Source organism: Erwinia sp. V90_4 (assembly GCF_029967685.1).
Classification (GTDB): domain Bacteria; phylum Pseudomonadota; class Gammaproteobacteria; order Enterobacterales; family Enterobacteriaceae; genus Erwinia; species Erwinia aphidicola.
In genome coordinates this window covers 1-57,671 of record NZ_JASCAQ010000041.1, presented here as the reverse complement: position 1 = coordinate 57,671, position 57,671 = coordinate 1, and the positions used below count along the sequence as shown (strand labels likewise).

The window sequence follows — 57,671 nt, the reverse complement described above, 5'->3', positions numbered from 1 at the left end:
GTTGAGAATGCTTTCAGAAGCCTCCCGGACCTGAGAAAGGGTGTGGCATACCTTTACTCCGCTTACACCTGCTCCGCGTGTAGGTTTCACCACTACCGGCAGGGTCAGATGAGTACGTGTCCATCTCATAATCCCAGCAACCTGATCTGACTGATACTGTTTTGGCGTGAGTAAACCGCTACGGTGCAAAATTTCAATCTGTTCATATTTATGACGGCGGGCTTTTGCCAGATGGCCGGGGTTTTTATAGGGGACGTCAAGCGTATCAGCGAGTTCGGAGGCAAGCTCAATGCCACTCCCCCCGCCTGGTAAAACCACATCGATTTGCAAATCTTTCAGCATATTAGCCAGAACATTAATGTCGCCCTGGTAAACGACACTACGTATATAGTCTGAATGAATGATTTGCACTTTAAGCCTATCTGGCAGTGACTCACTGCTGAGTACGTGCACACATTTAATGCCATAAGAACGAAAAGCAGGCGCCAGATAAGCGCTGGTTGATGCACCATCCACAATGGCCACAGTACTTATTAATTTCATTTAATCATTCTCGAGTTGTTTATTTCGCATTAAATTTCTTATATAAACGTATGCCCTGCGACTGCGGTTCCTCAGGTGCTGTGGGCCATAGGTGATGTGTATAATGTCATTCTTCAATTCTCCACTTTCAGCAAACTTCCAGGGCAGCGGATCGCTTTCTAGAAAAAAATTAACGCAGGCATAGGCGTCGGGAAGAAATTTTACGGGGACAGTAACGTCTTTTCCCTGAAGTTTATTAAGAAGGTGATCAACCATATCGAAGCTATAAGCATCGTGTATAATATCACAGATAAAACTGCCTGCAATTCTGGGGTTCAATTCAATAATGCCGGCGAGACCATCATTAACAATGCAGTCAATGTGAACCGGACCCCAATTCAACCCTGCTGCTTCGACTGCTCGAGAACCTGTTTCGATGAGATTGCGTAGGGCTTTTTCATCCATATCAAGTTCTGATGTGTAGCCGCGTTCAAAAAAATCATTGCCGAAACGTTTAGATTTGCGTATGGCTCCTACATAATTCCCGTCAAAATATTCAACGCAGTATTCTGTTCCCGGTAAATATTTTTCCAATAGAACAATATCGCTGGGAATCAAGTCGGGCCTTAATTTTTTCTGATCGGCAAGAAAATCAAGATGGCTGAAGACTTCAGAATAAAGAGTGCATCTTTTTACACCATTACTGGCAGTCCCTTCTGAGGGTTTTATAACTATCGGAAATTCAAGTTGGCCGAGCATTGCTTCCTTTTTTTCAATATTTGAAAGGTTGAATTCCCTGAATTCGGGAGTAGGGATTTTTTTGGCGACAAGTATTTTCTTTTGTTGATGTTTTGACACTGCACGGGAGACGCACAAGACGTCTGGCCCTGGAAGATTAAGCGCCGAGTTTACCTGGGCTGTAATACATGCGTACACATCGTTTAATGTTGTGATTTTCAGAGTGGATTGAGGAGTAGGATAATTTTCTTTAATCCAGTTGATGATGAAACTGACATCTGAGATCATGTACTTTATTACGACGCATGAAGAAAAAACTCCGTCTATTCTGTCCTCGGGGTTGCTTATTATCGTTACGTCAATCCCCCTGCTTAGCGCTGCATTAACCAGTGCAAGGCTAGTTCCTGTTTTTCTGATGCCAATAATTACAAGCCTCATCATATTGCCTTTCCTCTTCGAAATAATTTCTTTACAGAAACAATATGGCCAAAATGACTCCGGCCATCCTTAGTACTGCTGAAATATCAAAGGCGAGACTGGCACCCTCTGTCATATTATCAATTGTACCTCTCATCATGGCTCCTAACAGCGCCACGCCCAGCGCACTCCCTACCTGACGTGACGCATTGAAGATGGCCGATGCGGTTGCAGAGCGGGTTACAGGGACATTGCTCAAAATGGCTGATGTGAGAGCAGGCGTGCTTATTCCAGAGCCTATCGCCAGTAACATCATGCACAGCATGATAGAATAATAAGGCGTATTCTGCTCCAGACCGTGTAAAAGCAGGAAGCTGAGAACTGATAAAACTCCCCCGCCAATAACTGTCATGCGGGGTGTGAAGTGTCTGGCAAGCCGACTGCTTGCTACATTGGCAATTATAATCACGGTAAAAGGTAATAAAGCCAGCCCTGCCTCAGTCGGCGTATATCCTTTTACACTTTGAAAAAAAATACTCAGAATAAATATCAGGGCATAAAAACTCAGGTTTGAAAGTAGTCCTAAAATAACTGAAATTGTCAGTACAGGGCTGCGAAATAAAGTGAGCGGTAACATTGGGTTTTCAGCCCGTGATTCCCTGGCCAGAAACAATAATGCAGTGGTTAGTGCCAGGATAAAACCAGTCCATATTGCCGTGGAAAACCATCCTTTTGCCCCGGCTTCAATAACGGAGTAGGTGAGTAAAAACAGAAATAAAATTGCCAGAATCTGGCCGGGGGTATCGAAGCTTTCACTTTTAGTTGCCTGTGTTTCAGCCACAAACCGGTGGGTTGCCCACATGCTTAATAAACATACGGGAAGATTTACCAGGAAGATGGCGCGCCATCCAAAACCTGTTATGAGAAGCCCCCCTGCGACCGGTCCCATGGCGCTTACACCTCCCCCGATAGCACTCCACCATCCGATTGCATGGCTTCTCGCTGCTGAATCTTCTGCGCACGCGTGTGAAAGTAGCGCTAAAGAGGTTGGAAGTATAAGCGCCGCGCCGGCCCCCTGAAGGCAGCGAGCCGCGATAAGTAGGTCGACCGACTGTGCAAGCGCACATGTCAGGGAGGCCATACAGAATAGTAAAAGACCGGCATTAAAAACATTGCGGCTTCCAAACCGGTCTCCGGCAGATCCGGCTGTAAGCAGCAGGGCAGCAAATGAAAGGGTATAAGCGTCAACCACCCACTGAAGCCCTGATACACCTGTCCGTAAGCTGCTGCCAATTTCCGGAAGTGCAACATTCACTATTGTGACATCCAGTTGGACGACAATGAAACCGAAGCTGGTTGCAAGTAAGGTTCCCGTTATATTACCGGCGCCACCCGGAATGTAGCGCTTGAGGGATGTCCGACTGGCTGGTTTCATTAACATTCCTTTTTGGCGTTAGCGGTGTCGTAAAGGCTTTACGCTGCTGATGATGCAGTTTTAAGATTTGTCTTTTCAGACGCTGCTATTTTGTTTGTGGGGTCAAATACGCGATCTTCTACAGCAGTGAACTCTCTGAAGTTCCACAGGTTTCGGGCAACGAAAACTCTCTGGACCCAGCGAAGTGCACGATCATTTTCATCAAAATTGGGTTTAAAACTATCACGGGAATGCAAAGTGAAACTGTTATTGATGAGTATCAGTCTGCCAGGGTTTATCTGAATGCCAAATGAGACTTCACGTACCGCCTGATAAAGGTTTTCAAGAGCCTGTTTGGCGCTTTGATTAACTGCAAGCACCATATCAGGGTAGAAAGCCACGGTGACACGTGGAGCAGAGATAGGGCCTGAAAGAATTGGGCTTAAATCCGTATTATCGCGTGGTTCAGCAGAAGCGCCACGCCAACGGTACGGCACGCGAATAATAAAATTTTTGCCATAAAGATGTTTTATATCTTCCTCAGAAAGTTTTTCTAACGCCCGGCGGCAGTCTGAAATACGGGTCTGTGGGCCCCCGTGAAGTTCACCACGTACGCCAAGTAATATAAGAGCAAGAGGTGAGGTGTCACCTTCTGGCATATACGCTTGTGCGGCATTTTCGATATGGAAATCAAGCTCAACTTCAGATCCAAGACCGGTAAATTCTTTTGCGGCCTCTTTATGTGGTGTAAGATTATTTACCAGCTCATGACCTTCATGAGCAATAGAATATGGTTCACCAGTAAGTACACCCATCGTCACCAGCACATTTTCGCTTAATACGCCATTTTTGAATGCATTGCCGGTTTCTCTGTGGCGGGGGCTTCCAGTGACACCCTTGTCTATTGGAAGATTATCAATTTGTAAGTAACCGAGAGCGCTAGATGAAAAGCTTTTAATTCGATTGATTGCTGTTATTACACGTTCAGGAAATGTCGCATAAGCCACCTTACGGATTTCGTTTAGATACAAATCTGAACCCGATGGGTCGTAAGCAATATTTTCAAGAACTGAACGAATATATTCTGATTCTTTCGTGCTGAGAAGAATATTTTGATCTTCATTTAGCTTCATTTGATAAATCCTCTCCAGGGTGAGGTTTGGTTGGTATCCTTATAAAACGATACAAAAGCTACTTTACAAGACCTGAAGGGATATATTCTGGTTCAACCGTGCTGAGAAAAACCTTTTATCCTACTTTAAGCTTCATTTGATAATCCTCATCCAGGATGAGACTGGGGGATGTCTTTACAGGATTATATTGAACCTACTGGCGTAAAATATTTTAGCTAAACCTTAGTTAATGAATGATTGTTAACAGTTTTTCATATGCATGAAATGTAGTGATGTGATGAACCTTTCATGAAGTAGCCCCACAAAAATTGATCTGAATATCATCGCGGGATGACAGGTGCCAGGTATCAGGAGGGATGCCGAATGCCGAGGCCCGCAGAGAGCGTCTTTTGCCGCTCCTGTTGGCTCAGGCTGAGCTCCGGGGGGGTTACCGAGAAGTGATTGATAGGGGCTCAGGGGCCGAACCTTCTGGTCGGCCCGCCCCCAATCACCACAATATTCAGACGAAAAAAAACGCCGCAGATGCGGCGTCTCTTTTACATCATTTTCACTCGGGCAATTAAGCGCGAACGAAGTCGATGTGGTGCAGTTTTGGCTTGAACGGGTGACGCTGAACAGCCTGCACTTTAACTTTGGTTTCTTTACCATCTACAACCAGAGTCAGCACTTCTTCGTAGAAACCAGGCTTAGTCTGCTGGTTAAGTACGGAGTCGTGGTCCAGTTCGATAGCTACAGCTGCTTCGTTTCCGCCATAAATGATTGCCGGGAATTTGTTAGCTGTACGCAGGCGGCGGCTCGCACCCTTGCCCTGCTCTTTACGAGTTTCTGCTTTAATAGTGAACATAGTTAAGTCTCTTCAATTTTTAATCCTGCTACAGGCGACCCAGCAGCAGTCTGGATTGTTCAGCTTTGACCGGGTGAAACCCGGCAAAAGCGGGCGGGATTATAGCCGAATACCGTCCCCCAGGCAATGCAATAACTCAGCGCAGCTCGTTTGCGCGGCGAAAACGCCCCTGGTAATCAAACACTTTCTCGCGAATTTGCCAGAAATGGCGCTGTTTGCGCGCCACCACAAAATCAGGGTGGCGCAGTAACGGCTGCAGGGCGATCACATCGGCGGCGGTTTTCCAGCCGAGCGGCACGCCGGGAGCACGCTGATGCGGGCGCAGGAACAGCTGCTCAAAGGCGGTACGCTGCGCCGGGGTTTTCAGGCGAAAACGCTCGCTGACCTCGGTAGCATCTTCATCGTAATAGCGTGCTTTCAGCCACTCGCCGTGTTCGTCGCTGCCGCTCTCCAGCACCATTGCGGCACAGCGCAGCACCAGCGCATCCTTCAGCTTTAGCGCGGCTTTCAGCATATCATCCGGGTCAACCAGAATGGTGTCGCACTCGCGGCAGCGGCGGGCGGCGATATCGTTTTCGGCATTGCACTGCGGGCAGTTTTTAAAACGGAAGCGATAATCGCACTGCTCACGCAGGCCGTCATCATCCTCCAGCACGCCCTGACAGCGGCGGCCAAAATGCTCAATAATGGTGCCGTCAGCGGTGGTCTTCCCCCAGAAGGTATTGGCAAAGCCGCAGCCGGGGCAGAACACCTGCACCGGCTGGTTATCACTTTTACCCTTCGGTGCGCCCACTTCCGGGGTGAACAGATCGTGAGGATTGCCCGCATAGTCGAGGATCAGGCAGTCGGTTTTACCGGGGCTGAGGCGCAGGCCGCGCCCGACGATCTGCTGATACAGGCTGACGGACTCGGTCGGGCGCAGAATGGCAATCAGATCCACGTGCGGGGCATCGAAGCCGGTGGTCAGCACTGCCACATTGACCATGTAGCGCAGCTCCCGGGCTTTAAAGGCGGCGATCAGCGCGTCGCGTTCGGCGGCCGGGGTACCGGCACTGATCAGCGCCTTACTGCCGGGCAGCAGGCCGAGCACCTCACGCGCATGTTCAACGGTGGCGGCGAAGATCATTACGCCCTCTCGCTGTTCGGCAAACTCGACAATCTGCTGAATAATATGCGGCGTGATGCGCTGCTGCTGTTTCAACTCGCGATTGAGATCGGCTTCGCTAAACAGGCCGTTTTCCTGCGCCTGCAGGCGGCTAAAATCATACTGCACCACCGGCATATCCAGCCGCTCCGGCGGCACCAGAAAGCCGTGTTTGATCATGTAGCGCAGCGGCAGCTCATAGATGCAGTCGCGGAACAGCGCCCGTTCATCGCCGCGCACCATGCCGTGATAGTGGAACTGGTAAATCCAGCCTTTCCCCAGACGGTAAGGCGTGGCCGTAAGCCCGAGCAGGCGCAGCTGCGGGTTATGCTGGCGCAGCTGGTTGATAATCTGCTGATACTGGCTATCTTCGGAGTCGCTGATGCGGTGGCACTCGTCGACAATCAATAGTGAAAAATCGGCATCGAACAGCTCAAGGTTGCGAGCCACCGACTGCACGCTGCCAAACACCACTTTGGCGCGGCTCTCTTTGCGCTGCAGCCCGGCGGCGAAAATGTCGGCGTCCAGCCCGTAGGCCTGATACTTGGCGTGGTTCTGCGCCACGAGTTCCTTAACGTGCGCCAGCACCAGCACGCGTCCGCGCGCCACGCGTGCCAGTTCGGCAATCACCAGGCTTTTTCCGGCACCGGTCGGTAGCACGATGACGGCGGGCTGGCTGGAGCGGCGGAAGTAGCTGATGGTGGCATCCACTGCTTCCTGCTGATAGGGGCGTAGGGTAAACGACATGAACACTCGTAAAGCAGCAACAAAGGCATATTATGCCACGAAATCACTCTGCGAGTACGATCCCCTCTGTGCCTAGTGGGTTTCTACCGCTATAATGTGCATTCCATTCTGGATGAGCGTCCAACGCCACATCTCAAGACCTATTTTTCCGTTTTCACCCCAAATAACAGGCAGTGCAGAGTTAATGCGACTTGATAAATTTATTTCCCAGCAGCTGGAAGTCAGCCGCGCCATCGCCGCACGCGAACTTCGCGCCAATAAAATCACCGTTGACGGTGAAGTGGTACGCAGTGGTGCCTTTAAACTCAGCGCGGAAAGCGCAGTAGAATATGACGGCAACCCGCTACACGTTCAGGTGGGGCCGCGCTACTTTATGCTGAATAAGCCGCAGGGCTATGTCTGCTCAACGGATGACCCGGATCACCCGACGGTGCTCTATTTCCTCGCTGAACCGACCGCTTACAAACTGCACGCCGCCGGGCGTCTGGATATCGACACCACCGGGCTGGTGCTGATGACCGATGATGGTCAATGGTCGCACCGCATTACCTCTCCACGCCATCACTGCGAGAAAACCTATTTGGTGACGCTGGAATCGCCGCTCTCTGACGATACTGCCCGGCAGTTTGCCGACGGCGTGCAGCTGCATAACGAGAAGACCCTGACCAAACCGGCGACGCTGGAAGTGATTGACCCGCAGACGGTGCGCCTGACCATTAGCGAAGGGCGCTACCACCAGGTTAAACGTATGTTCGCCGCCGTCGGCAACCACGTGGTGGCCCTGCACCGTGAGCGCATCGGCGCGATTGCCCTGGATGCGGATATGGAACCGGGTGAATACCGTCCGTTAACAGAAGAAGAAATTGCCAGCGTCGGTTTGGCGCGTTAAGACTTTTTTAAAGGGTGGGTGCGTGGCTAAGGATAAGAATTCCTCTGTGGGTCTGGTGGTGATCCTCGGACTGCTGGCGATGTTAATGCCGCTGTCGATTGATATGTATCTTCCGGCGCTGCCGCAAATCGCCCGCGAATTCTCGGTCTCTGCAGGCAGCGTACAGATGACGCTAAACGCCTATATTCTTGGCTTCGCGCTCGGGCAGCTGGTATATGGCCCGCTGGCGGACAGCTTTGGCCGCAAACCGGTGATTGCCGTTGGCACGCTGATCTTTGCGATTGCGGCCGGGGCCTGTGCCATGGCGCAGACCATCGATCAGCTGATCGTCCTGCGCTTTATGCATGGCCTGTCGGCGGCGGCGGGCAGCGTGGTGATCAGCGCCCTGATGCGTGACACCTACTCGAAAGAGGAGTTTTCACGCATGATGTCTTTCGTGATGCTGGTCACCACTATTGCACCGCTGCTGGCACCGATTGTCGGCGGCTGGCTGCTGCTGATTTGGAGCTGGCACGCGATTTTCTGGACCATTTCGGCCGCGGCCGTCATCACCACCGTGATGGTGGTGACCCAGATCAAAGAGACGTTACCGCACGATAAACGCCAGAAGTTTAACCTGCGCACCACCCTGCGTAATTTCCTGTCGCTGTTCCGCCATAAGCGCGTATTCAGCTACATGCTGGCGAGCGGCTTCTCGTTTGCCGGGCTGTTCTCGTTCCTCAATGCCGGTCCGTTTGTTTACATCGAACTGAACCACATCTCGCCGCAGGATTTCGGCTATTACTTTGCGCTTAACGTGGTGTTTCTGTTCCTGATGACGCTGCTTAACAGCCGCTGCGTGCGCCGTTTTGGGCCGCTGGTGATGTTCCGCCTTGGGCTGCTGATCCAGTTCACCATGGGCGTCTGGATGGTGATCGTTAGCGCGCTGAACCTCGGCTTCCTGCCGCTGGTGTTTGGCGTGGCGATGTTTATCGGCTGCGTGGCGATGGTCTCATCCAATGCAATGGCGGTGATCCTGGAAGAGTTTCCACATATGGCCGGTACTGCGTCTTCGCTGGCGGGCACGCTGCGCTTTGGCGTGGGGGCACTGGCTGGCGCACTGCTGTCGCTGATCACCTTCAACAGCGCATGGCCGATGGTGGGCGCGATCTTTATCTGCGCAACCGTGTCGATTGTGCTGTTTACCTACGCTTCACGGCCACGTAAATCGGATAGGGTGGGCTGACCCCCGGCTGACTCCGGGCTGACCGAAAAAGAGGGTCAGCCCCTACAGTGTAATCGCCCGCCGTAGGGGGCGACCATTTTTTCCGGTCGCCCCGTGCCGAGGATATGCACCGCTCCCAATGAAGACCATTTTTTCCGGTCGCCCCGTGCCGAGGATTTGCACCGCTCCCAATGAAGACCATTTTCCCGGTCGCCCCGTGCCGAGGATCTGCACCGGCCCAAATGAAGACCCTTTCTCCGCTCGAACCATATCATCTGGCTTCCCCACTAAAACCCTGTTCAATATGTTTATTATTTGTAAAAATATTTCGCAAGAAGTAACCAGATTGCAGCAAAATGGGTTGTGATTGCCCGGCGAACGCGGTAAATATAACGAATAAATGAGAGGTAGCTCTCAAAAAAACCGCCGAACGCAGGATTTATCCCGCTGAAGGGTAAGCAGTTGCAGGGTAAATAGTGCCAGTTATTAATGAGTTTCTTTGCTGGCGCCAATTGATGATTTACCTTGTGAATTATTTGTGAAAATATTGTTTAAAATTCGCTCTGGGGAACCCTGTTGAATACGTTACAACATTCAGTAGTACATCGTTTGCCGCAAAGCTATCGCTGGTGCGCCGGGCCTGTTGGCATGGCTGTCGAACCACGCGCACTCAACCTCCTGAACAGCGATGACGATTTAATCGGGCTGCGCCTGCTCAGCCACAGCGGGGCTTCTGCGTGGGAAATTATGCAGAAGATTGAGGCCGCGCTGGCTGAAATTCAGCTCAGCTGTTCGGTGCTGGAGTGGGAAGGGGAGCCTTGCCTGTTCGTCCAGCGCGAAGACGAATGCGCCACCACCTGCCGTCTGAAAAACTTTGGCGTAGGCATTGCCGAGCCGTTCTCAGGCTAACGCCAGCAGCTGGCGCGTATACTCCTGCGCTGGCGCGCTAAACACGCTTTCGCACATGCCCTGTTCCACCACCTCTCCCTGCCGCAACACCACCACCTGATGGCATAACGACCGCACCACGCGCAGATCGTGGCTGATAAAGATATAGGCCAGCCGGTGCTGCTGCTGAAGATTTTTCAGTAGTGCGAGGATCTGCTTTTGCACCGAACGGTCGAGCGATGAGGTCGGTTCATCCAGGATGATCAGCTGCGGCTGCAGGATCAGGGCGCGCGCAATGGCAATACGCTGGCGCTGACCGCCGGAAAACTCTGACGGATAGCGCTGGCGCGTAGCCGGGTCCAGCCCAACCTCTTCCATAGCGGTTATCACGCGCGCCTCGCGCTCGGCTTCATTCAGCTCGGGATGGTGCACCTGCAGACCCTCGGCGATAATCTGCAGCACGTTGAGGCGCGGGTTGAGCGATGAGTTAGGATCCTGGAACACCACCTGGATCTGACGGCGAACCGGCAGCATCTTTTTACGGTTCCACAAATGCAGCGGCTGCTGTTTAAACCAGATCTCACCCTGCGAATGCAGCAGGCGCAGCAGGGCCAGCCCGGTGGTGCTTTTGCCAGAGCCGGATTCCCCCACCAGCCCAAGGCTCTCACCCGGGCGCAGCGTAAAGCTCAGTGACTTCAGCGCGTGGTGATAGCCCACAGTGCGCTTCATCAGCCCCTGTTTGATTGGGAAGGCCACCTGCAGATTCTCTACCCGCAGCAGCGGCTCCGCAGCACTGTCAGCCGGGTCAGGCTGGCCTTCTGGCTCTGAGTCCAGCAGCTTTTGCGTATAGGGATGCTGTGGTGCGCTGAACAGCTGCTGGGTGCGATTATGTTCGACCGCCTGACCGTTGCGCATCACCGTGACGCTGTCCGCCAACTGGCGCACGATATTCAGATTGTGCGTGATAAACAGCAGGCCCATATTCATCTCCTGCTTCAGCTCTTTCAACAGCACCAGGATCTGCGCCTGCACCGTCACATCCAGCGCGGTGGTTGGTTCATCGGCGATCAACAATTCAGGCTGGGTCAGCAGCGCCATGGCGATCATCACGCGCTGACGTTCACCCCCGGAAAGCTGATGCGGAAAATCACTCAGGCGCTGCGCGGCATTGCGGATGCCCACGCGATCAAGGCAGCTGAGCATCTCGGCCCGGGCGGCTTCACGGCGCATGCCGCGGTGCAGCGACAGCACCTCGTACAGCTGCTTTTCGATGTTGTGCAGCGGATTCAGCGACACCATCGGCTCCTGAAAGATCATCGCGATGCGGTTACCGCGCAGGCCGCGCAGCGTGCGCTCATCGGCGTGCAGCACGCTCTGCCCGGCAAACAGAATATCACCCTGCGGATACACTACCGGCGGCGTTGGCAGCAGGCGCATCACCGACAGGGCGGTGACGCTTTTTCCGGAGCCGGACTCGCCGACCAGCGCCAGCGTCTCTCCGGCATCGACCGACAGCGACAGCCCCTCGACCACGCGGCGCTCTTGCGCGCCCTGACGAAAGGCAATGCTCAGATCCTGAATCGAGAGTAGTGCCATATCAATACACCTTGCTGGGGTCAAAGGCGTCGCGCACCGCTTCGCCGATAAATATTAACAGCGACAGCAGGATCGCCAGCGAGAAGAAAGCGGTCAGGCCAAGCCACGGCGCCTGCAGGTTGTTTTTGCCCTGCAGCAGCAGCTCACCCAGCGACGGCGAACCCATCGGTAAACCAAAACCGAGGAAATCGAGTGAAGTCAGCGTAGTGATTGAGCCGCAGAGAATAAAGGGCAGATAGGTGAGCGTGGCGACCATCGCATTGGGCAGCATATGGCGCGACATAATGCGCCAGTCGCTGACGCCCATCGCCTGCGCGGCGCGGATATAGTCAAAGTTACGCGTGCGCAGAAATTCGGCACGCACCACCCCCACCAGGCTCATCCAGCCAAACAGCACGGTAATGCCCAGCAGCCACCAGAAGCCGGGCTGGATCACGCTGGAGAGCAGGATAATCAGGAATAGCGTCGGCATGCCCGACCACACTTCAATAAAGCGCTGGCCCCACAGGTCGACCCTGCCGCCGAAATAGCCCTGAATCGCGCCGGCGAGGATGCCAATCACGCTGGAGGCCAGCGTCAGCATCAGCCCGAACAGCAGCGAGATGCGGGCGCCGTAAAGAATGCGCGCCAGCACGTCACCGCCGTTGGCATCGGTGCCCAGCCAGTTCTGCGCCGAGGGGGGGGAAGGGAAGGGAACATCGGTGGCAAAGTTAATGGTGTCGTCACCAAAGCGCACCGGCGCCCAGATTGCCCAGCCGTTTGCTGCCAGCCGCGATTTCAGCCACGGATCCTGATAATCCGCCGGGGTCTCCAGCGGGCCGCCGAAGTCGCTTTCGGTATAGTTCACCAGCAGCGGGAAATAGGTGCGGTCGTGATAGTGCACCACCAGCGGCTTATCGTTGGCCAGCAGCTCTGCGCCCAGCGACAGGGCAAACAGCACGGCAAAAATCCACAGCGACCAGTAGCCGCGGCGGTTATGGCGGAATCGCGCCCAGCGCGCCTGATTAATCGGGTTTAAACGGCTCATTAGCGGCCCTCAAAATCAATACGTGGGTCGACCAGCGTATAGGTGATGTCACTGAGAATATTGAGCAGCAGGCCGATCAGGGTGAAAATATACAGCGTGCCGAACATCACCGGGTAATCGCGCTGGATGGTGGCGTCATAGCCCAGCAGCCCGAGGCCGTTGAGCGAGAACATCACTTCAATCAGCAGCGATCCGGTAAAGAACATGCTGATAAAGGTGGCCGGGAACCCGGCAATCACCAGCAGCATGGCATTGCGGAACACGTGGCGATAAAGGATCTTTTTCTCGTCCAGCCCCTTTGCGCGTGCGGTCACCACATACTGCTTGCGGATTTCATCCATAAACGAGTTTTTCGTCAGCATGGTCAGCGTAGCGAAGCCACCAATCACGGTTGCCAGCACCGGCAGGCAGATATGCCACAGATAATCTGTGACCTTGCCGTACCACGGCAGCGTGTCGAACTGCGGGGATACCAGGCCACGCAGCGGGAACCAGTCGAGGTAGCTGCCGCCGGCAAACAGCACGATCATGATGATACCGAACAGGAAGGAGGGGATGGCGTAGCCGACAATGATCAGCGTGCTGCTCCAGATATCAAACGCGCTGCCGTTGCGCACCGCCTTTTTGATCCCCAGCGGGATCGACACCAGGTAGATGATCAGCGTGCTCCACAGCCCTAACGTCACCGAAACCGGCAGGCTCTCTTTAATCAGCTGGATCACCGAGCTGCTGCGGAACAGGCTGTCACCGAAGTCGAAACGAATGTAGTTCCATAGCATGGTGAAGTAGCGCTCGTGCAGCGGCTTATCAAAGCCGTAGCGTTTGGTGATCTCCGCGATCACCTCCGGGTCCAGCCCGCGCGAGCCGCGATACTGATTGTCGCCCGGTGAGGCATTGAGCGAACTGCGCCCGTGCGCCGCGCCCTCTCCGGCGGCGCCAGGCATGCCGGTGGTCTGGCCGAACTGAATATTGGCAATCGCCTGATCGACCGGGCCACCGGGGGCAATCTGCACAATAAAGAAGTTGATAGTAATAATCGCCCACAGCGTGGGAATAATCAGTAATAAGCGACGAATTAAATAAGCACCCACAGTCTGGCTCCTTAACGACGTTGCGCCGGCAGCTGTGCGGCTTTATTGACATCGTACCACCAGTTGTCGATGCCCTGCGCATAGGTCGGGCGCGTGGTCGGCATCGAGAACTTGTTCCAGTACGCATAGCGATCGTTGGCGGCATACCACATCGGGATCATGTAATAGTTCCACAGCAGCACCCGGTCCAGCACGCGGCCAAGCGGCAGCAGGGCATCTTTGTCGCCCTGATGCTGCACAATCTGCGCAATCAGATTATCCACCAGCGGGCTGGTCACGCCCGGCGTGTTCCATGAAGAGTCGATATAGGCGGAAGCCCAAACAATCTGCAGCTGCGCATCTGGGGTGGCAAACGCCAGGTAGCGCGTAGGCAGCATATCGAAATCGCGCTTGCGCAGGCGCGCCAGGTACTGTGAGCTGTCAACCTGGCGCACGTTCATCGTAATACCAATACGCGCCAGATTATGCTGGAACGGCAGCACCCACTGGTCGTTGCCGCCGCTGCGCAGCAGCAGTTCGAAGCGGAATGGCTGGCCGGTTTTCACATTCACCAGCTGCTGATTTTTCAGCTGCCAGCCCGCCTGCTTCAGCAAATCCAGCGCCTGCATCAGTTTGCTGCGGTCATAGCCTGAAGCGTCCGACTTTGGCGGCTGATAGATCTTATCAATCACGTCCGAAGGATACTGGCCTTTTAACGGCCCTAAAATTTCCAGCTCTTTGGCATCCGGGTAGTTGCGCGCCGCGTATTCGGTGTTCTGGAAATAGCTGTCGACGCGCTGGTAGGCGTTATAGAACAGTGCTTTGTTCATCCATTCAAAATCAAACAGCAGGGAGAGTGCTTCACGCACGCGGCGGTCGGCAAACTGCGGCTTCTGGATATTAAACGCCAGCCACTGGGTATCGGTGCTGACGGTATTTGGAACCTCTTCCTTAACGATATAGCCGCGTTCAAAGTTATTGCCGCTGTACTGCGTCGCCCATTTTTTTGCCGAGCCTTCGGCACGGAAATCAAATGCCCCGGCCTTAAACGCTTCAAAGGCGACATTATCGTCCAGATAGTAGTCATAGCGCATGGTGTCGAAATTGTAGCGGCCTTTATTCACCGGCAGGTTTGCAGCCCAGTAGTTTTTCACCCGTGTATAAGTGACTGACTGGCCCACTTTATAGGCAGTGATGCGGTACGGACCGCTGGACGGTGGCGGTGACGGCAGCGGGTCGGCGAGGTTGTGATCTTTCCAGAAGCTTTTCGGAAAAACTTTCGACGACAGCAAAGAGAGCATCTGATCACGGTCCGACTTTGGCAGCTCAAAACGTACCGTCAGGCGCGAAATGGCTTTTGCCGTTACGCCCTTATAGATCACGCGATATTGGGGCACGCCCTGGGTCATAAACATATTAAAGGTGAAGGCCGCATCTTCAGCGGTAATCGGCGTACCGTCGTGGAAACGCGCGCGCGGATTGATACTGACCTCAACCCAGCGGTAATCATCCGGGTAACGCGCGAACTCGGCCACCAGCGGGTAAAGGCTGCCGGTTTCATCATCCGAGGAGGTAAACAGCGTGTCGTACAGCGACTCCGTTCCTACGGCCGGGTTGCCGCGCATGGCGTAGCGGTTAAAGTTGTCGTAGGTGCCAATGGCGGAGAGGGTAATGCTACCGCCTTTCGGTGCGGCCGGGTCGGCATAATCAAAGTGGTTGAAACCGCTGGCGTATTTCGCTGTACCCAGCTGAGCAAAGCTGTAGCTCACATTAATCTTTTCCGCCTGTGCAACGCTGGCGGTCAGGGCAAATAGCGTCAGGGCAACAATACGCGCAATCATGGTTTCATCGGCTCCCACCTGTGACGGGTCAGTAATCTGCGTAAGCCTGACACCATTAGCCGGGCGGAGCAATGATATTAAAGGCTTTTTACCCGCTTTGACAGTATCTGCTAGAGGTTGACGCTGAGAATTTTAGCCGGTACCTGCTGCTGCAGATAATATTCGATCAGCTGCGCCACGCCGCGCGGACGACTAAACAGATAACCCTGCATATGGGTCACGCCGCGGTTAATTAACCATAGCGCCTGTTCTCCGGTTTCCACCCCTTCGGCCACGGTTTTAAGATTAAGCTTTTTCGCCAGGCTCAGCACGGTGTCCAGCACCGGTGAGTTTACCGTCTCCATGCCGATGCTCTGCACAAAGCCACGGTCAACCTTCAGGTAGTCAAACTGGAACTTTTCCAGATAGATCAGGGCACTGTGACCGGTGCCGAAATCATCAATGGCAATTTTAATTCCGCGCTCGCGGATCCAGTCGAACACCTCATCGGCATTTGCCTCAGCCACCATGGAGCGTTCGGTAATCTCAAACATATAGCCAAAGTGGTCTGCAGGCATCGCGCTAATCCAGTCGTTGACGTCCTGACGGAAGGTCGGATGAACCAGATGAGCAGGGGAGAGATTAACACCCATTTTGGTGCCCTTAGGCACGGCGTGACGCAGGCGATGAGCATCGCGCGCCACCAGGCGAAACAGATGGCGGGTTAGTGGGACGATCAGGTTTTGCCCTTCGGCGTAGCTGATAAAGGAGTCCGGTGGAATGCGTCCCTCGGTCGGATGCGTCCAGCGTAGCAGTGCTTCGATCGCGTAGGGTTTGCCGCTGCTGGCATCAATGACCGGCTGGTACTCAACGTGAAACTCGCCGCGCTTAATCCCCAGCAGGATCTCCTTGCCGGGGCGCAGGCGCAGGGTCAACAGCAGGAAGCAGCCGCAGGTAATCAGCACGCCCAGCAGCAGCCCGGCCAGCAAAATAATATGAACATCGCGCCCGGGCAGCACTTCGCCATACAGATAGAGCGTGAGTGGATAGCCCGGAATGGCGATTTTACGCAGCGGGCTGGCGGGCAGCTGACTGCGGTTGACCACTTTGTCATTCCAGGTGGTCAGCGCCCTCTGCCCGGCGGCAATCGCCATACCGCTGATCTCCTGCTGGCGCGAAGCGAGCAGCAGGTAAGGGGTCAGGTTGATATTCAGCGTGGTAAAAATCCCACTGCCGGGCTGGGAAGCATTCTTCAGCCACAGCACGATAGCGGGTGTGTTGCGCACCATTGGCGTTCCGGGGATCAGGCGAATATCCACGGCTCGGCTGGCGTCGGTTTCGGGTGAGATTTCATCGATATCCAGCGCCATGGGGCCGGTGGCGGATGAACAAAAAGCGCTGTGATCTTTCACCAGCAGGATGGCGCGAATATTGGCCGCAAAGGCCGCGCGCTGGGTTAAATCACTGCGAACCTGCTCACAGGGAGCCTGCGTCGCGCCCTGCAAGGGCAACAGGGTGGTTTTCAGCTCATCGAAAACGTTGATGACATAAGACTGCGTATATCCGGCAAGCCGGTTATGGCCTTCGGAGCGCCGGTTCCAGGTCAGGATCAGCGTGATAGCAACAAATAACAGAAAAAAGAGCAGCCCCATTGCCGCACTCAGGCAGATTATCCTGCGCGGATGCGTCACATGCCGCCTGACGGTGGTGGTGAGTGGCATTGGGTGTTTTCTCCCGTTTTCGCCGGTTCTTATTATGTTGTCGTCAAATACTGCTCTCTGGTGAAGCCCATGAGAATATAACGGCGCTGGCCGTTCTGTCTCTATGATTATTGATGTGTATCAATCCTTTTTCAGCGCCGCTATTTGCGCTGAAAATCAGGCAAAAAAAAACGCTGCCTGGGCAGCGTTTGCATATCTCGTGTTTCGCGAACTTCAGGAGATCGGAAGTTAGCTTTGCGTATGGCTCAGTACGCGACGTGCATCGCGGTAGCGATTTTTCCAGTATGAGTCATTCAGGTTAGAAATCATCACACCGCTGCTGGTGGAGGCATGAACGAAGTTATCATTACCGATATAAATACCGACATGACGACCCGTGGAGCCTGCACGGAACAGAACTAAATCACCCGGGCGCAATTTCGTGCGCTGAATACTTTTACCGGTATCTTCCTGCTCATAGGTCGAGCGGGGCAGATCCAGGCCAAACTGCTCACGGAACGTGTTCTGTACAAAGGCGGAGCAATCAACGCCGCGCTTGCTGGTACCGCCTAAGCGGTAACGCACACCTTTCCAGTCCGCGTACTGGTCCATCAGGCGGGATTTGATATCCACATTCTGAACCATCTGTTCGAATTCATCCTGAGACGCTTGAAGTAAAAAACCGTTCTGGCTTTTTACTGCATGAGTATCAGTTTGTACATTGTGTCCGCTGTTCGAACTACATGCTGACAACAGCGCCGCTAACGCGACAGCGGGGAGCGCCCGCAAAACATATCTCAGAATAGGTTGAGACTTGACCATTATGTTTGTGATCCCTTGAAGTCCTTAACGACCAAGTCGTTAGAAAAGTGACGGAGCGAAACGAGATTAATTAGTCCGGTGAGCTAAGACAATTCGGAAAACGTTAAAATGTGTGATTTAGCACACTTTAAAATGTAACTTACCGAAATACTTTAGCCAGATCGTCTAATTGAAAGTGAGGTTAACCGATTACAAGCCGCATGGCGAGGGGTTTTAAGCAGTTTTTTATAGGTTTTTGTGATGTGAAATCATTACGCAACGAATTGGTTACATTATCGTCAATTTGCAGCGCAACCGTGTGCACCTAAGTGCAATTTTGCAACAACGCGCTCATAGTCAAGTTAAAATCAGAATTATCGGGCTGGACGGATGGGAAAATCAGAGGGTTTTGTGCGGGCCAGAGCATAACAAATTCTATTTATCACGCTTCGTTAGCAGACTAATTAATTTCAATTATCGCAGCAGCAGGCGAGGAAATATTCCCCGCCGTTTCGCTACTGCCGATAAATTATTTCCGCGGCTTATATTTTCCCGGCAGGTTTCGATCCAGCCAGTTCACCAGATAATCACTCGCCGGAGTGATCAGCCACCAGCTCATACCAACCAGCACTATCGATAACGAGCCCACGGCGATATCGGTAAACCAGTGGGCGCCAATCATTACGCGCGGCAGAGCAAATACCAGCACGATAACCACAGCGACGGCAAACGCGCGACGGGTGAAATAACGCAGCATAAAGCAGGCGAATATCATCAGCATCATGCCGTGATCGCCCGGGAAGCTGTCCGCAGAGGAGTCTTTAGTCGGGATGCCGGTCAGCCTGGTGACGTGGTTGACGTCCGGGAAGAACTTCGTCGGGCTGCCGTGAGAGACCGGGATCAAATGCCCTAACTGGTTAAGACCGACCGCGGTAATCAGCATCGTGATGCCAATCGCCAACATCCGGCGGCGCCCCTGTGGGGTTTCACGGCGCCAGAAGTGCAGATACAGCGCACCCATCGCCAGCAGCGACACGCCGTCAAACGCGCGAAAGTTGGTGATGGCTACCAGCCACAGCAGGGCCTGGTTAGTCACCAGATGCTGGTTAAACCAGTAGAAAATCGTCTTGTCGAGGATAAACCACTGGCCATGATTCTCCGGCAGATACCACGAGAAGAACAGCGCAAAGCCCGCAGCGTTCAGGGCCAGTATGGTTAGCAGGCGTTTAGTTGTCATTGTGATTAAGGATTTATTAAGAAATGTCGCGGCGTAGAGTATGCCTGAGATTATAAACGAAGGCTCAACAAAGCACTTTGTAAAATATTCCAGTCGGACTGTTCCTGGTGAATAAGCTCAATCCGACTGTCCGGCGGCGGCAACTGGCGGGTTTCGATATGGAAGTCGGCGCCCTGGCGGTTAATGCTCACCTGGCCCTCGGCGATCCGCAGCACGCCCTTTACGCGCGAAACGGGCGCCAGTCGCGCCCATTCAAGCAGGCCGATGGTGTCGAATACGGTGTCACTGTCGAAAATCCAGCCCGCCGCATAGTAGCCCTGGCCCTGATTCAGCGCGCGGCGCCAGCGGGAATTTTCATTCAGCCGCAGCGAGGCCAGCGGTGAGGGGGCGCCGTGATGGTGGTGCAAAGGGGAGGGTAATGCCTGCTGATTGCTGCGCGGCCGATCGAGCAGGGCGGCGTCGATGGTGCCTTGAGAGGTGCGCACCAGCGGCCGCGCCTGGCCGAAATCCTGCTGCCACTGGCTGAGCGCCCTTTGCGTGACCTCATCCCAGCGATCCTGCTTATTGGCAATAATGATATCGGCGGCAGCCAGCTGATCGCGGAAGTTTTCATTTTCTACGACGCGATTATCCGCCAGCTGGCGCGGATCAAGCAGGCAAAGCGTGGCGCGCAGATCGATCCACGGCTGATATACCGCCGCCGATAACATATCCAGAATCTGTTTAGGGTGGCCAAGACCAGTGGGTTCAATCAGCAGGCGGTCGGGCCGGGTCTGCTTGAGCAGCATATTTAGCCCGACCTGCATTGGCAGGCCGTTGACGCAGCACATGCAGCCGCCGGGTATTTCCTTCAGAACCGCGCCGCTCTCCGCCAGCAGGGCACCATCGATACCGATTTCGCCGAACTCATTTACCAGCACCGCCCAGTTCTCACCAGCAGGTTTGCTGGCCAGCAGATGGCGCAGGGTGGTGGTTTTTCCGCTTCCGAGAAAGCCAGTAATCAGATTTACGCGGGTCATCGGCACTCCTTGAAGAAACTTTAATGATATTTATCGTTCTTTACCGTGATTTGTTTTCATCATGTAACTAATTGTAATTGGCTATCCTAATAAGGAACACAATAAACGATGAGGTGAGCATGAAAAGCATTCTTTCGGCTGCGGCCGTGGTGCTATTCGCCTCATGGACGAGCAGTGTTATGGCAGGGAATAGTCAATCAACGAGCGGTACGGGTGTTATTAATTTTCAAGGCAGTATCGTTGAGTCTCTCTGCGATTCCGATGTGAATAAAACCCAGGTTAATGTCTCCTGTCAGCGCAACGGCAAGACAAAAGTCAGCACGCTGGCACTGAACAGCACGACCGCACAGCAGTTGCCCTACAATATCGGCAGCAGCAAAATCCACTGGATTGATGCGCAGCGAAGAGTGGGGATTGTCACGGTAGAGTATCAGTAATCGTAATTAAGTTGTTATAACATAACATCAACGGCGCCGTCATCAGACCGCGCCTTTTTTATGGTCGCAGGCGAAGGCTAGTCAGCGCGGCTCATGTAACGGCGTTCCGGGATGTGAATGCGGATTTTGTCGCCGTTGCTCAGGTATTCCGGCACCTGCACCACCAGGCCGGTACTCATTTTGGCCGGTTTGGTGCGGGCGCTGGCGGAAGCGCCTTTAATGCCAGGCGTGGTTTCAACGATTTCCATGTCCACCGTTTGCGGCAGCTCCAGCGCCAGAATCTGGCCGTCCATGGTCAGCACCTGAATACCCGGAATGCCGCCTTCCGGCAGGAACAGCAGCTCGTCTTCAATCTGCTCCTGCTTAAAGTTGTAAGGGGTGTAGTCTTCGTCATCCATAAACACGTACTCGTCACCGTCAATATAGGAGAAGGTGACCTGACGGCGGCTTAGCTGGATGGTGTCGAGAAGGTCATCGCCTTTGAAGCGCTCCTCGACTTTCAGGCCGGTACGCACATCGGTAAAGCGCATCTTATAAAGGGTAGACGCGCCACGGGCGCTGGGGCTTTGTACATCAATATCTTTGACTAACAGCAGCTTGCCATTGTAATTGATCGCCATGCCCTTTTTAACTTCGTTCGCTCTTGGCATAAAACAGGTCTCGTCGTGAAGAGGATAAATTATCGCGACACGTTACTCGCGCCGCTGCCGCCAGGCAAGATGGCGCAGTGAAAATATCTGGTCGGAAGATCATCAAAATCTCGGGAGATCGCAGGGGGCGACCTTCTTTTTTGGTCGACCCGATCGGGCCATCGTTAAACAATAGTATTCAGCAGGGCGAGCTGCTATTGTCGCGATCTTATTACAGGGGGGTCAGTGATGGAATGTCGTGCCGGATGTGGTGCCTGCTGTACAGCACCGTCAATTTCATCGCCTATTCCCGGCATGCCGAACGGCAAACCGGCAAACACACCCTGCGTGCAGCTCGACAGCCAGTCGCGCTGCAAAATATTCGGCTCCCCGCTGCGGCCCAAAGTCTGTGCCGGGCTGCAGCCGGAATTGACGATGTGCGGCAGTAGCCGCCAGCAGGCGATGGTGTTTCTGCTGGATCTGGAGGCGCAAACCGCGCCCTGAATTACCCTTGTGCCACTTCACAACTCTGCACTTTTGGTTCCGGCACGCGTAACAGGCAGGCGATTGCTGCCGCCATCATCACCACCGCAAACCACAATACGCCATGATAGCTCCAGAACTGCGCCACGGCACCCGCCAGCGCGCCGCCAACAATCCAGCCCATCCGCGTTGAGTTGGTGAACAGCGTAGTGGCCGCTCCGGCCTGGCCGGGCATCATATCCTGGAAGTAGATCATGCCAATACCCGCGAGGATACCGATAAACACCGCGTTCAGCCCCTGCAACACCAGCATCTGCATCTCACCATCAAACAGCAGCGTGCCGGTGTAAAACAGCAGCCCGGCAACGGCGGCGATGCGCATTAACAGGCGTTTGCCAAAGCGCTTAGCGTAATAGCCCGCCAGCAGCATGATCGGGATCTCCAGCCCGGCCGCCAGCCCCATCATGATCCCCGCCAGCTTCTCCGGCAGATGCAGTTCATTGACTACGTATAGCGGCATGGTAATCAGATACAGCCCGTTGCAGGACCACATCAGGGTGCAGGCGATAAACAGCGTCAGGGTAGCGCGGCGGTGCTGGCGCGGCGCCTGAATGGGTTTTGCGGTCACCTGCGTCGTTTTGCGCATTGACGGCAGCAGGTAGCGCACAATGACCGCGCACAGCACAAAGGCAATGGCGGCGGTGAGATACATGGTGCGGAAACCATAGCCGAGCGCCAGCGCAAAGGCTAAAGGTGGGCCTATCATCCACGCCAGAGAAATCTGTGCGCGCATCACCGAGCTGAACATCACGCTCTCGCGCCCGGTTTTATCGGCGTGCTCACGCGCCAGCGCAAACATTTGCGAGGTCGCGCTGCTGCCAAAGCTGGAAAGCATCACGCCAGTGAGTAGCAGCACGAAATAGTTGCGGTTCCAGGCAAACAGCAGGGAAGCCAGCGCACCGAGCAGGCAGCAGTAAAGGATTAACGTTTTTCGGTCGCCTTTACGGTCCGAGTAACGCGCCAGCAGCTGGCTGACCAGAATGCCAATGACCGCATTAAAGGTGAAAAACAGCCCAACCATAAAAGGCCGCACCTGCACTTCGGTGGTAAGAAACAGGCTGAGGGTCGGGGTCTGCAGCGCCCCGGCGAGGCCAGAGATAAAAGCCAGCACGAGGAAGGCCAGCGAGCGGTTGCCGGGCAAGGTTCTGGCGGGTGCAGCGGGTATTTGCATGGGGTCATCGGGCCTGATAAGGAAAAACGGCGAGATTTTACGCCGTTATCCAGCGGGCGGGAATGCTTTTGCAATCCTTTGCGCAAGTGTGTGGAATTAACGCACTTTTTGCACAATAAAGCCCTGTGCCGTCTGGCTTCAGCAGGGCTTCAGCTATTTGGGTTAAGGGGCTCTTTTTCCGAAAAACCTTGATGAAATGTGCGGGACATCAAAAATCTGCTACGCCGTTCACAGTAAAACTTGCAACGGATCCGCTAACGGGACCAAACTCATTGAAACGTTTCAGCGTTGTCGCTTCAGGTTGTTATCAAGGTGATAGCGCTTTTTTTCTCAAATTAGCTGAAACGATTCAAATTCAGCAGCGAGGAGAACCATGTTCCAGTTAGAACTCAACGCCATTAAGCCTGGTGCCCAGGCCGGCGACAAACAGGATGCCATTCGTCAGGTTGCTGCCGCGCTGACCGCAGCAGGTAACGTGGGCGAAGGCTACGTAAACGGCATGCTGGCGCGTGAACAGCAGACCTCTACCTATCTGGGTAACGGCATCGCTATTCCGCACGGTACCACCGATACCCGCGACCTGGTGCTGAAAACCGGCGTGCAGGTATTCCAGTTCCCGCAGGGCATCGCCTGGGGTGACGATCAGACCGCCTATGTGGTGATCGGCATTGCGGCGAAGTCTGACGAGCATCTGGCACTGCTGCGCCAGCTGACGCACGTACTGAGCGATGACAGCGTAACGGAACAGCTGAAAACGGCCGACTCCGCCGAAACTCTGCGCAGCATCCTGATGGGTGAGAAGCTGGCCGCCGAATTCAAATTTGATACCTCGCTGATTGCCACCGACGTTGCAGCCAGCGATCTGATGACCCTGCAGGCGCTGAACGCCGGGCGTTTACAGCAGGCGGGCGCGGTAGATGCCTCATTCCTGACCTGCGTGATTGCCGGTAAGCCGCTGAACCTCGGGCAGGGCATCTGGCTGAGCGACAGCACCAGCGGTAACCTCGCCAGCGCCGTGGCAATCAGCCGCGCTGCCGCACCATTTGATGTTAATGGTGAAACTGCACAGCTGCTGATCACCGTATCCGTCGCCGATGACCAGCCGTTAACCGTGCTCAACTATTTAAGCGATCTGCTGATCCAGCAGAAAGCCGATCGCCTGCTGAGCGCCGATGCCGCCCGGATCCTCGCGCTGTTAACCAGCGAAGTGTCCGAGCAGGCAGACGTGCTGACCGAAGAGTTCAGCATTCGTAATGAACATGGCCTGCATGCCCGTCCGGGCACCGCCCTGGTCAGCGTGATCAAGCAGTTCAACTGTGATGTCACCGTGACTAACCTCGACGGCAGCGGCAAGCCCGCTAACGGCCGCAGCCTGATGAAAGTGGTCGCGCTGGGCGTGAAAAAAGGCCACCGTCTGCGCTTCACCGCCAGCGGTGAAGATGCCCGCGCCGCGCTGGATGCCATCGGCGCCGCCATCGCTTCCGGCCTGGGTGAGGGGGCAGCATGAGCAGACGCGTAGCCACCATTACCCTCAACCCGGCCTATGACCTGGTCGGGTACGTGCCGGAAGTTGAACGCGGAGAAGTCAACCTGGTAAAAACCACCGGGCTGCACGCGGCGGGCAAGGGCATCAACGTGGCCAAAGTGCTGAAGGATCTCGGCATCGACGTCACCGTTGGCGGCTTCCTCGGCAAAGAGAATCAGGACGGCTTCCAGCACCTGTTTAGCGACCTTGGCATCGCCAACCGCTTCCAGGTGGTGGAAGGGCGCACGCGTATCAACGTAAAGCTGACTGAAAAAGACGGCGACGTGACCGACCTGAACTTCTCAGGTTTTGAAGTCACCGCTCAGGACTGGGAGCGCTTCACCGCCGACTCGCTGACCTGGCTGGGTCAGTTCGACATGGTCTGCGTCAGCGGCAGTCTGCCAGCAGGCGTCGATCCGGATGCGTTCACCGAATGGATGACGCAGCTGCGTACCCACTGCCCGTGCATTATTTTTGACAGCAGCCGTGAGGCGCTGGTCGCTGGCCTGAAAGCCGCGCCGTGGCTGGTCAAGCCTAACCGCCGCGAGCTGGAAATCTGGGCGGGGCGTAAACTCCCGACATTACAAGATGTGATTGAAGCAGCACATGCGCTGCGTGAGCAGGGTATCGCACACGTGGTGATCTCTCTCGGTGCCGAAGGGGCGCTGTGGGTGAATGCTTCAGGCGAATGGATTGCAAAACCACCTGCCTGTGAAGTTGTAAGCACCGTGGGTGCCGGTGATTCGATGGTTGGCGGGCTGATCTACGGCCTGCTGATGCGCGAATCCAGCGAGCATACACTGCGTCTTGCAACGGCAGTGGCGGCGATGGCCGTCAGCCAGAGCAACGTGGGCGTTACCGATCGTACCCAGTTGGCCGCGATGATGGCGCGTGTCGACCTACAACCCTATAACTAACAGCAGGAGAAGCTAAATGAAAACGCTGCTGATAATCGATTCTTCGCTGGGACTGGCAACGGGCTATCTGGCAAAAAATATCACCACTGCGGCTGCTGCAAAAGCCGGTCTGACGCTGACGGATAATCCGGCAGAGGCGGACCAGGTCATTGTTGCAGGTAAAAATATTCCAGCGGACAGCACGCTGAACGGTAAAGCCATCTATCTGGCGGATATCGAGCAGCTGATGCGCGAACCTGCACAAGTGCTGGCGAAAGCGCAGACTGACGCCCAGCCGTACACTGCGCCAGCGGTGAGCGCGGCACCGGCACCGGCTGCGGCCGCCAGCAAAGGGCCAAAACGCATCGTGGCCGTCACTGCTTGCCCGACCGGCGTGGCGCACACCTTTATGGCGGCGGAAGCCATCGACACCGAAGCGAAAAAGCGCGGCTGGTGGGTGAAGGTGGAAACCCGTGGTTCAGTGGGCGCGGGTAACGCAATCACTGCGGAAGAAGTGGCAGAGGCCGACCTGGTGATCGTCGCGGCGGATATTGAAGTGGATCTGGCGAAGTTTGCCGGCAAGCCGATGTACCGCACCTCTACCGGACTTGCGCTGAAGAAAACCGCGCAGGAACTGGATAAGGCCGTGGCGGAAGCCAAGCCATATCAGCCGCAGGGCGGCCACTCTTCCGCTACCGAAGATAAGAAAGAGAAAGCGGGGGCTTATCGTCATCTGCTGACCGGCGTCTCTTACATGCTGCCGATGGTGGTCGCAGGGGGTCTGAGCATCGCGCTGTCGTTTGCCTTTGGTATCACCGCGTTTAAAGAGCAGGGTACGCTGGCTGCGGCGCTGATGCAGATCGGGGGTGGCAGTGCCTTCGCCCTGATGGTGCCGGTGCTGGCAGGTTTTATTGCCTTCTCGATTGCCGACCGTCCGGGTCTGACCCCGGGGCTGATTGGCGGGATGATTGCCACCAGCATTAACGCCGGCTTCCTTGGTGGGATTATCGCCGGTTTCATTGCCGGCTATGCCGCGAAGTTCCTCAGCTCGAAGGTGAAACTGCCGACCAGTATGGAAGCGCTGAAGCCGATCCTGATCATTCCGCTGGTTGCCAGCCTGATCACCGGTCTGCTGATGATCTACGTCGTGGGCACACCGGTTGCCGGCATTATGTCCGGTCTGACCGCCTGGCTGGCGAACCTGGGTACCGCCAACGCGGTCGTACTGGGGGCGATTCTCGGCGGCATGATGTGTACTGATATGGGCGGCCCGGTGAACAAAGTGGCCTACGCGTTCGGCGTTGGGCTGTTAAGCTCACAAACCTACGCGCCTATGGCAGCGATTATGGCCGCCGGTATGGTGCCACCGCTGGCGATGGGCCTGGCGACGCTGGTTGCGCGTAAGAAGTTCAACAAGGGTCAGCAGGAAGGCGGCAAAGCGGCGCTGGTACTGGGACTGTGCTTTATTTCTGAAGGTGCGATTCCGTTTGCGGCGCGTGACCCGATGCGCGTCCTGCCTTGCTGCATCATCGGTGGTGCGGTAACGGGTGCGATGTCGATGGCGATTGGTGCCAAACTGATGGCGCCACACGGCGGTCTGTTTGTACTGCTGATCCCTGGCGCTATCACCCCGGTGCTGGGCTACCTGGGGGCGATTATCGTCGGTACGCTCATTGCTGGCCTGGCTTACGCGGTGCTGAAGCGCCCGGAAGCAGAAGCACTGAAAGTGTAATCTTATCACCGTAGGGGCGAGGCATGCCTCGCCCTGCATGCCTCGCCCTGGTAACAGGTTATCAAAAGGGGTCAGGCATGCCTGACCCCTACTTTTTTAACGCTGTTCCGACTTCAGCCACGCAATCTCATCTTTCCAGATATCCGGGTTAACGGTTTCCAGAATCATCGGGATCCCGTCAAAACGCGCATCCTTCATTAGCCAGCTAAACACCGTTTTACCAATGTTGCCTTCGCCAAGACTGTGGTGACGGTCGACGCGGCTGTTAAACTCGCTCTTGGCATCATTAAGGTGCATCCCGCGCAGATACTGGAAGCCAACGATACGCTCAAACTCGGCAAAGGTTTTCACGCACTCTTCTTCCGTGCGCAGATCGTAGCCCCCGGCAAATGCATGGCAGGTATCAATGCAGACGCCGACGCGGGATTTATCCTCAACGCCGTCGATAATCGCGGCCAGATGTTCAAAGCGGAAGCCAAGATTGCTGCCCTGACCGGCGGTGTTTTCGATCACCGCCGTCACCCCTTCGGTTTTATCCAGCACGATATTGATCGACTCGGCGATACGCTTCAGGCAATCCTCTTCGCTAATCTGATGCAGATGGCTGCCGGGATGGAAGTTCAGCAGCGTCAGGCCGAGCTGCATGCAGCGCGTTACTTCATCATGGAAAGCTTCGCGCGACTTCTCCAGCGCTTCACTCACCGGGTGGCCGAGGTTAATCAGGTAGCTGTCGTGCGGCAGGATCTGCCCGGGCGTGTAGTGATACTTTTCACAGGCGAGGCGAAAGGCGGAAATCACTTCATCAGTCAGCGGAGACGCGCGCCACTGGCGCTGGTTTTTGGTAAAGAGCGCGAAAGCAGTCGCTTCCAGTTCATATGCGCGTTGTACCGCCTGATCCACACCGCCAGCCGCGCTGACGTGGGCACCGATATATTTCATGCCGTTCTCCTGTTAATGATTCTGCGCAATGCAGGCGCATCATCATAACCGGAAAACGGCAGGAATTATGCCATCAAATGCGCGACCGCCAGATTGATCGCACCGCCACCGACAATCAGCCAGACAAACAGCATCAGTCCGAGCAGCAGCGGTTTCAGGCCCGCCTTTTTCAGTGAGCCAGCATGGGTGGTCAGGCCAAGCGCCGCCATCGCCGTTGCCAGTAAGATGTTATCCAGCTGATTGATATAACTAATCACCACCGGCGGCAGCAGATGCAGCGAGTTAAACAGCGTGACCACAATGAACATCAGCGCGAACCACGGGAAGGTAATCGGTCCGCTGCTTTTGCTGCTGTCACTGCGGCGCACCCGCGCTGCCAGCAGCACCAGGAACGGCGCAAGCATCATCACGCGCAGCAGCTTGGCGATGACCGCTGAGTTCTCCGCATCCGGGCCAATCGCGTGACCGGCGGCCACTACCTGCGCCACTTCATGCATGGTGGAACCGGTATAGACGCCGAATTCACTGGCGCTGACCTGCGGCAGCCAGTGGCTCACCAGCGGCCACATCAGCGGATAGATAAAGATTGCCAGCGTGCCGAAAATCACTACCGTCGCAATGGCGACCGCGACTTTGGCCGGGTCCGCTTTCACCACCGGCTCGGTCGCCAGTACCGCCGCGGCGCCGCAGATGCTGCTACCCGCGCCGATCAGCCAGCTGGTATCACGGTCCAGCCCCAGCACGCGCTGCCCCAGCCAGCAGGCAAGCACGAAGGTGGAGCTGAGCGTCAGCGCATCGATAATCACACCGCTAATGCCGACATCAGTAAGCTGTTGCAGAGTTAAGCGAAAACCATACAGCACGATACCGGCGCGCAGCAGGCGCTGTTTGGCCAGCACGACCCCGCTGTCACAGCGCACGGCAATGCGCGGATAGACGCTATTACCGACCACGATCCCGCCGATAATCGCCAGCGTTAACGATCCCAGGCCCAGCGCGGCGATATGCGGTTGGTTGCCCAGCCAGATCGCCGCAGCGGCAATAACCAGCGCCAGCAATACGCCGGGAGCAAAACGCGTTGGACGCGGATGATGATGAGTAATATTCAGTTCAGCCATGATCTCTTCTCCTTATGCAATATCCACATAATGAGGGGGGCTGGTATAAAAGAGAAATTGATTATATATTTATAATTAACCACTATAAGTGTTAACGCGTCATCGTCTGATCGAGGCCCGATGCGCCGCAATAACAGTAAGGAACGACTATGCATATCACGCTGCGCCAGCTGGAAGTTTTTACCGAGGTGCTGAAAAGCGGATCGACCACCCAGGCATCTCAGGTGCTGGCGCTGTCGCAGTCGGCCGTCAGCGCCGCCCTCGCCGATCTGGAGGGGCAGCTCAGCGTGCAGCTGTTTGACCGCGTCGGTAAACGGCTGGTCATTAACGAGCATGGCCGCCTGCTGTATCCGCGCGCGGTCGGATTGCTGGAGCAGGCGCTGGAAATCGAGCAGCTGTTTCGCGAAGATAACGGCGCGCTGCGCGTGTCGGCCAGTAGCACCATTGGCAACTATCTACTGCCGGGGATGATCGCTAACTATCGCCGCGATTTCCCGGCGCTGCCGCTGGAGATGAGCGTCGGCAACAGTCAGGATGTGATCACCGCCGTGGCGGATTTTCGCGTCGATATTGGCTTAATTGAGGGGCCGTGCCATATGGCCGAGCTGATCACCGAGCCGTGGCTGGAAGATGAGCTGGTGGTGTTTGCCGCACCGGGTGCCGCGATCCTCAGCCAGCCGGTCTCACTGAAAAGCCTGGCGGCTGCGCCATGGATCCTGCGTGAGCACGGTTCCGGCACGCGTGAGATTGTCGATTATCTGCTGCTGTCGCACCTGCCGCAGTTTGAGCTGGCGCTGGAGCTGGGCAATTCGGAGGCGATTAAAAATGCGGTGCGCCACGGCATGGGGATCAGCTGCCTGTCGCGGCGGGTGATTGCCGAGCAGCTGGAGATGGGAACGCTGGTGGAAGTGTCGATACCGCTGCCCGCGCTCAAGCGCACGCTGTACCGCATTCACCACCGCCAGAAGCATATTTCGAAAGCGCTGAGCCGTTTCCTGAGTTACTGCACCGAGTAACCGGGCCGACGATCCCCCGCAGGGGGCGACCATTTTTTCGCTCGCCCCGTGCTGAGGGTTTACACCTGACGTACCCGCGCTAATAATCCGCCGCCGATCATGAAGCTAACTTATAACGTGGCGTTATCGCTATACCGGGATGCCCATGTTGCTATAATCGCGCCTCATTTTTTGCAAGGCGCAGCGTTAAAACATGGATCATGACACAAAAACAACACAACCGCCTGGGTTAAGGCGTGAGCTTAAAGCTCGTCATTTAACGATGATCGCCATTGGCGGTTCAATTGGTACCGGTCTGTTTGTCGCCTCTGGTGCGACCATTTCGCAGGCTGGCCCGGGCGGGGCGCTACTCTCATACGCGCTGATCGGCCTGATGGTTTACTTCCTGATGACCAGCCTCGGTGAGCTGGCGGCGTTTATGCCGGTCTCAGGCTCATTTTCTACCTACGGCGCAAAATACGTCGAAGAGGGCTTCGGCTTCGCGCTGGGCTGGAACTACTGGTACAACTGGGCGGTGACCATCGCCGTTGACCTCGTCGCCTCACAGCTGGTGATGACCTGGTGGTTCCCGGATACCCCTGGCTGGATCTGGAGCGCGCTGTTCCTCTGCCTGATCTTCCTGCTTAACTACATCTCGGTGAAAGGCTTCGGCGAAGCGGAATACTGGTTCTCGCTGATCAAGGTCGCCACCGTGATCATCTTTATTATTGTCGGTGTGGCGATGATCGTCGGCATTCTGCGCGGCGGTGAGAGCGCGGGTTGGCACAACTGGCAGATTGGCGATGCGCCATTCTCCGGTGGGTTTGCCGCCATGATCGGCGTGGCGATGATTGTCGGCTTCTCCTTCCAGGGCACCGAGCTTATCGGCATCGCCGCCGGGGAATCGGAAGATCCGGCGAAGAACATTCCGCGCGCGGTGCGCCAGGTGTTCTGGCGTATCCTCCTATTCTATGTGTTGGCCATTCTGGTGATCAGCCTGATCATCCCGTACACCGACCCGAGCCTGCTGCGCAACGATGTGAAAGACATCAGCGTCAGCCCGTTCACCCTGGTGTTCCAGCACGCAGGCCTGCTGTCGGCTGCGGCGGTGATGAATGCGGTGATCCTGACGGCGGTACTGTCGGCGGGCAACTCCGGCATGTACGCCTCCACGCGTATGCTCTACACCCTGGCGTCTGAAGGCAAAGCGCCGCGCATTTTCGCCAGGCTGTCGAAAGGCGGCGTGCCGCGTAATGCGCTGTATGCCACCACCGTGGTCGCGGGCCTGTGCTTCCTGACCTCCATGTTTGGTAATCAGACCGTCTACCTGTGGCTGCTGAATACCTCGGGCATGACCGGCTTTATCGCCTGGCTCGGGATTGCTATCAGCCACTACCGCTTCCGCCGCGGTTATGTGGCGCAGGGGCACGATCTGGCCGATCTGCCTTACCGCTCCGGCTTCTTCCCGCTGGGGCCGATCTTCGCCTTCGTGCTGTGCCTGATTATTACCCTCGGCCAGAACTACCAGGCATTCCTGTCCGACACCATCGACTGGGGCGGCGTGGCGGCAACCTACATCGGTATCCCGCTGTTCCTGATTATCTGGTTCGGCTTCAAGCTGACGCGCAAAACGCGTTTCGTGAAGTACAGCGAGATGGAATTCCCGAAATTCGAGAAATAAATCGGGCGGAAAGTTTACTCAGGCGCGGGCTCTCCGCGCCTTTTTTTATTCTGAAATCTGGGATTACAAATATTACTGATACGTATTATCATTTGCTCTATTTTATTGCACCTGAACAGAAAAACAGGGATTCAAATGAGTGTAACCCACGAACCGCTGGCGACCTCTGCCGCGCAGCCTCCTGAAGGCGTGATGGGGCGCTACCATCAGCTGCTGCGCCACCGCCTGCTGATGATGGCGATTCTGCTGCTGGCGATTGTCGCCTCGCTGGTGCTGGACTTTACCCTTGGCCCTTCGGGCCTGTCGCTCTCCACGCTGTGGCAAACGCTGCTGTCGCCGGAAACGGTTGATGCCGGCACCCGGGTGATCGTTTGGGATATTCGCCTGCCCTATGCGCTGATGGCGGTGGTGGTTGGGCTGGGGCTGGGCCTCGCCGGGGCTGAGATGCAAACCATCCTGAATAACCCGCTGGCCAGTCCGTTTACCCTTGGCGTCTCCTCCGCCGCCGCGTTTGGCGCCGCGCTGGCGATTGTGCTGGGCATCGGTATTCCGGGCATTCCCGATCAGTGGTTTATCTCCGCCAATGCGTTTGTCTTTGCGCTGTTTGCCGCGCTGATGCTGGATGCGGTAACGCGCTGGACGCAGGTGGCAACCTCCGGCGTGGTGCTGTTCGGCATTGCGCTGGTGTTCACCTTCAACGCGCTGGTGTCGATGATGCAGTTTATCGCCAGCGAAGACACCCTGCAGGGGCTGGTATTCTGGACCATGGGCAGCCTGGCGCGCGCGTCGTGGGATAAACTGGGCGTGCTGTGCATCGCGCTGCTGGTGCTGGTGCCGTTTTCGCTGCTCAGCAGCTGGAAACTGACCGCGCTGCGCCTTGGCGAAGATCGCGCCGTCAGCTTTGGCATCGACGTGCGCCGCCTGCGCCTCGCGACGCTGCTGCGCATCAGCATTATCTCCGCGCTGGCGGTGGCGTTCGTCGGGCCCATTGGCTTTATCGGCCTGGTGGCACCGCATATCGCCCGTATGCTGTTTGGCGAAGATCACCGCTTCTATCTGCCTGCCAGTGCGCTGACCGGGGCGCTGGTGCTGTCGATGGCCTCGGTGGTGTCGAAGAATTTGATCCCCGGTGTGATCATTCCAGTGGGCATTGTGACCTCGCTGGTGGGCGTGCCGTTCTTCCTGAGTATTATTCTGCGCCACCGAGGGAGTGTCTGATGCAGGGGTTAAAAATCAGCGGCTTTAACGCCGGTTATCCGAAGCGCCAGATTATCAGCGACCTCAATGTGCCCATGCTGCCACGCGGCAAAATCACCGTACTGCTGGGGCCGAATGGCTGCGGTAAATCGACGCTGCTGCGCTCGCTGGCGGGGCTTAACCGCGCCTCAGGTGAGCTGTGGCTCAATGGTGAAGAGCTGATGGCGCTGCCGTTTGCCCGCCGCGCCAGCCGCGTGGTCTACCTGCCGCAGTCGCTGCCCGCCGGGGTGCATCTGCACGTGCTGGAGTCGATTATCGTGGCGCAGCGCGCCAGCGGCGGGCGGAGCAGTGCTGCCAGCGAAGCGGAAGTGATGGCGCTGCTGGAGCAGTTGGGGATCGCTCATCTGGCGCTCAGCTATCTCGACCAGCTTTCCGGCGGGCAGAAGCAGCTGGTGGGCCTGGCGCAGTCATTGATCCGCCGCCCGGAGCTGCTGCTGCTGGATGAACCGCTTAGCGCGCTGGATCTGAACTACCAGTTCCACGTGATGGATCTGGTGCGGCGCGAAACGCGGCTGCGCAATATCGTCACGGTGGTAGTGGTGCACGATATCAATATCGCGCTGCGCCACGGTGAGCATGTGCTGATGTTGCAGAACGGCGAGCTGATAGCGGATGGATTGCCAGAAGAGGTGATCACGCCGCAGAGCCTGGCACGGGTGTACGGCGTGAAAGGGCGCATTGAGCGCTGTTCGCAGGGCACCCCGCAGGTATTAATTGATGGATTAGTTGAATCACCGGCGTTTTGATTATGGGCCGACCGGAAAAAAGCTCGGCCTCTGGGCGCAATGTGAATATGGGCCGACCGGAAAAAAAGGTCGGCCTCTGGGCGCAATGTGATTATGGGCCGACCGGAAAAAAAGGTCGGCCTCTGGGCGCAATATGATTATGGGCCGACCGGAAAAAATAGGTCGGCCTCTGGGCGCAATCATGTAGGGGCCGACCCTCTGTTTCGGTCGGCCCGGTTTTATGCCAGCAGATGCTGCGCATGGAAGCGCAGGTGATCCTCAACAAAACTGGCGATAAAGAAGTAGCTGTGGTCGTATCCCGGCTGCTCACGCACCGTTAACGGATACTTCACCTCCAGCGCAATCTCTTCCAGCCGCTGCGGCCGCAGCTGATCGGCGAGGAACTGATCGCTGTCCCCCTGGTCGATCAGCATCGGCAGCACCGCACCGCCGTTACGCATCAGCCAGCAGCTGTCGTATTGACGCCACGTCGTCTCATCATCACCCAGATAAGCGCGGAAGGCTTTTTGCCCCCACGGCACTTCCAGCGGATTGACGATAGGGGCAAATGCCGACACCGAGCTGAATTTCCCCGGATTACGCAGCGCAATCATCAGCGCGCCGTGGCCGCCCATCGAGTGCCCCATTATCGCCTGACGATCGCTGACGTTGAAATTACCGGAAATCAGTGCCGGTAGCTCATCGTTGATGTAGTCGTACATGCGAAAATGGCTCGCCCACGGTGCCTCGGTGGCATTGAGGTAGAACCCGGCGCCCTGGCCGAGGTCATAGCCCTCGTCATTGGCAACGCCTTCGCCGCGCGGGCTGGTATCCGGCATCACCAGCACCAGCCCCAGTTCGGCGGCTACGCGCTGCGCGCCGGACTTAACGCTGAAGTTCTCATCGCTGCAGGTCAGCCCCGCGAGGAAGTACACCACCGGCGGCGGGGTACTGCCTTTTGGGCCAGGCAGGAATACGCTAAAGGTCATCGCGCAGTTGAGGCTGGTTGACGGGTGGCGATAGCGCTGCTGCCAGCCGCCAAACAGGCGATGTTCTTCTAAAAGCTCCAGTGTGGATGGCATCCTTTCCTCGCTTATTTCTTGTTGAAATGAATCACAGAGCGAATGGATTTGCCTTCGTGCATCAGGTCAAACGCTTCGTTAATCTCTTCCAGCGGCATGGTGTGGGTAATGAAGTCGTTAAGCTGGAACTCACCGTTCATGTAACGCTCAACAATGCCCGGCAGTTGCGAACGGCCCTTCACGCCACCAAAGGCGGAACCGCGCCATACGCGTCCGGTCACCAGCTGGAAGGGACGGGTAGCGATCTCTTCGCCTGCACCGGCCACGCCGATAATCACTGACTCGCCCCAGCCCTTGTGGCAGCACTCCAGTGCGGAACGCATCACGTTGACGTTGCCGATACATTCAAAGGAGAAGTCGACGCCGCCGTCGGTCATTTCGACAATCACGTCCTGAATCGGCTTATCGAAATCTTTCGGGTTGATCAGGTCAGTGGCACCGAGCTTGCGCGCCAGGTCGTATTTGCTGGTGTTGATATCGATGCCAATAATGCGCCCAGCCTTGGCCATTTTAGCGCCGATAATCGCCGACAGACCGATGCCGCCCAGGCCGAAGATCGCCACGGTATCGCCTTCCTTCACTTTCGCGGTGTTCATCACCGCGCCCATGCCGGTGGTCACCCCACAGCCCAGCAGGCACACTTCTTCCAGCGGCGCTTCTTTACTGACCACCGCCAGCGAGATTTCTGGCACCACGGTGTACTCAGAGAAGGTAGAGGTACCCATATAGTGGAAGATCGGCTGGCCGTCTTTAAAGAAGCGGGTGGTGCCGTCCGGCATCAGGCCCTTGCCCTGGGTGGTGCGGATTGCCTGGCACAGGTTAGTTTTACCGGACAGGCAGAATTTACACTTGCCGCATTCCGGAGTGTAAAGCGGGATAACGTGGTCGCCAACCGCGACGCTGGTCACGCCTTCACCGATGGCTTCCACCACGCCGCCGCCTTCATGGCCGAGGATCGCCGGGAACACGCCTTCCGGATCTTTGCCAGAAAGGGTGTAGGCATCGGTGTGGCATACGCCGGTGGCGACGATGCGCACCAGCACTTCGCCTTTTTGCGGCGGCATCAGATCCACTTCTTCAATCTTCAGCGGCTCACCGGCGGCCCAGGCTACGGCGGCGCGTGTTTTAATCATCTGCATATATTTTTTTCCTGTCAGTCGTGGAGAGAGTTAAGCGTAACCAGGGTTGAGGAAAAGCGCCGCTAATCGCTGGACTTCTCGTCAAATTGTTCAATAATCAGGTACTTCAGCGCTTCCACGTTGGGGGTGAAAGCATCGCGACGCCACACCAGCCAGGTGTCGGTATCACGTAATTCAGCGGGGATGGGGTGCTGGCGCACGCGCTCGCGACCGGGCATCTGCTCCAGCACGGCGGCGGGTAACAGTGCCAGGCCGCCACCGCTGGCCACGCAGGCCAGCATGGCATGATAGGACTGGATCTCCATCACGTTGCCGGGCTGTACCCCGGCGGCGCGGAACCAGTTCTCAAAGCGCACGCGATAGGAGCAGCTGGGACGAAAGCCAAACAATGTACAGCCTGCGGCGTCAGCCGGCTGGGTTATCAGGGCATGCTCGGTGCTTGAGATCAACACCATCTGCTCAGGAAAGGCTTTACAGCTGTTCAGCTCATCAACGTTGATTGGACCGTCGACGAGCGCGGCGGCCAGCGTACCGGCGCGCACGCGCTCGATAATATCGCCGGAAGTGCCGGTACTCAGCGCCAGCGATACGGCCGGATAGCGCTGATGAAACTCGGCCAACAGGGTGGGCAGGCGAGTGGCGGCGGTGCTTTCCATTGAACCGAGCGCGAAATTACCCGCTGGTTCGCCGCCTTTCGCCATATTGAGCGCTTCCTCGCTCAGCGCCAGAATGCGCTGGGCATAGCAGAGAAAATTATGCCCCATCGGCGACAGGCGTAGGCGCTGTTTTTCGCGGATAAACAGATCGGTGCCCAGCTCTTCTTCCAGCTGGCGCAGGCGAGTGGTGAGGTTGGACGGGACGCGATGAAGCTGCTCCGCCGCGCGCACCACCGATCCGCTTTCGGCCACGGCACAGAACATTTTTAGCTGGGTCAGATCCATGTATTCTCTTATTGTAAGTAACTTGATTACTATTATTCACTTTTCGTGAGTTTACTCATCCCCCATGCTGGTGGCAACTGAAAAGCAGAATCTGAGGTAAAAATGGCTGTGCGCGTCGCGTTTAGCGCCTTTCTGGCGCTGGTAGTAGCAATGGGGATTGGGCGTTTTGCCTTTACGCCGCAGGTGCCATTAATGATAGCCGAACATCAGCTGTCGCTGACCAGCGCGGCGGTGGTGGCGGCCTTAAACTATCTGGGATATTTGTGCGGCTCGTTTGACGCCATGCGCGCCACGCGCCGGGTAGAGTGGCGCTTACAGGCCGGCATCTGGGGCGCCGTGCTGCTGACGCTGCTGTCGGCCTGCGTCTCCGGGCCGTGGCTGCACGGCGTGGTGCGCTTCCTGATCGGCTGGGCCAGCGGCTGGGGAATGGTGCTGATCGCCGCCTGGAGCAACGAGCAGCTGCACCGCTACCAGCGCCCGGGCCTCAGCGCCGCCGTTTTTGCCGGCCCCGGCACCGGGATTTTTATCAGCGGCATGCTGGCCGTTGGGCTGCACAGCCTGCAGGTTTCCGCGGCCTGGGCGTGGGCCGCTTACGGCGTGCTGGCGCTGATTCTAGTGGCGCTGATCGCCCGCACGCTGCCACGCACCGGTCAGCTTCATCGCCCGGATATTGCGCCGGAGCCGCTGCGCCTGACGACGGGCCTGAAGCGGCTGGTGTGGAGCTACAGCCTGGCCGGGTTTGGTTACATTCTGCCCGCCACCTTTCTGGCCCAGATGGCGACCACCCGCTTCCCCGGCCTGATCAGCCAGTTTGTCTGGCCGGTATTTGGTGGGGCAGCGGTGATCGGCATTGTGATTGGCATCCTCACGCGTCATCTGGGCAGCAGTAACCGCCGCCTGGCGCTGGTGCTGTGGGTGCAGGCGTTGGGCGTATTTGCCTCCGATCTGCTGCCCGGACTGGGCGGGCTGGCGCTGGGGGCCGCACTGGTCGGCGGCGGCTTCCTCTGCGTGGTGCAGTTGTCGCTGCAGTACGCGCGTGAACTGGCACCGCAGCATACGCGCTATCTCGCCGGGCTGCTTACCACCGGTTATGCGGTAGGGCAGTTGGTGGGGCCGCTGCTGTCGGCTGCCTCCACCGCGTTAACGCACCGGCTGGAACCGGCGCTGTATGTGGCAGGCGTAGCGCTGCTGATCGCCGGCCTGCTGGTGTGGCAGCGTGACGCGATGGCTGAATGAAGCAGTTTCATCGTCAATTGCTCTGATTCACTGGATTACACCGGCAATGTGTACCAAAATAGCGCCTCAGAATTTTCGCCAGGGCTGTTTATCCTGGCAAGTCACACCTGCCGGAGAAAGAAAATCATGGCGACGTTGAGTCAGGAAGCCACACTCGTTCACGAAGCACTGCTTGCCCGTGGTCTGGAAACCCCGCTGCGTTCACCCGTGCGCGACATGGATGATGACACGCGTAAAGCGCTGATCGCCGGTCACATGACCGAGATTATGCAGCTGCTCAATCTCGATCTCGAAGATGACAGCCTGGCGGAAACCCCGCAGCGCATCGCCAAAATGTACGTTAATGAAGTGTTTTCCGGCCTGGATTACGCCAACTTCCCGAAAATCACCCTGATTGAAAACAAAATGAAAGTGGACGAGATGGTAACGGTGCGTGATATCACGCTGACCAGCACCTGCGAACACCATTTTGTGATTATCGATGGCCAGGCGACCGTGGCGTATATTCCGAAAGATAAGGTGATTGGCCTGTCGAAAATCAACCGTATCGTGCAGTTCTTCTCCTCGCGCCCGCAGGTGCAGGAACGATTGACGCAGCAGATCCTGCTGGCACTGCAAACGCTGCTCGGCACCAATAATGTGGCCGTATCGATCGATGCCGTTCACTATTGCGTGAAAGCACGCGGTATTCGTGATGCCACCAGCGCCACCACCACCACTTCACTGGGTGGGCTGTTCAAATCGAGCCAGAACACTCGCCAGGAGTTTCTGCGCTCCGTACGCCACCGTTAACTGATTAACCCTCTCAGGGGCGGACCCTGTTTATCGGTCCGCCCGTAATGGCCTCAGCATCCCTGATGTGGAACCTTTTATGCCGCGTATTGTTCCGCTGGATTTTGTGCGTGGGATGGCGATCCTCGGCATCCTGCTGCTGAATATCACCGCTTTTGGCCTGCCGAAGGCCGCCTATCTTAATCCTGCCTGGCAGGGGCTACCGTCCGCCAGCGATTTCTGGGTATGGGCGAGCATGGATCTGCTGGCGCAGGCGAAATTCCTTACGCTGTTTGCCATTCTGTTCGGCGCCGGGCTGCAACTGCTGCTGCCACGCGGCAAGCGCTGGATCCAGTCGCGCCTGTCGTGGCTGGTGATCTTCGGTTTACTGCATGCGCTGCTGCTGTGGGAGGGCGATATCCTGCTGGCCTATGGGCTGGTGGGGTTAATTGCGTGGCGCATGATCCGCGACGTGCCGGGTACGCGGCAGCTGTTTAACACCGGCGTGATGCTTTACCTGATCGGTAGCGCGGTGCTGGTGGTGCTCGGGTTGGCGTCCGGACCCACGCCTAACAGCTCCTGGCTGCCGGGTGCGGCCGAGGTGCAGTATGAAACCTTCTGGCGGACTCAGGGCGGTGGGGAAGCGGCGTTTAATCGTCTCGATATGCTGGGTTCGGCGCTGATGGCGCTGGCGGCGCAGTATGGCTGGCAGCTGGCGGGGCTGATGATGCTGGGCGCCGCGCTGATGCGCAGCGGCTGGCTGCAGGGCACCTACAGCCTGCAGCACTATCGTCGCAGCGGACTGATCCTCATCACCGCAGGCCTGGCGATTGAGCTGCCGTCGATCGTCATGCAGTGGGTAACGCAGTGGGATTTCCGCTGGTCCGGCTTCTTCCTGCAGGTGCCGCGTGAAATCAGTGCGCCGCTGCAGGCGCTGGGCTATGCCGCGTTATGCTTCGGTTTCTGGCCGCAGTTACAGCGTTTTCGCATCACGCACGGCATTACCGCCGTAGGACGGATGGCGCTGAGTAACTACCTGTTACAGACGCTGATCTGCACCACGCTATTTAACCACTTTGCGCTGTTTAATCAGCTGGATCGCCTGCAGTTGTTGATGCTGGTGCCGGCGATCTGGCTGATTAACCTGTTGTTTTCCACCCTGTGGCTGCGCGTTTTCCGCCAGGGGCCGATGGAGTGGTTATGGCGGCGTTTAATCCGCCAATGTTAGAGACACATCATTGGATTAATGAGAAAGAGTTAAGGCTAATCATCACTGCCAAGAAAACGTGCCCTGACCCGATCTAACGGTGCTATCAGCATGGCGATAAGGGGTTTTTTATCTACCACAATATCAGCGCCCAGGGTCATACCTCCCATCAATAACCGCTGATGTTTATTTGGGTCAGTAAAACTGGCAGGAAGACTGATACGTGCCAGATACCATGTCTGCCCCTGAGGCAGAGTGATTAATGCCGATTTAGCATCAATATTCACTGGGTAAAAATCTTTGAGCGTGGTGGTGACCGTGCCATATTTATCCACTGGCCAGGCATCGAAATGTACTTTCACCGATTCACCAGGGTGAATCCTTCCAGCCCCTGTTGAGGGAATATAGACATATCCCTCAAGTGGGCTGTTCAGATCGTGACGAATGACCATAACCACTTCATTGTCTTGAGTAACAGCCCGGCCAGGTGGGAAGTTAATCGCAACAACATAGCCACTAATAGGGGCTAACATAGCCAGACTCTTACTACCACGTGATGCAAGAGTGCGATCTATTTCGCTAACTCTACTGCTGAGACTCAATGCCTGGTTTGACAAATCGTCAATTTGAAAATTAGTATTGTTTGTCAGGCTACTTTTATTGCTTTCCAGCTGGAGTATTGAGGTTTCCTCCAGCTTCAGATTTAACTGTGCATTCAGGAGATCGTTAGTGCGTTGATTCAAGTCAAGCTGTGAAACATAACCTCTATCAATCATCTTCTTATAAGAGTCTAAAGTCTGCTGAGTATTTTTAACCAACTGTTTGGTTTTATTTACTTTGATCTCTGATGCTGCAATCTGCGCATCTATTAACTTATGCTGCAGGATAAGATTGGCTTTAAGCTTTTCAACCGATAGTTTTAACTCCCTGATGCGAATCTCAGCACGATTTTTTTCTTGCTGGTAGCGTTTAGCTTCATAATCGATCACCGAGCCATCTTTTCCACCATAGTCTTGAGTCAGAGTAAACAGTACCTGATTCTCTTCAATGTATTGCCCGACTGTAACAGGGATATCGACTATTGTACCTGATGCTTTAGCCCGTACTTCAGCATCACCTTTCGCACTGATGATAACCCCGCGAGCCGGAGTTGTTTCGGAGAAATCAATGATAATCGAATAAGTCAGTAAGCAAATAAAGAACAGTGAAAAAAGAGTGGAGACGGCCTTAAGCGTCGGAATGTTAACCCGGTAAATGCGGGCGTATTTATTTCCGGTAACCACCGGTAGATGCTCCTTGCGGTTTTTAATTAATGACATAGCTTATCCATGCAATAAAACAGAAATATCATCCCATTTCCCCCAGGGGGCAGGGAAAGATTCAAGATGTTTAAACGTATCATTTACGGCCAGTTGGTACTGATCGGATTGATAACGATTGCCGGTGATAGAATAAAGAGGTTCTAAACAGCGGTTAACAGGTAAAAGAGTGGTAATCGATAGCTTGAGTCGGTTCAGAACCTGTGCGCGACAGGCCGTAACAAAGAATCGATTTTTGTTGAATTTAATCGATTGTCTGAATGACATCGGTAGCCGTTCATCCATAAAAACGACGACGGCCATCGGCTGTTGAGAAAAAAAAGAACAGGAGTCACTGTTGAACGAGTGATAGAGCTCATCAGTAGTAATAATTTTTAGCTGAAAATAGTCAGGGGCATGTAATTTTATCTGATTCAGTATCAGGGGAAGCCCCGTCCAACGCAAAAGCGGCAACAGTGTACGCTGCTGGTAGAGTTGCGTAATGTCCAGCCACTGCTGAACAGCTGGAGTAAGATATGGCGCAGATATTATCTCCCAGCGGCGAGGCGACTTGATGCTCAATGTCGTCATCAGCCGTAATTTTTCAAGGATATGCTCTATAAGCCATTCATGAACATATTCATTTGGTGATATTCCCATTAACTGTGAATAATTTTGTTCAATCCTGCTGGCCCATGGCTGATTGAGGGCGATTTTCACCAGCCACTGATGCAAATAGTTTGCGATCATTGCAGATTCCTTTCATCGTGAGGAGTATTTTCCAATTTTGTTAAATTACCACGGTCAAGCTTGAGGAGCTGCCCGCCCTGATATACCACCTCTGGAGAGTGTGTGACAAAAACCAGACCGATATTGAGGCTGCGAAGATTTTGTAATACCTTTTGTGCAGTCTCTTTATCCAAATTAGCCGTTACCTCATCGCACAATAACCAGTCTGGTCGTGAATAGAGTGCGCGAGCCAGGACAAGGCGCTGAACTTCACCCGCAGAGAAAAAGGGGCTTCCCGGCACAAAGGGTGTGTCATAGCCATGAGCAAGCTCAGAAATAATATGATCGATTTCAGCAAGTTTGCAGGCCCAAATAATTCTTTCCAGATCCAGCTCGCTATCAAAACAACCGATGTTTTCTGCCACGCTACCTGTAAACAAGGTATCATCAGCATGCACAATGCGTATATGCTCCCGCAAAGAGGTAAGTTTATAAGATGTCAGAGGATGCTGATTGATCCTTATTTCACCCGAACTGGCTGCAAGAATACCTGATACCAGCCGCAGAAAAGTTGTTTTTCCGGATCCGCTGCGCCCTATAATGACTGTTTCTTCTCCATAGTGCAGAGTGAGGGAGATATTGTGTAAAGTGACTGATTTTGCCGGATAAGCAAAACTTACCTCATTGAATTCGATTTCATCGACGTGCGTCATGACACGTTCACCAAACTGAGCATCTTCTCGCTGATAAGTGACTAAGTCGCCGATGCGCTCAAGAGGTCCCTGAAGAGCATTTTTATCAAGATACTTGTGCGCTAATTGAATTACAGAATCGGCAAAGTAGCGTTTATAACTCAGGTAGGCAAAAAGCATACCGATAGTCATTTCACCTTTTAGAATTGACCATGCGCCGAAGCAAACAACAATCAACTGTTCGATATTTATCACACCGACTGAAGCTGCATCGAAACGAGCCAGCAAACGTTCACGCTTCATCAAACCATTGATGTGCTCACGCATGGATCGGTCAATGATTGAGTTGAGGTTGACCTCCATATTATTAGCTTTGACAGTGATAATACCTTTTTGTGTTTCGACTAAGAGTGATTCGTACACTGCAGTTTTAGTGATGGAGTCATCCACGGCGCGCTGGTAGGGGCCAATTAGGATGAATCGTATCGCCAGGAAGATTGCCATCGATGCCAGGGTGATCAGAGCAATATAGACGTTATAAAACAGCATGAAAATCATACTGAAAATCGCGATCATTGCTGAATAGACAATGAGAACGTAACCATTGCTGATAAAGTCTGCACAAGCATGAAGTGACTTCTCGATGGCGAGAATAACACCTACTGGCCGGGTACGAAAATAGGAAGGATGAGTGCGTAAAAGGAAACCACGAATATGCTGACTTAAATCATCATAGGCGAAGTTTCGCATACAAATCTCAAGTATTTGCTTAATGAATTTACTGGCAACATCGAAAATAAATACAATAGCAAAAATAAATGTGAGCAAGATGGCCAGGTCGAAATCATTGCGTGCAATTGCTTCATCAAGTACTAGCTGTACATAGGATGGCGAGATAAGCAGAATGATCAGCGAAAATAGTGAAAAAAGAAACAGAACAAGCTGTTTTTTTGCCACTTGCGATATGAACCTTGCCATGTATTCGAGCTTGAAATCTTTCTGCTTATCCTGATTTTTAAACTCTTGTGTCGGTTTGAGTTCAAGAACATACCCAGAGAACAGAGATTCGGCTTCACTGTATTTATAAGTGCGTATGCCACACGCAGGATCATGGATTGTTATCCCTCTCACATCAGACTTTACAATTACCACGAAATGATTTCCGCGCCAAAAGGCAATCATCGGAAAAGAAATATTCTTAACTTCTTTAATGTTACCTTTGAGTATGCGGCCTTCAAGTCCTTTGCTATTTGACCACTGCAGCAGATCGGCCATCGATGTTCCGGCATCTTCAGATACGGTATATTCACGACGAAGTTGGCTTACAGAAGTATGGTGGCCGTAATGACCAAGAACCATAGCAAGGCAGGCAAGACCACACTCTGTATATTCATGCTGTCTTATTAATGGTGTCAGGGTGTTTTTTTGTGAGCTAATAAAGGAGAATAGATTCATTTTATTTTACTGGAATTAACAGGCCCAAAATAAATTTGGGCCTTGGTGTAACTAATGCTTACGCAGAGAGGAAACCAGTAATGAATCCACCTATCAAGCCCATCAGACCAGTGAAGGTCCCGCCCAGTGGGCCAAGGATCTGTGCACCGGTATTATAGGCTTTAGTTGCCCCCTGAAGAGCAGCGCCGAAGGGGTCCCAACCACCTACAATTTCAGTTAACTGGCTTTGCTTAACAGCTTTCATATAATGTCCTTATTAGTTGAAAATTGATTTCGTATAAAAGTCTATTTCTATCGCAGTACTACTTAAAGCTACCGAAGAATGCACCCAGGAATCCACCGATACCGCATACTGCACCCATTGCAAGACCACCGATAATGCCCATAATTTCAGCGCCAGTGGTGTAGCCCAGCTGAGCGCCTTTTACCAGCCCCTCAATTGGGTTCATTGCGCCACCGATAACCGTTGATGCTGAGAACATAGAGACAACTTTCATTTTATATTCCTTTTGTAAATGAAGGTGAGGTTTTTAATTAAATCAATTAGAGATTTAACTATTTTACTGGCTTAGCTTATTTTTTACAGATTACGGTGTAGCTATAGTTACTTGCTACAGGAGGTGAGTTTAATTATTTTATCTTGAAAGACAAGTATTTTTTTTGACTTGCTGCTGTTTTGATTTATTAGGAAGGTTTCACCAGGGGCGACAAATTTAGAATCAAGATAATTGTTGCTGCATCCTACGGAAGACATATACTTAAAATAGGTATTTCCAGTATTGATTATCTCATTCTTATTAATCTTATAGCTAAACGCTATTTTAGCGGGTCTGACAATCATAATAGCTTCAACCGCAAGGCGAAAATCAGAGCTGATTTCTCGTTTGCTTGTTGTCCACTTCATCGTCGTTATCGGTGTTTCGGTAAACTTTACCCGATAGTAGCGCTCAATGTTGTCAGTTTTTCCCATATAATAAAACTTAAACCCGGCGCGTTGGCCGGGATTGAGTTCTAACTTTTGGGGGGAGTAAAGAAGAGAACCATCTGAAATAATGGTTTCCTGACCACTCTGTCTGGGGACCGCGACCTGCACCATGCTGACCGTGTAGAGATTTTTCTGCGGGCTACTGTTATGAATAGTGACATAGCGCACCTTTTTATCAGGCATCAGGTCAATATTTAGATTATCCAAATTCAGGGAAAAAGCACTAAATGAAATAAAATAAAATGCTAAATATAAAAGGCAGCGTATTGATTTTTTTATTTCCATGATGCAGAAACCTCAATAGTTCCCTGAGCATTGACTACGCCATCCCAGTAGCCATCGGAATATGTCCTAAGTGAGACAGGATCATCCATTTGAAACTCAAGAATAAACGGCGTGTGCCACGATTTGAGACCACTAACAGCTGAGTCTCGCCGATTCCACTCCTGCGGAGAGTGATAAGGGTCATCAATATTTATCATTCTACCCGAGCAATTGTGCGCATAGCGTTTTTTGCTATTTCCTACCGTCATGAAACCGGGCACCGGAACCGTGACGGCGCTGGCATCGGCAATACCGCGAAAAAGACAGTAGAGGTGGCCATTTAATGACTGACTATTGCCGGTGACACGTACACTCATCGCCATTGCCGGATCTTCTGCGGTGGTCGTGATGGTGTAAGGGATGGCTATCGGTGCACTGTCACCAATCTTACCTTTACCACTGCCGGCAAGCCCATCGGGGTCAAGGGTATAGTCGGGGTTGTCTGGCGTAATTTCTACATCTGGTGCAATGGGGCGGATCCCGATACCATCTCCCGGTTTTACACAGAAGTCTGCATTTATCATACTGTAGGGTGCGCTTATACATAATGTCATGATATCAGTCAGATCGCTGGCGTTACCGCCCGTTGCAACCGCAGAAATAAAATCATTGGGAAAGAACATTTTCATGTTGGCAGTCCCGCCATATTTCTGTGGCTGTTCCATAAAATTGTTAGCCAGCTCGGCGGGGGAACCTGTGCTGGCATTCGATAATGCCGTCCATAGTTTTTCATCAAAGGTGTATTCAACGTTTAGCCCTCGCGCGTAATATTTATACAAAATCGGATTAACCTTGGAGGTGCTAAGTGAAAGAGTATATTTCCAGGCGGCTGTTGATTCCCCTCGATAGGTATAACTCATAATACTGCACAACACACCTGGCATAGTATTGCGAGTATATGAGACACAGTTTTTCTTGCTGTCCGCTGTTTTAAGAGTGATCTGTCCACTGATAGGGTCAATTGCAAACTCCAGTCGTTCCATGTTTGACAAGGTAAAGTCACCTAGCTTATGCACGGTGTTGTTTTGGCTAAACTCGTTGAATTGGTTTCTTACGGAAGTAGTAATAGTTGTATTACTACCTGCTGATAACTGAGCCAGATAGTTGAAGAAAGGTTCGCTTAAAACCAGACCATTTTGGCTATATATCCCCCCCGTCATCACATACTTGAGCGTGATAGATGAATCACTCACGGCAACGGGTGGAGTGAAACCACTGCCGCAGCTGAAGGTACAGCTGCTACCCCTAAACGCCGTGCCCTTAAATCCCTGGATGCTGTAATTCCAGACCGGGTCATTATCATAAGTGTTTAGTCCGACTTCGGTCAGACTACCAGGAACATAGGTTGCTACGGTTGGTGATTGCTGATCGCTTAAAACAGGCAGGGTGGATGACCCTACCAGTAAACTTGTTCCTCGCGCCAATCCATACAGTGCAGACGTGTTCTCACTGCTTTTCGCTCCCAAGTGATGAAATGCGACGAAGGGGATGGTGCTATCTGACCATGCCATAGTAGAAATTAGAGCCAGAACGTACGTCAGCCATTTCATGATTTATTGCTCCCTTTATCCGAGACGCTAGTATTCGCGACATAGCTATCAGCAGTGCATTTAACATCACCCAACCACTGGGCACCCTGGGTTGATTTAAATTCAAGCGTGATTGAACACACGCTGTTATCTGAAGTTTCAATATCCAGCACAGGCTTAAGGGTATCGACATCGATGACAAAGCGGCCATCGCTTTCAGTTTCGGCCAGGCCGAAGCTGTTTTTTATCCTGCGTTTAGCCAAAGAGTGACCGTATTTATCTACCAGCCGACCGAAGACTGTAACGATTTTTTTAACCCTCGGGGTCAAATGGACAACATTCCCTGGATAAAGCGCGATCTTATTTTTATAGCTATCATCAATTTCATAGTTATCTAGCGTGTCAGCACTGTTCATTAATTCAATTTTATAATTGCTGTAAGGAGGCAAAGGGATGTAATTGCGATTTCCTTTTAATGGGTATGAACGTCCATCTACATCAAGCATGAGTTTTTCTCCCGACTTCAGCCCGGTATCAATCATCACCCCAGCGTTTGATGTTCCCTTATCCGCCCCAAAGCTCATTCCTGACCATCCAACCGATCCTGCACTGGTCAATGTACCGTTCCATCCTTTGTCATTATCTGTTTGAACGCTGACACTGTTGGCGTTAAATGGCGTGTCAATATCCGCAGTTACGCCACCTGCTACGCTGCGGCTAACATTACCTGAGAAGGATTTCGACATATTTGCTGAAACGCTCTTGAGGTATTCACCCTCGAAACGATGGGTTGCATTGAGATCGAGATTCGTACCGGATTCACGCGAGTGTGATATACCTGCGGAGATGGAATCACCCAGCGGGATTGAGAAATCGAGCATGACGTATCTTTCACGGGAGGTATGACTATGATAACCATAATTACTGCTGTTAGTTGCGACACCCGTACGCAGTCTTACAGAACCATACCTGCCAGCGTACAGGGCCTGAGAGTAGTCCAGTCGGCGACGTTTATACCCGTAGATCGCATCGCGATCCTCGTTGAAGGTCACGACACCATTGCGAATGAATCCTAAGGACGGCACATTCAGGGAGACTCCCCAGTTGACTCCTTTATTTTCATAAAGCGCAAGAAATCGACCAGTGGACAATCTGCTGTAACTGTACCAGACGCTACCTGCGTTATAGGGCAGATTGAGATTTGATCCAACATTGGTACGTGAGCTGCCGTCGCTTGCAGCCATGCCTTGAGTGTTTAAGGATAACCAGGAGATAAGGCGTGTCGATGCTGAAACTTCAGCAATGATGCGGTTACGCAGCATATACCCTGAAGAACTCCACTCCAGCTTGCTATGACTCTTACCCAAAGAAATGCCCAGCAACGAAAGCAGCTGTTTGCGATTTTGTGAAAAATCATCTTCACGATCGAGATTTTTCTTTTCGTTATCGTATCGGTTGTTATTGTAGCGGTCGCGGTTGTAAGCGCCGCCCCATACTTGCCAGCGCATGCTGTCGCCGACTTCAGCAGAGAATGGCTTATTAATCTGATATACGCTTCTCGATAAGCGATGCCCGCCACTGACCACTTCAATGTCAACGCTGTATATACCGTAAGGCAGGACAGAGGTGTCTATTTCGTGATTGCCCACTGCGAAGCGCTGGATGTTAATCAATTTACCATCGCGATACAGGCGTGCTTCACCTGCCTGCGAGAAAAAAACCACGACTGGAGTGAGCGATAATGTCTTATCACGTTTGCGTGAGCTAGCTGCATTACCTAATGAAAAACCATAGATATCGCCGCCATCTAAGGCGGTGACGTTACCGACAGACTGCATACTCCAGGAGTCCAGCGCACCAGCAGCATATCTCATCCCTTTGTAATCACGCTCCCATAACGCGGCATTGATTCTGCCACTTCGGTCGGACGAAATGCTGTTGCCCACATACATTGAACCATTCAGAATGAAATGTTGTGCTCCCAGTGAAGTGGTGCTGTTAGCGTTAAGATAGCCGGAGTTGGTGTTCAGTCCCTGTGAAGTGTTATTGCTATAACCGCCAAAGTTATATGAGATAGTGCCACTTAAGCTTTCGTTCGAGGGAGCATCCATGTCGAACTGGCGCGGACGGGTTACAACACCAAACCCTTGCTGTTGTATATGAAGTATTAATCTCATTTTGCTAACGTCCAGGCTGAACCATGCCCATGGTGTAACCGATAAATTTAGTTTATCATCGAAGTATTTGTTGTTAATCCCGTCAAACTGGTTAATTAAGTTAGTGGATAATTTGATGTTGTTATCATCGTTAACGGAAGTTTGAATGTTTCTAAGGCCCAGCTTATCATGCTCGCTAAATAATATAGTCTTGCCAATCGAGACATAGCACTCCTCACCACAAGCTTTAGAATCGGAGGGGTTGGCAGCATTATCCAGCATTATGGGTATTTCTAAACCGGACTCCATCATGCTGTATAGTGCTGCAGGGAATCGGTAATGACCAATTACATGAGATTTCTCAGGGTTATCCATTGCCGATGCTGTGGATGAAAAAATCGCCCATGCAATTAGGCTATAGAGTTGGTTTTTTTTATTCATTTTTAAAAGTTGTTATTCTTGTCAACATAAATGAATTTACCAATATCCCATATGCCTATGTATGACTCTTTTGCTGCAACATCTACCGTCGGGAACAGATAAGTTTTTCCTGGAGGGACATAAAACGCATCGCGACAATCTTTTTTCTTATCAAGCATCGGTTTTTTCTGGCAGGGGCCATTTGCTGTAATTCGCCATGAAACGTTTCCGGTATTGCTGATTTGGCCATTTTGATATTTGAAATCAAGATTTTTTTTTCGCGGTTGTACCACCAGAATTGTGCTGATCACTGCTCTGGTAAGAGCCTGAGCCTGTTTTCCGGTCTGTTCGGTAGCGTTATCCGAAACAGGTTCATCGGTAAAAGTAAGCCGATAATAGCGTTCGGTATTATCTGATTTACCCTGATAGTATATCTTTACTAAATTTTTTGAATCAGCTGGCATGATCATGCGCGTAGGCGTTATCAGTAATTCTGATGGACTATCAAAATTAATCACCTCTCCGGAAGAGTAGGGGGAATTTATTCTTTGTGCGAAAATTTTGACCAGACGACCTGTGTCTGTTTCATTAGATAGCTGCTTCGCCACCAGTTGCTTATCAGCTGGGATAATAGTGGTGACACTTCCAACATTTAATGCATTTGCTGCCAGTGGTAAGATGAAAGCAGCCAATGCAAAAGCACGATATTTGATCATATTACTTTCCCTGTGGTAATTGCAGGGGCAAGTCCCTGCCCCTGCAAGTTATTCTCTTATTGGTTTAAATGGCTTACCTTAAATTAATTAAGGTTAAGGTGCAGCTGGAGCTTCCCAGGTTGCACGGAATGCCACAGCCACTTCACCCTGCCACATTCCATCAGGAAGAGTAGACATATCCGTCGTCTTGGCAATACCATCAGCGCTGGCGTTAACTACGCTGAATTTGAAGTTGTCGCGTGCAGATACCACGGTGTCGGCTGAACCTTTCTCCTGCGACAGATTCCACAGTGCACTGCCGGTACCAATATCTTTACCTGAATCAATCAGCGTGGTCCAGTTGCTATTAGCACCAACGCCTTGATCGGTACCGCCTGCGCTGGAACCTAATAAACTACTACCGAAAGAGCCACCCACCTGCAGCGTACTTTTACCACCCATTTGACGTAAGGTGTTATTACCGTCATCAATTCGTGCTTCAAGCTTAAAGCTTTTCGCGCTGGAGTGGTCGCCTTTAATGGCAACATCAAAGGTCCCAATATCCTGGTTAAAGCTTTTGGTGCTCGGAGAGTATTTAAATACCAGTGCTCTCATTGGGGTTACAACCAGTTCACTTGTCGTATCTTTGCTGGCTTCAGCTTGCCAGACTGCTGTTGCGGTCACTGTTTTATCTGTCGGGTCTGCAGAATAACTCACGTTGGAGAGAGTCATTGCAACGACAGCGAGCGGAAGTGCGGCGTAAATTTTTTTCATATTAAATCCTTTTGGGTTGAAGTGGCATGCTGTTCCAGACATGCGCGTCAATACTAAAGTGATTATTTTTCTAAGGCAAACATTAGCAGTTAGGATTTTTTCTCAATTTAAGGGTTTCTCCTAATGTAATTATCAGGCAATAAGTCGAATGTGGCCGTTTTTTTCTCTTCGTTACTATAGATTTGTATTAAGTTAATCAATTTTAATCTGAATATGAGTGTTATCTTAGTTGTGTAAGCGAGCATTAAGATAACCCATGCCTAAAGAGGCTGAGGTTTTTTGTTATTAAGTGCTTTCTGCCTGACTATGAAAGTAGAGTGCACATATTTAATAACTTACTATGGCAATTGATGGTCTCTGGCTTTTTTCTGATTTTTCTTGTGATACGGTGGTCTGGTAAAAGTTTATTAATGCTAATTGGTTAACTTAGCATGTCAAATGTACTTTTTTATGGGGGTGAAAATAAAAAATGGAAGCAGAAACAAAAATGGAAATTAATGTTGCCGTCATTGATGCGTGTGTTTTCACTCAATTAGCTCTCAGCCATATTTGCATGGAGCTGAATGCCAACATTATCGTGTCGAACTTCTGTACGCTGAATGCGTTTATTGAGGCCTCTTTAACCCAAAATCATGATATGGTTTTTTATGACGTGCTGAGTTCCGATGAGATACTCATCGACCTTGACAGTGATATAGCGCGCATCAAGCGGGCTAATCAAGACTGCAAAGTTTTTAATTTTTCAATCATAAATGAATACATGCCCACATTATCTGCAGATTTTTCGCTTAGTAAAGGAGTCAAAATTGGCTGCGTGCGAGCGCTGATTAACAGTGTATTGGTTAAATCACCTTCCCGTGTGAGCGCAGGTTATCAGGCGCTGACTGAAAAAAATCGAAAACTTAACCAGCAGCAGATAAGTGTATTACGCGGCTATTTATACAATCTTCATACTAAAGAGATTGCCAGAGCACTTGACTGTAATCCACGAAGAATTTATGCATTGTGGCAGCAGGTGGTAAAACTTTTTGGTGCCAGCAAGCACGACCAACAGCAATTCTACCGGCATATTGGTCGACTAATCGATCCCTGAATGCGGGGTAAACCTCTGACTAATTGGACCAGGCGGGACATCCCTCACATAGCGTCCCACAGGATAATGATATCCATCACAAAGGTTATAAATTTGTATGTAACCGTTTTCAAGGCTGTGACGCAATTCACGCAGCCAGCCTTTGAAGACTGACAGAATAGACGCCAGAATGCGTCTGTGTCAGGAAGGGCTATGCAAAACTTATACTTCAGCGGTAATCGCTCATGATTACTATTCGTGATGTGGCACGTGAAGCGGGCGTGTCGGTAGCGACCGTGTCGCGCGTGCTCAATAACAGCGCATCGGTCACGGGCGACACGCGGGATACGGTGCTGAAAACCGTGGAACGGCTGGGCTACCGGCCCAACGCCAACGCGCAGGCGCTGGCCACCCAGGTTAGCGACACCATCGGTGTTGTCGTGATGGACGTTTCCGATCCCTTCTTTGGCGCGCTGGTCAAAGCGGTGGATACCGTGGCCCAGCGTCTGCACAAGCATGTCCTTATCAACAACTCCTATCATCAGGCGGATAAAGAGCGCCACGCGATTGAAGTGCTGATCCGTCAGCGCTGTAACGCCCTGATCGTCCATGCAAAAGCGTTGTGCGATGCCGAGCTGGGGTCCCTGATGCAGCAGGTGCCGGGCATGGTTCTGGTCAACCGGATTATCCCCGGTTTTGCTCACCGCTGCGTCTGCCTTGATAACGTTAGCGGGGCGCTGATGGCGATGCGCATGCTGCAACAGCATGGTCATCAGCGCATTGGCTACCTGGGTTCTGCCCACCCCATCGAAGATAACGATCAGCGCCGTGACGGCTGGTCGCAGGCGCTGACAGAGCAGGGGATTGTTCCGGTCGACAGCTGGTGCGCCAGCGGCGAACCCGACTTACAGGGCGGGGAAGCGGCGATGGTGGAGCTGCTGGGGCGTAATCTGCATCTGACCGCCGTCTTCGCCTATAACGACAGCATGGCCGCCGGAGCTTTAGCCGCGCTGAAAGACAACGGCATTGCGGTGCCGCAGCAGCTTTCAGTGGTGGGCTTCGATGATATTCCTATTTCGCGTTACACCGACCCGCAGCTGAGCACCGTGCGCTATCCGATTGTTTCCATGGCAAAACTGGCGACCGAACTGGCGTTAAAAGGGGCGGCTGGCGAGCTGGATAGCAGTGCTGAGCACTGCTTTATGCCTACTCTTGTGCGCCGCCATTCGGTGGCCGTGCGGCAAAATGTGGCGGCCGTCACTAACTCAGGCGAATCTGGGATGTAACCGTTTCCAATCTGTGAGTAAATTCACAGTTAATTAACAGGGCCTTCTCTATGATGGCAGCGTCCTGCAGGGTTTGAAACATTATGTAACGGCGAGAGCGCCCCTGATAGCTCTCTTCTTACTGCCCTGTGAAACACTTTCACACACAGTAACTGGAAAGCATTTCCGTACAGGGAAGTCGGGTTTGATGTTTTAGAACGTCGGCTGTGCGCAACATCGATTTAACACTATCGCCGCGCCGCCACCAACTGGATGCTGCGTGTTGTCCTGATAGCCGACACGCGGCGTTGAGTACTACCCTACAAAAAACCGGAGATACCATGAATAAGAAGGTTTTCACTCTCAGCGCCCTGGTGGCCACCATGCTGTTTGGCGCCACTGCTCATGCTGCTGACACCCGTATCGGCGTAACTATTTATAAGTATGACGACAACTTTATGTCGGTGGTGCGTAAGGATATCGAGAAAGAAGCCAAAAACAGCCCGGACGTTCAGCTGTTGATGAATGACTCGCAGAACAGCCAGTCTACCCAGAACGACCAGGTCGACGTTATGGTTGCTAAGGGCGTTAAGGCGATGGCCATCAACCTTGTTGACCCGGCTGCGGCTGCGGTGGTGATTAGCAAAGCGAAAGCTAATGATATCCCGGTGGTGTTCTTCAACAAAGAGCCATCGGCAAAAGCACTGGCCAGCTATGACAAAGCCTATTACGTCGGGACTGACTCCAAAGAGTCTGGCGTGAAGCAGGGCGAACTGATCGAGAAGCAGTGGAAAGCGAACGCGGCATGGGACCTGAACAAAGATGGTCAGATCCAGTTCGTGCTGCTGAAAGGCGAGCCGGGCCACCCGGATGCTGAAGCGCGTACCAAGTATGTGATCGAGACGCTGAATAAAGATGGCCTGAAAACTCAGCAGCTGCATATGGATACCGCGATGTGGGATACCGCTCAGGCGAAAGACAAAATGGACGCCTGGCTGTCCGGCCCGAACGGTAACAAAATCGAAGTGGTTATCGCTAACAACGATGCAATGGCGATGGGTGCGGTAGAAGCCCTGAAAGCCCACAACAAATCTTCTGTACCGGTGTTCGGTGTAGATGCGCTGCCAGAAGCACTGGCGATGGTGAAATCCGGTGCGATGGCCGGTACTGTACTGAATGATGCTGAAAACCAGGCTAAAGCCACCTTCGATATGGCGAAAAACCTGGCAGCGGGTAAACCTGCTACCGAAGGCACCAACTATAAGCTGGACGGCAAAGTGGTTCGCGTTGCCTATGTTCCAGTCGATAAAGAGAATCTGTCTCAGTTCGTCAAATAAGTATCACCTGATGCGGGCGCTGCGGCGCCCGTATTCAGGCGTTGAGTCAGGGTGACCTGACTCTACACCACTCATCCAGGTAGACATATGGGCAGTGATAACGTGCAAACACAGCGCGAATATTTGCTGGAAATGACTGATGTCAGTAAGTCATTCCCCGGTGTTAAAGCGCTCGATAATGTAAATTTAAAAGTCCGTCCACACTCTATTCACGCCTTGATGGGGGAGAATGGCGCGGGGAAATCGACGCTATTAAAATGCCTGTTTGGCATTTACAGTAAAGATACGGGGAGCATTCTTTTTCAGGGTGAGGAAGTTAATTACAAAAGCTCTAAAGAAGCGCTGGAAAATGGCGTTTCAATGGTGCATCAGGAATTAAACCTCGTTCTGCAACGTACCGTTATGGACAATATGTGGCTCGGGCGTTATCCGAGAAAAGGCTTCTTCGTCGATCAGGATAAAATGTATCGCGATACCAAAGCCATTTTCGACGAGCTGGATATTGATATCGATCCGCGCGACAAGGTGATCAATCTCTCTGTATCCCAGATGCAGATGATCGAAATCGCGAAAGCGTTCTCCTATAATGCCAAAATTGTCATTATGGATGAGCCAACGTCATCGCTGACCGAAAAAGAAGTGAACCATCTGTTCACGATTATTCGTAAGCTGAAAGACCGCGGCTGCGGCATTATCTATATCTCGCACAAGATGGAAGAGATTTTCCAGCTGTGTGACGAAATCACCATCCTGCGCGACGGCCAGTGGATTGCCACTCAGTCGCTGGAAGGGCTGGATATGGATAAGATCATCTCAATGATGGTTGGGCGCTCGCTCAATCAGCGTTTCCCGGATAAAGCCAACGTGCCGGGGGAAACCATTCTTGAGGTGCGCAACCTGACATCGCTGCGCCAGCCGTCGATCCGTGATATCTCCTTTGACCTGCGTAAAGGCGAGATCCTCGGCATTGCGGGCCTGGTTGGGGCGAAACGAACCGATATCGTGGAAACGCTGTTTGGTATTCGCGAGAAGTCCGGCGGTACTATTCGCCTGCACGGTAAAGCGATCAATAACCACAGTGCCAATGAAGCCATCAACCACGGTTTTGCCCTGGTGACCGAAGAGCGCCGCTCAACCGGGATTTATGCGTACCTGGATATCGGTTTTAATTCACTGATCTCCAATATTAAGAAATATAAAAACAGTATTGGCCTGCTGGATAATAGCCGCATGAAGAGCGATACCCAGTGGGTGATTGACTCCATGCGGGTGAAAACACCGGGGCACCACACGTCCATCGGTTCTTTATCCGGTGGTAACCAGCAAAAGGTCATTATCGGCCGCTGGTTATTAACCCAGCCGGAAATATTGATGCTCGATGAACCTACGCGCGGTATTGACGTGGGGGCGAAATTTGAAATCTATCAGTTGATTTCAGAGCTGGCGAAGAAGGATAAGGGGATTATTATTATCTCTTCTGAAATGCCAGAGTTGTTAGGGATTACCGACAGGATTCTGGTAATGAGTAATGGCCTGGTTGCAGGCATTGTCGAAACAAAAACGACTACGCAAAACGAAATATTGCGTTTGGCATCGTTGCACCTTTAATGATGTAAGGGCTGTTACTATGAATGCAGTGAATAAGAAAAGTGCGCTCACCTTTTTAAAAGAGGGCGGGATTTATGTGGTGCTGCTGGTATTGCTGGCGATCATTATTATCCAGGATCCAACATTCTTAAGCTTAATGAATCTGAGTAATATTCTGACTCAGTCTTCCGTGCGCGTGATTATCGCACTCGGTGTGGCCGGGCTGATTGTTACTCAGGGCACGGACCTGTCAGCAGGGCGTCAGGTTGGCCTTGCGGCGGTGGTGGCGGCAACGCTGCTGCAGGCGATGGACAATGCGAACAAGGTGTTCCCGCACCTGGAAACTCTGCCGATTGCGGCGGTGATTGCGATTGTCTGCGCTATTGGCGCGGTGATTGGTCTGGTTAACGGCCTGATTATTGCCTATCTGAAGGTGACACCGTTTATCACCACGCTGGGCACCATGATTATCGTTTACGGTATTAACTCACTGTACTACGACTTTGTGGGTGCTTCGCCGGTGGCGGGCTTTGACGAGAAGTTTTCAACCTTTGCTCAGGGCTTCCTGCGCTTTGGAGATTTCAAGCTCTCTTATATAACCTTCTACGCGATTATCGCCATCTTCCTGGTGTGGATCCTGTGGAACAAAACGCGCTTTGGTAAAAACATCTTCGCTATCGGCGGTAACCCGGAAGCGGCGAAAGTCTCTGGCGTTAACGTGCCGTACAACCTGATTCTGGTGTACGCGCTGTCCGGCGTGTTCTACGCCTTCGGCGGCATGCTGGAAGCCGGGCGCATCGGTTCTGCTACCAACAACCTCGGCTTTATGTATGAGCTGGATGCGATTGCGGCTTGCGTGGTCGGCGGCGTGTCGTTTGCCGGTGGTGTGGGTACGGTAGCGGGCGTGGTAACCGGGGTTATCATCTTTACGGTGATCAACTACGGCCTGACCTATATCGGCGTTAACCCTTACTGGCAGTACATTATCAAGGGCGGCATCATCATCTTCGCCGTGGCGCTGGATTCCCTTAAGTACGCACGTAAGAAGTAATTTTCCTGAGCTGACGGGTTGACCGAAAAAGAAGGTCAACCCCTACAAGTGGCAGAAGATCGCGTAGG

The 57,671-nt window shown here is 53.3% G+C and carries 51 protein-coding genes (1 of these 51 running past the window's edge); 20 read left to right on the top strand and 31 right to left on the bottom strand.

The window, feature by feature from the left end; genetic code table 11:
* From QLG07_RS08005 to QLG07_RS07980, 6 genes are all read right to left on the bottom strand, one after another.
* A protein-coding gene (locus tag QLG07_RS08005) for an ATP-grasp domain-containing protein (protein ID WP_187497882.1) crosses the window boundary here: on the bottom strand, positions 1-543 show its 5' end (the start). 723 nt of this gene lie to the left of the window's left edge; the window shows 543 of its 1,266 coding nt (coding positions 1-543); it begins with the start codon at positions 541-543; its stop codon lies off the left edge, out of view.
* The gene (locus tag QLG07_RS08000; RefSeq protein WP_282468958.1) at positions 544-1,701 is read right to left on the bottom strand and encodes an ATP-grasp domain-containing protein; all 1,158 of its coding nucleotides are present in this window, start codon (positions 1,699-1,701) and stop codon (positions 544-546) included.
* 28 nt (positions 1,702-1,729) lie between these two features.
* Positions 1,730-3,112: an MFS transporter gene (locus QLG07_RS07995; protein ID WP_282468957.1), complete on the bottom strand. Its 1,383-nt coding sequence runs from the start codon at positions 3,110-3,112 to the stop codon at positions 1,730-1,732.
* 38 nt (positions 3,113-3,150) lie between these two features.
* Positions 3,151-4,224, bottom strand: a complete 1,074-nt coding sequence (locus QLG07_RS07990; RefSeq protein WP_191149708.1) for a TauD/TfdA family dioxygenase — start codon at positions 4,222-4,224, stop codon at positions 3,151-3,153.
* Positions 4,225-4,783: 559 nt separating this feature from the next.
* Positions 4,784-5,068 carry a 50S ribosomal protein L25 gene (rplY, locus tag QLG07_RS07985; protein ID WP_048915499.1) on the bottom strand — a complete coding sequence of 95 codons (285 nt, stop codon included), beginning with the start codon at positions 5,066-5,068 and terminating at the stop codon, positions 4,784-4,786.
* Between the two features lie 136 nt (positions 5,069-5,204).
* Positions 5,205-6,959 carry a DEAD/DEAH box helicase gene (locus tag QLG07_RS07980; protein WP_282468956.1) on the bottom strand — a complete coding sequence of 585 codons (1,755 nt, stop codon included), beginning with the start codon at positions 6,957-6,959 and terminating at the stop codon, positions 5,205-5,207.
* A gap of 184 nt (positions 6,960-7,143) precedes the next feature.
* Between QLG07_RS07980 and rsuA the strand changes: the two genes are divergently transcribed.
* The 3 genes from rsuA to QLG07_RS07965 all read left to right on the top strand — a co-directional run bounded on the left by rsuA (position 7,144) and on the right by QLG07_RS07965 (position 9,961).
* On the top strand, positions 7,144-7,848 hold the full coding sequence (gene rsuA, locus QLG07_RS07975) for a 16S rRNA pseudouridine(516) synthase RsuA (RefSeq protein ID WP_099754029.1): 705 nt from the start codon (positions 7,144-7,146) through the stop codon (positions 7,846-7,848).
* A gap of 22 nt (positions 7,849-7,870) precedes the next feature.
* A complete protein-coding gene (locus QLG07_RS07970; protein ID WP_048915502.1) occupies positions 7,871-9,073 on the top strand; it encodes a Bcr/CflA family multidrug efflux MFS transporter in 1,203 nt (400 codons plus the stop codon).
* Between the two features lie 555 nt (positions 9,074-9,628).
* A complete protein-coding gene (locus tag QLG07_RS07965) occupies positions 9,629-9,961 on the top strand; it encodes a YejG family protein (protein ID WP_048915523.1) in 333 nt (110 codons plus the stop codon).
* Here QLG07_RS07965 and yejF read toward each other — a convergent pair.
* The 8 genes from yejF to QLG07_RS07925 form a co-directional block, all read right to left on the bottom strand.
* On the bottom strand, positions 9,953-11,536 hold the full coding sequence (gene yejF / locus QLG07_RS07960; RefSeq protein WP_253536789.1) for a microcin C ABC transporter ATP-binding protein YejF: 1,584 nt from the start codon (positions 11,534-11,536) through the stop codon (positions 9,953-9,955). The two genes, QLG07_RS07965 and yejF, sit on opposite strands and share 9 nt — an antisense overlap.
* Position 11,537: 1 nt before the next feature.
* Positions 11,538-12,563 (bottom strand): microcin C ABC transporter permease, encoded by a 1,026-nt coding sequence (locus QLG07_RS07955; protein ID WP_048915504.1) that lies wholly within the window; start codon positions 12,561-12,563, stop codon positions 11,538-11,540.
* Complete coding sequence (locus tag QLG07_RS07950) at positions 12,563-13,654, bottom strand: microcin C ABC transporter permease YejB (RefSeq protein WP_048915505.1); 1,092 nt, start codon at positions 13,652-13,654, stop codon at positions 12,563-12,565. The genes QLG07_RS07955 and QLG07_RS07950 overlap by 1 nt, the downstream gene beginning before the upstream one ends.
* 11 nt (positions 13,655-13,665) lie before the next feature.
* The gene (locus QLG07_RS07945) at positions 13,666-15,474 is read right to left on the bottom strand and encodes an extracellular solute-binding protein (protein WP_282468955.1); all 1,809 of its coding nucleotides are present in this window, start codon (positions 15,472-15,474) and stop codon (positions 13,666-13,668) included.
* A 110-nt stretch (positions 15,475-15,584) separates the two neighbouring features.
* Positions 15,585-17,174: a cyclic di-GMP phosphodiesterase gene (locus QLG07_RS07940; protein WP_282468954.1), complete on the bottom strand. Its 1,590-nt coding sequence runs from the start codon at positions 17,172-17,174 to the stop codon at positions 15,585-15,587.
* Between the two features lie 228 nt (positions 17,175-17,402).
* Entirely contained in the window at positions 17,403-17,975 is a 573-nt protein-coding gene (mepS, locus tag QLG07_RS07935) for a bifunctional murein DD-endopeptidase/murein LD-carboxypeptidase (RefSeq protein ID WP_048915508.1), read from the bottom strand.
* A gap of 508 nt (positions 17,976-18,483) precedes the next feature.
* On the bottom strand, positions 18,484-19,191 hold the full coding sequence (locus tag QLG07_RS07930) for a phosphatase PAP2 family protein (RefSeq protein ID WP_048915509.1): 708 nt from the start codon (positions 19,189-19,191) through the stop codon (positions 18,484-18,486).
* Between the two features lie 50 nt (positions 19,192-19,241).
* On the bottom strand, positions 19,242-20,210 hold the full coding sequence (locus tag QLG07_RS07925; RefSeq protein WP_282468953.1) for a GTP-binding protein: 969 nt from the start codon (positions 20,208-20,210) through the stop codon (positions 19,242-19,244).
* 119 nt (positions 20,211-20,329) lie between these two features.
* On the opposite strand from QLG07_RS07925, the gene QLG07_RS07920 reads away from it, so the two are divergent.
* Positions 20,330-20,647, top strand: a complete 318-nt coding sequence (locus tag QLG07_RS07920; protein ID WP_099754033.1) for a hypothetical protein — start codon at positions 20,330-20,332, stop codon at positions 20,645-20,647.
* 77 nt (positions 20,648-20,724) lie between these two features.
* Here the strand turns inward: QLG07_RS07920 and yeiP are convergent, their stop codons facing one another.
* On the bottom strand, positions 20,725-21,297 hold the full coding sequence (gene yeiP / locus QLG07_RS07915) for an elongation factor P-like protein YeiP (protein ID WP_048915512.1): 573 nt from the start codon (positions 21,295-21,297) through the stop codon (positions 20,725-20,727).
* A gap of 228 nt (positions 21,298-21,525) precedes the next feature.
* Here yeiP and QLG07_RS07910 point away from each other — a divergent pair, with 228 nt between their 5' ends.
* Positions 21,526-21,780 (top strand): YkgJ family cysteine cluster protein, encoded by a 255-nt coding sequence (locus tag QLG07_RS07910; protein WP_048915513.1) that lies wholly within the window; start codon positions 21,526-21,528, stop codon positions 21,778-21,780.
* A gap of 1 nt (position 21,781) precedes the next feature.
* Here the strand turns inward: QLG07_RS07910 and QLG07_RS07905 are convergent, their stop codons facing one another.
* A complete protein-coding gene (locus QLG07_RS07905; protein WP_282468952.1) occupies positions 21,782-22,990 on the bottom strand; it encodes a sugar efflux transporter in 1,209 nt (402 codons plus the stop codon).
* A gap of 373 nt (positions 22,991-23,363) precedes the next feature.
* Between QLG07_RS07905 and fruB the strand changes: the two genes are divergently transcribed.
* Genes fruB through fruA form a run of 3 tightly spaced genes read left to right on the top strand, consistent with a single transcriptional unit; the run spans position 23,364 to position 27,143 of the window.
* Complete coding sequence (gene fruB / locus QLG07_RS07900; protein WP_282468951.1) at positions 23,364-24,497, top strand: fused PTS fructose transporter subunit IIA/HPr protein; 1,134 nt, start codon at positions 23,364-23,366, stop codon at positions 24,495-24,497.
* Positions 24,494-25,432 (top strand): 1-phosphofructokinase, encoded by a 939-nt coding sequence (gene fruK, locus QLG07_RS07895; protein WP_048915516.1) that lies wholly within the window; start codon positions 24,494-24,496, stop codon positions 25,430-25,432. The genes fruB and fruK overlap by 4 nt, the downstream gene beginning before the upstream one ends.
* A 16-nt stretch (positions 25,433-25,448) precedes the next feature.
* Positions 25,449-27,143 (top strand): PTS fructose transporter subunit IIBC, encoded by a 1,695-nt coding sequence (fruA, locus tag QLG07_RS07890; RefSeq protein ID WP_048915517.1) that lies wholly within the window; start codon positions 25,449-25,451, stop codon positions 27,141-27,143.
* Between the two features lie 96 nt (positions 27,144-27,239).
* Here the strand turns inward: fruA and nfo are convergent, their stop codons facing one another.
* The gene (gene nfo / locus QLG07_RS07885; RefSeq protein ID WP_282468950.1) at positions 27,240-28,082 is read right to left on the bottom strand and encodes a deoxyribonuclease IV; all 843 of its coding nucleotides are present in this window, start codon (positions 28,080-28,082) and stop codon (positions 27,240-27,242) included.
* 65 nt (positions 28,083-28,147) lie between these two features.
* A complete protein-coding gene (locus QLG07_RS07880; protein ID WP_133623247.1) occupies positions 28,148-29,200 on the bottom strand; it encodes a YeiH family putative sulfate export transporter in 1,053 nt (350 codons plus the stop codon).
* Between the two features lie 149 nt (positions 29,201-29,349).
* Between QLG07_RS07880 and yieE the strand changes: the two genes are divergently transcribed.
* The 4 genes from yieE (at position 29,350) to QLG07_RS07860 (ending at position 33,879) form a co-directional block, all read left to right on the top strand.
* On the top strand, positions 29,350-30,216 hold the full coding sequence (gene yieE, locus QLG07_RS07875) for a DNA-binding transcriptional regulator YeiE (protein ID WP_048915520.1): 867 nt from the start codon (positions 29,350-29,352) through the stop codon (positions 30,214-30,216).
* A gap of 193 nt (positions 30,217-30,409) precedes the next feature.
* A complete protein-coding gene (locus QLG07_RS07870; RefSeq protein ID WP_133623248.1) occupies positions 30,410-31,876 on the top strand; it encodes an amino acid permease in 1,467 nt (488 codons plus the stop codon).
* 135 nt (positions 31,877-32,011) lie between these two features.
* Positions 32,012-33,094, top strand: a complete 1,083-nt coding sequence (locus QLG07_RS07865; RefSeq protein WP_133623249.1) for an iron ABC transporter permease — start codon at positions 32,012-32,014, stop codon at positions 33,092-33,094.
* Complete coding sequence (locus QLG07_RS07860) at positions 33,094-33,879, top strand: ABC transporter ATP-binding protein (RefSeq protein WP_048915525.1); 786 nt, start codon at positions 33,094-33,096, stop codon at positions 33,877-33,879. Before QLG07_RS07865 ends, QLG07_RS07860 begins: the two co-directional genes overlap by 1 nt.
* 218 nt (positions 33,880-34,097) lie before the next feature.
* Here QLG07_RS07860 and fghA read toward each other — a convergent pair whose 3' ends face one another.
* The 3 genes from fghA to QLG07_RS07845 all read right to left on the bottom strand — a co-directional run bounded on the left by fghA (position 34,098) and on the right by QLG07_RS07845 (position 37,020).
* A complete protein-coding gene (gene fghA, locus QLG07_RS07855; protein ID WP_048915526.1) occupies positions 34,098-34,940 on the bottom strand; it encodes an S-formylglutathione hydrolase in 843 nt (280 codons plus the stop codon).
* An 11-nt stretch (positions 34,941-34,951) separates the two neighbouring features.
* Positions 34,952-36,079, bottom strand: a complete 1,128-nt coding sequence (locus QLG07_RS07850; protein WP_048915527.1) for an S-(hydroxymethyl)glutathione dehydrogenase/class III alcohol dehydrogenase — start codon at positions 36,077-36,079, stop codon at positions 34,952-34,954.
* Between the two features lie 62 nt (positions 36,080-36,141).
* Positions 36,142-37,020 (bottom strand): LysR family transcriptional regulator, encoded by an 879-nt coding sequence (locus QLG07_RS07845; RefSeq protein ID WP_133623250.1) that lies wholly within the window; start codon positions 37,018-37,020, stop codon positions 36,142-36,144.
* Positions 37,021-37,122: 102 nt separating this feature from the next.
* Here QLG07_RS07845 and QLG07_RS07840 point away from each other — a divergent pair, with 102 nt between their 5' ends.
* From QLG07_RS07840 to yeiB, 3 genes are all read left to right on the top strand, one after another.
* Positions 37,123-38,256: a YbfB/YjiJ family MFS transporter gene (locus QLG07_RS07840; RefSeq protein WP_062818167.1), complete on the top strand. Its 1,134-nt coding sequence runs from the start codon at positions 37,123-37,125 to the stop codon at positions 38,254-38,256.
* Positions 38,257-38,382: 126 nt separating this feature from the next.
* Complete coding sequence (gene folE, locus QLG07_RS07835; RefSeq protein WP_048915529.1) at positions 38,383-39,048, top strand: GTP cyclohydrolase I FolE; 666 nt, start codon at positions 38,383-38,385, stop codon at positions 39,046-39,048.
* Positions 39,049-39,127: 79 nt separating this feature from the next.
* Complete coding sequence (gene yeiB / locus QLG07_RS07830) at positions 39,128-40,255, top strand: DUF418 domain-containing protein YeiB (RefSeq protein ID WP_133623252.1); 1,128 nt, start codon at positions 39,128-39,130, stop codon at positions 40,253-40,255.
* A gap of 35 nt (positions 40,256-40,290) precedes the next feature.
* Here yeiB and QLG07_RS07825 read toward each other — a convergent pair whose 3' ends face one another.
* From QLG07_RS07825 to QLG07_RS07780, 10 genes are all read right to left on the bottom strand, one after another.
* Positions 40,291-41,553: an HlyD family efflux transporter periplasmic adaptor subunit gene (locus QLG07_RS07825; protein ID WP_282468949.1), complete on the bottom strand. Its 1,263-nt coding sequence runs from the start codon at positions 41,551-41,553 to the stop codon at positions 40,291-40,293.
* 3 nt (positions 41,554-41,556) lie between these two features.
* Positions 41,557-42,282, bottom strand: coding sequence for a hypothetical protein (locus tag QLG07_RS07820; RefSeq protein ID WP_282468948.1), 726 nt, complete (start codon positions 42,280-42,282; stop codon positions 41,557-41,559).
* Entirely contained in the window at positions 42,279-44,408 is a 2,130-nt protein-coding gene (locus QLG07_RS07815) for a peptidase domain-containing ABC transporter (RefSeq protein ID WP_282468947.1), read from the bottom strand. The genes QLG07_RS07820 and QLG07_RS07815 overlap by 4 nt, the downstream gene beginning before the upstream one ends.
* A 58-nt stretch (positions 44,409-44,466) precedes the next feature.
* On the bottom strand, positions 44,467-44,652 hold the full coding sequence (locus QLG07_RS07810; protein WP_282468946.1) for a hypothetical protein: 186 nt from the start codon (positions 44,650-44,652) through the stop codon (positions 44,467-44,469).
* A 58-nt stretch (positions 44,653-44,710) separates the two neighbouring features.
* Positions 44,711-44,905 carry a hypothetical protein gene (locus QLG07_RS07805; protein WP_133623257.1) on the bottom strand — a complete coding sequence of 65 codons (195 nt, stop codon included), beginning with the start codon at positions 44,903-44,905 and terminating at the stop codon, positions 44,711-44,713.
* 107 nt (positions 44,906-45,012) lie between these two features.
* Positions 45,013-45,678 carry a hypothetical protein gene (locus QLG07_RS07800; RefSeq protein ID WP_282468945.1) on the bottom strand — a complete coding sequence of 222 codons (666 nt, stop codon included), beginning with the start codon at positions 45,676-45,678 and terminating at the stop codon, positions 45,013-45,015.
* Complete coding sequence (locus tag QLG07_RS07795) at positions 45,669-47,267, bottom strand: receptor (protein WP_282468944.1); 1,599 nt, start codon at positions 47,265-47,267, stop codon at positions 45,669-45,671. Before QLG07_RS07795 ends, QLG07_RS07800 begins: the two co-directional genes overlap by 10 nt.
* Positions 47,264-49,843, bottom strand: coding sequence for a CS1-pili formation C-terminal domain-containing protein (locus QLG07_RS07790; RefSeq protein WP_282468943.1), 2,580 nt, complete (start codon positions 49,841-49,843; stop codon positions 47,264-47,266). Before QLG07_RS07790 ends, QLG07_RS07795 begins: the two co-directional genes overlap by 4 nt.
* A 2-nt stretch (positions 49,844-49,845) precedes the next feature.
* A complete protein-coding gene (locus tag QLG07_RS07785) occupies positions 49,846-50,538 on the bottom strand; it encodes a fimbria/pilus periplasmic chaperone (protein WP_282468942.1) in 693 nt (230 codons plus the stop codon).
* Between the two features lie 93 nt (positions 50,539-50,631).
* On the bottom strand, positions 50,632-51,291 hold the full coding sequence (locus QLG07_RS07780; RefSeq protein ID WP_282468941.1) for a common pilus major fimbrillin subunit EcpA: 660 nt from the start codon (positions 51,289-51,291) through the stop codon (positions 50,632-50,634).
* Positions 51,292-51,760: 469 nt separating this feature from the next.
* Here QLG07_RS07780 and QLG07_RS07775 point away from each other — a divergent pair, with 469 nt between their 5' ends.
* From QLG07_RS07775 to mglC, 5 genes are all read left to right on the top strand, one after another.
* The gene (locus tag QLG07_RS07775) at positions 51,761-52,384 is read left to right on the top strand and encodes a hypothetical protein (RefSeq protein WP_282468940.1); all 624 of its coding nucleotides are present in this window, start codon (positions 51,761-51,763) and stop codon (positions 52,382-52,384) included.
* Positions 52,385-52,608: 224 nt separating this feature from the next.
* Entirely contained in the window at positions 52,609-53,649 is a 1,041-nt protein-coding gene (galS, locus tag QLG07_RS07770; RefSeq protein WP_133623263.1) for an HTH-type transcriptional regulator GalS, read from the top strand.
* A 320-nt stretch (positions 53,650-53,969) separates the two neighbouring features.
* Complete coding sequence (gene mglB / locus QLG07_RS07765; RefSeq protein ID WP_048915532.1) at positions 53,970-54,965, top strand: galactose/glucose ABC transporter substrate-binding protein MglB; 996 nt, start codon at positions 53,970-53,972, stop codon at positions 54,963-54,965.
* A gap of 87 nt (positions 54,966-55,052) precedes the next feature.
* Positions 55,053-56,573 (top strand): galactose/methyl galactoside ABC transporter ATP-binding protein MglA, encoded by a 1,521-nt coding sequence (gene mglA / locus QLG07_RS07760; protein ID WP_048915533.1) that lies wholly within the window; start codon positions 55,053-55,055, stop codon positions 56,571-56,573.
* Positions 56,574-56,592: 19 nt separating this feature from the next.
* On the top strand, positions 56,593-57,603 hold the full coding sequence (gene mglC / locus QLG07_RS07755; RefSeq protein WP_048915534.1) for a galactose/methyl galactoside ABC transporter permease MglC: 1,011 nt from the start codon (positions 56,593-56,595) through the stop codon (positions 57,601-57,603).
* Positions 57,604-57,671: the final 68 nt, after the last annotated feature.

Bases quoted from the DNA above. Each gene is read 5' to 3' on its own strand.
- QLG07_RS07845 (WP_133623250.1), bottom strand. From the start codon at position 37,020: ATGGATCTGACCCAGCTAAAAATGTTCTGTGCCGTGGCCGAAAGCGGA.
- fruK (WP_048915516.1), top strand. From the start codon at position 24,494: ATGAGCAGACGCGTAGCCACCATTACCCTCAACCCGGCCTATGACCTG.
- QLG07_RS07870 (WP_133623248.1), top strand. From the start codon at position 30,410: ATGGATCATGACACAAAAACAACACAACCGCCTGGGTTAAGGCGTGAG.
- QLG07_RS07810 (WP_282468946.1), bottom strand. From the start codon at position 44,652: ATGAAAGCTGTTAAGCAAAGCCAGTTAACTGAAATTGTAGGTGGTTGG.
- rsuA (WP_099754029.1), top strand. From the start codon at position 7,144: ATGCGACTTGATAAATTTATTTCCCAGCAGCTGGAAGTCAGCCGCGCC.
- QLG07_RS07800 (WP_282468945.1), bottom strand. From the start codon at position 45,678: ATGGAAATAAAAAAATCAATACGCTGCCTTTTATATTTAGCATTTTAT.
- fghA (WP_048915526.1), bottom strand. From the start codon at position 34,940: ATGCCATCCACACTGGAGCTTTTAGAAGAACATCGCCTGTTTGGCGGC.
- QLG07_RS07860 (WP_048915525.1), top strand. From the start codon at position 33,094: ATGCAGGGGTTAAAAATCAGCGGCTTTAACGCCGGTTATCCGAAGCGC.
- fruA (WP_048915517.1), top strand. From the start codon at position 25,449: ATGAAAACGCTGCTGATAATCGATTCTTCGCTGGGACTGGCAACGGGC.
- QLG07_RS07925 (WP_282468953.1), bottom strand. From the start codon at position 20,210: ATGACCCGCGTAAATCTGATTACTGGCTTTCTCGGAAGCGGAAAAACC.
- QLG07_RS07820 (WP_282468948.1), bottom strand. From the start codon at position 42,282: ATGATCGCAAACTATTTGCATCAGTGGCTGGTGAAAATCGCCCTCAAT.
- yejF (WP_253536789.1), bottom strand. From the start codon at position 11,536: ATGGCACTACTCTCGATTCAGGATCTGAGCATTGCCTTTCGTCAGGGC.
- QLG07_RS07880 (WP_133623247.1), bottom strand. From the start codon at position 29,200: ATGGCTGAACTGAATATTACTCATCATCATCCGCGTCCAACGCGTTTT.
- QLG07_RS07920 (WP_099754033.1), top strand. From the start codon at position 20,330: ATGAAAAGCATTCTTTCGGCTGCGGCCGTGGTGCTATTCGCCTCATGG.
- galS (WP_133623263.1), top strand. From the start codon at position 52,609: ATGATTACTATTCGTGATGTGGCACGTGAAGCGGGCGTGTCGGTAGCG.
- mepS (WP_048915508.1), bottom strand. From the start codon at position 17,975: ATGGTCAAGTCTCAACCTATTCTGAGATATGTTTTGCGGGCGCTCCCC.
- yieE (WP_048915520.1), top strand. From the start codon at position 29,350: ATGCATATCACGCTGCGCCAGCTGGAAGTTTTTACCGAGGTGCTGAAA.
- QLG07_RS07805 (WP_133623257.1), bottom strand. From the start codon at position 44,905: ATGAAAGTTGTCTCTATGTTCTCAGCATCAACGGTTATCGGTGGCGCA.
- QLG07_RS07910 (WP_048915513.1), top strand. From the start codon at position 21,526: ATGGAATGTCGTGCCGGATGTGGTGCCTGCTGTACAGCACCGTCAATT.
- QLG07_RS07825 (WP_282468949.1), bottom strand. From the start codon at position 41,553: ATGTCATTAATTAAAAACCGCAAGGAGCATCTACCGGTGGTTACCGGA.
- QLG07_RS07865 (WP_133623249.1), top strand. From the start codon at position 32,012: ATGAGTGTAACCCACGAACCGCTGGCGACCTCTGCCGCGCAGCCTCCT.
- QLG07_RS07815 (WP_282468947.1), bottom strand. From the start codon at position 44,408: ATGAATCTATTCTCCTTTATTAGCTCACAAAAAAACACCCTGACACCA.
- mglB (WP_048915532.1), top strand. From the start codon at position 53,970: ATGAATAAGAAGGTTTTCACTCTCAGCGCCCTGGTGGCCACCATGCTG.
- QLG07_RS07785 (WP_282468942.1), bottom strand. From the start codon at position 50,538: ATGATCAAATATCGTGCTTTTGCATTGGCTGCTTTCATCTTACCACTG.
- QLG07_RS07930 (WP_048915509.1), bottom strand. From the start codon at position 19,191: ATGACAACTAAACGCCTGCTAACCATACTGGCCCTGAACGCTGCGGGC.
- QLG07_RS08000 (WP_282468958.1), bottom strand. From the start codon at position 1,701: ATGATGAGGCTTGTAATTATTGGCATCAGAAAAACAGGAACTAGCCTT.
- QLG07_RS07850 (WP_048915527.1), bottom strand. From the start codon at position 36,079: ATGCAGATGATTAAAACACGCGCCGCCGTAGCCTGGGCCGCCGGTGAG.
- rplY (WP_048915499.1), bottom strand. From the start codon at position 5,068: ATGTTCACTATTAAAGCAGAAACTCGTAAAGAGCAGGGCAAGGGTGCG.
- QLG07_RS07780 (WP_282468941.1), bottom strand. From the start codon at position 51,291: ATGAAAAAAATTTACGCCGCACTTCCGCTCGCTGTCGTTGCAATGACT.
- QLG07_RS07980 (WP_282468956.1), bottom strand. From the start codon at position 6,959: ATGTCGTTTACCCTACGCCCCTATCAGCAGGAAGCAGTGGATGCCACC.
- QLG07_RS07905 (WP_282468952.1), bottom strand. From the start codon at position 22,990: ATGCAAATACCCGCTGCACCCGCCAGAACCTTGCCCGGCAACCGCTCG.
- QLG07_RS07945 (WP_282468955.1), bottom strand. From the start codon at position 15,474: ATGATTGCGCGTATTGTTGCCCTGACGCTATTTGCCCTGACCGCCAGC.
- QLG07_RS07995 (WP_282468957.1), bottom strand. From the start codon at position 3,112: ATGAAACCAGCCAGTCGGACATCCCTCAAGCGCTACATTCCGGGTGGC.
- QLG07_RS07795 (WP_282468944.1), bottom strand. From the start codon at position 47,267: ATGAAATGGCTGACGTACGTTCTGGCTCTAATTTCTACTATGGCATGG.
- yeiP (WP_048915512.1), bottom strand. From the start codon at position 21,297: ATGCCAAGAGCGAACGAAGTTAAAAAGGGCATGGCGATCAATTACAAT.
- QLG07_RS07955 (WP_048915504.1), bottom strand. From the start codon at position 12,563: ATGAGCCGTTTAAACCCGATTAATCAGGCGCGCTGGGCGCGATTCCGC.
- QLG07_RS07775 (WP_282468940.1), top strand. From the start codon at position 51,761: ATGGAAGCAGAAACAAAAATGGAAATTAATGTTGCCGTCATTGATGCG.
- fruB (WP_282468951.1), top strand. From the start codon at position 23,364: ATGTTCCAGTTAGAACTCAACGCCATTAAGCCTGGTGCCCAGGCCGGC.
- QLG07_RS07840 (WP_062818167.1), top strand. From the start codon at position 37,123: ATGGCTGTGCGCGTCGCGTTTAGCGCCTTTCTGGCGCTGGTAGTAGCA.
- QLG07_RS07790 (WP_282468943.1), bottom strand. From the start codon at position 49,843: ATGAATAAAAAAAACCAACTCTATAGCCTAATTGCATGGGCGATTTTT.
- folE (WP_048915529.1), top strand. From the start codon at position 38,383: ATGGCGACGTTGAGTCAGGAAGCCACACTCGTTCACGAAGCACTGCTT.
- QLG07_RS07990 (WP_191149708.1), bottom strand. From the start codon at position 4,224: ATGAAGCTAAATGAAGATCAAAATATTCTTCTCAGCACGAAAGAATCA.
- nfo (WP_282468950.1), bottom strand. From the start codon at position 28,082: ATGAAATATATCGGTGCCCACGTCAGCGCGGCTGGCGGTGTGGATCAG.
- yeiB (WP_133623252.1), top strand. From the start codon at position 39,128: ATGCCGCGTATTGTTCCGCTGGATTTTGTGCGTGGGATGGCGATCCTC.
- QLG07_RS07940 (WP_282468954.1), bottom strand. From the start codon at position 17,174: ATGCCACTCACCACCACCGTCAGGCGGCATGTGACGCATCCGCGCAGG.
- mglA (WP_048915533.1), top strand. From the start codon at position 55,053: ATGGGCAGTGATAACGTGCAAACACAGCGCGAATATTTGCTGGAAATG.
- mglC (WP_048915534.1), top strand. From the start codon at position 56,593: ATGAATGCAGTGAATAAGAAAAGTGCGCTCACCTTTTTAAAAGAGGGC.